The organism is Aquimonas voraii (assembly GCF_900101825.1).
In the GTDB taxonomy this organism is placed as follows: Bacteria; Pseudomonadota; Gammaproteobacteria; order Xanthomonadales; family Xanthomonadaceae; genus Aquimonas; species Aquimonas voraii.
Window position 1 is genome coordinate 55288 of the sequence record NZ_FNAG01000009.1, and the last position, 56079, is coordinate 111366.

General features: G+C 68.8%; 49 protein-coding genes and 1 pseudogene (1 of these 50 only partly in view). 37 read left to right on the top strand and 13 right to left on the bottom strand.

Features of this window, described 5'->3' with window-relative positions; genetic code table 11:
• From BLP83_RS13440 to BLP83_RS13455, 4 genes are all read left to right on the top strand, one after another.
• Window positions 1-418, top strand: the end of a protein-coding gene (locus BLP83_RS13440) for a cytochrome b (RefSeq protein WP_091243735.1). 827 nt of this gene lie to the left of the window's left edge; the window shows 418 of its 1245 coding nt (coding positions 828-1245); its start codon lies off the left edge, out of view; its stop codon occupies window positions 416-418.
• Complete coding sequence (locus BLP83_RS13445; protein ID WP_091243738.1) at window positions 411-1145, top strand: cytochrome c1; 735 nt, start codon at window positions 411-413, stop codon at window positions 1143-1145. The genes BLP83_RS13440 and BLP83_RS13445 overlap by 8 nt, the downstream gene beginning before the upstream one ends.
• A 79-nt stretch (window positions 1146-1224) precedes the next feature.
• On the top strand, window positions 1225-1860 hold the full coding sequence (locus tag BLP83_RS13450; RefSeq protein ID WP_091243741.1) for a glutathione S-transferase N-terminal domain-containing protein: 636 nt from the start codon (window positions 1225-1227) through the stop codon (window positions 1858-1860).
• Window positions 1857-2306, top strand: a complete 450-nt coding sequence (locus BLP83_RS13455) for a ClpXP protease specificity-enhancing factor (RefSeq protein ID WP_245680048.1) — start codon at window positions 1857-1859, stop codon at window positions 2304-2306. Before BLP83_RS13450 ends, BLP83_RS13455 begins: the two co-directional genes overlap by 4 nt.
• 201 nt (window positions 2307-2507) lie before the next feature.
• Here the strand turns inward: BLP83_RS13455 and BLP83_RS13460 are convergent, their stop codons facing one another.
• Entirely contained in the window at window positions 2508-2873 is a 366-nt protein-coding gene (locus tag BLP83_RS13460; protein ID WP_091243744.1) for a DUF3301 domain-containing protein, read from the bottom strand.
• A gap of 157 nt (window positions 2874-3030) precedes the next feature.
• On the opposite strand from BLP83_RS13460, the gene BLP83_RS13465 reads away from it, so the two are divergent.
• The 4 genes from BLP83_RS13465 to BLP83_RS13480 all read left to right on the top strand — a co-directional run bounded on the left by BLP83_RS13465 (window position 3031) and on the right by BLP83_RS13480 (window position 9044).
• Entirely contained in the window at window positions 3031-5379 is a 2349-nt protein-coding gene (locus BLP83_RS13465; protein ID WP_143006678.1) for an SUMF1/EgtB/PvdO family nonheme iron enzyme, read from the top strand.
• 72 nt (window positions 5380-5451) lie between these two features.
• The gene (locus tag BLP83_RS13470; RefSeq protein WP_143006679.1) at window positions 5452-6225 is read left to right on the top strand and encodes an FHA domain-containing protein; all 774 of its coding nucleotides are present in this window, start codon (window positions 5452-5454) and stop codon (window positions 6223-6225) included.
• A gap of 203 nt (window positions 6226-6428) precedes the next feature.
• A complete protein-coding gene (locus tag BLP83_RS13475; protein WP_176764202.1) occupies window positions 6429-8327 on the top strand; it encodes a marine proteobacterial sortase target protein in 1899 nt (632 codons plus the stop codon).
• A 3-nt stretch (window positions 8328-8330) separates the two neighbouring features.
• On the top strand, window positions 8331-9044 hold the full coding sequence (locus tag BLP83_RS13480) for a class GN sortase (RefSeq protein WP_091243756.1): 714 nt from the start codon (window positions 8331-8333) through the stop codon (window positions 9042-9044).
• Here BLP83_RS13480 and BLP83_RS13485 read toward each other — a convergent pair.
• Both BLP83_RS13485 and tdh read right to left on the bottom strand, forming a co-directional pair.
• The gene (locus BLP83_RS13485; protein ID WP_091243759.1) at window positions 8953-10419 is read right to left on the bottom strand and encodes a hypothetical protein; all 1467 of its coding nucleotides are present in this window, start codon (window positions 10417-10419) and stop codon (window positions 8953-8955) included. The two genes, BLP83_RS13480 and BLP83_RS13485, sit on opposite strands and share 92 nt — an antisense overlap.
• Window positions 10410-11444: an L-threonine 3-dehydrogenase gene (gene tdh / locus BLP83_RS13490; RefSeq protein WP_176764203.1), complete on the bottom strand. Its 1035-nt coding sequence runs from the start codon at window positions 11442-11444 to the stop codon at window positions 10410-10412. Before tdh ends, BLP83_RS13485 begins: the two co-directional genes overlap by 10 nt.
• Before the next feature lie 122 nt (window positions 11445-11566).
• Between tdh and folC the strand changes: the two genes are divergently transcribed.
• The 3 genes from folC to metK all read left to right on the top strand — a co-directional run bounded on the left by folC (window position 11567) and on the right by metK (window position 15105).
• Window positions 11567-12823 (top strand): bifunctional tetrahydrofolate synthase/dihydrofolate synthase, encoded by a 1257-nt coding sequence (folC, locus tag BLP83_RS13495; protein ID WP_091243762.1) that lies wholly within the window; start codon window positions 11567-11569, stop codon window positions 12821-12823.
• Window positions 12820-13785 (top strand): magnesium/cobalt transporter CorA, encoded by a 966-nt coding sequence (corA, locus tag BLP83_RS13500; protein ID WP_091243766.1) that lies wholly within the window; start codon window positions 12820-12822, stop codon window positions 13783-13785. Before folC ends, corA begins: the two co-directional genes overlap by 4 nt.
• Window positions 13786-13899: 114 nt before the next feature.
• Window positions 13900-15105 (top strand): methionine adenosyltransferase, encoded by a 1206-nt coding sequence (gene metK, locus BLP83_RS13505; protein WP_091243768.1) that lies wholly within the window; start codon window positions 13900-13902, stop codon window positions 15103-15105.
• 348 nt (window positions 15106-15453) lie between these two features.
• On the opposite strand, the gene dnaG is transcribed toward metK, so the two are convergent.
• Window positions 15454-17193 carry a DNA primase gene (gene dnaG / locus BLP83_RS13510; RefSeq protein ID WP_091243771.1) on the bottom strand — a complete coding sequence of 580 codons (1740 nt, stop codon included), beginning with the start codon at window positions 17191-17193 and terminating at the stop codon, window positions 15454-15456.
• Window positions 17194-17272: 79 nt separating this feature from the next.
• Here dnaG and BLP83_RS13515 point away from each other — a divergent pair, with 79 nt between their 5' ends.
• From BLP83_RS13515 to BLP83_RS13545, 7 genes are all read left to right on the top strand, one after another.
• A complete protein-coding gene (locus tag BLP83_RS13515; RefSeq protein ID WP_091243772.1) occupies window positions 17273-18406 on the top strand; it encodes an SPOR domain-containing protein in 1134 nt (377 codons plus the stop codon).
• A 15-nt stretch (window positions 18407-18421) separates the two neighbouring features.
• On the top strand, window positions 18422-18988 hold the full coding sequence (locus tag BLP83_RS13520) for a CvpA family protein (RefSeq protein ID WP_091243775.1): 567 nt from the start codon (window positions 18422-18424) through the stop codon (window positions 18986-18988).
• A gap of 52 nt (window positions 18989-19040) precedes the next feature.
• Complete coding sequence (purF, locus tag BLP83_RS13525; protein WP_091243778.1) at window positions 19041-20510, top strand: amidophosphoribosyltransferase; 1470 nt, start codon at window positions 19041-19043, stop codon at window positions 20508-20510.
• A complete protein-coding gene (locus BLP83_RS13530; protein WP_091243781.1) occupies window positions 20482-21351 on the top strand; it encodes a ferritin-like domain-containing protein in 870 nt (289 codons plus the stop codon). Before purF ends, BLP83_RS13530 begins: the two co-directional genes overlap by 29 nt.
• Before the next feature lie 261 nt (window positions 21352-21612).
• Window positions 21613-22458: a hypothetical protein gene (locus BLP83_RS13535; RefSeq protein ID WP_143006680.1), complete on the top strand. Its 846-nt coding sequence runs from the start codon at window positions 21613-21615 to the stop codon at window positions 22456-22458.
• Between the two features lie 19 nt (window positions 22459-22477).
• On the top strand, window positions 22478-22897 hold the full coding sequence (locus BLP83_RS13540) for a hypothetical protein (RefSeq protein WP_091243787.1): 420 nt from the start codon (window positions 22478-22480) through the stop codon (window positions 22895-22897).
• A 39-nt stretch (window positions 22898-22936) separates the two neighbouring features.
• Window positions 22937-24241: a hypothetical protein gene (locus tag BLP83_RS13545; protein ID WP_143006681.1), complete on the top strand. Its 1305-nt coding sequence runs from the start codon at window positions 22937-22939 to the stop codon at window positions 24239-24241.
• A 249-nt stretch (window positions 24242-24490) separates the two neighbouring features.
• Here BLP83_RS13545 and BLP83_RS13550 read toward each other — a convergent pair whose 3' ends face one another.
• The 5 genes from BLP83_RS13550 to flgA all read right to left on the bottom strand — a co-directional run bounded on the left by BLP83_RS13550 (window position 24491) and on the right by flgA (window position 27972).
• A complete protein-coding gene (locus tag BLP83_RS13550) occupies window positions 24491-25069 on the bottom strand; it encodes a response regulator (RefSeq protein ID WP_091243793.1) in 579 nt (192 codons plus the stop codon).
• Complete coding sequence (locus tag BLP83_RS13555) at window positions 25066-26334, bottom strand: ATP-binding protein (protein ID WP_091243796.1); 1269 nt, start codon at window positions 26332-26334, stop codon at window positions 25066-25068. The genes BLP83_RS13550 and BLP83_RS13555 overlap by 4 nt, the downstream gene beginning before the upstream one ends.
• A 201-nt stretch (window positions 26335-26535) precedes the next feature.
• Window positions 26536-26853: a hypothetical protein gene (locus tag BLP83_RS13560; protein WP_143006682.1), complete on the bottom strand. Its 318-nt coding sequence runs from the start codon at window positions 26851-26853 to the stop codon at window positions 26536-26538.
• A 29-nt stretch (window positions 26854-26882) separates the two neighbouring features.
• A complete protein-coding gene (gene flgM, locus BLP83_RS18735) occupies window positions 26883-27167 on the bottom strand; it encodes a flagellar biosynthesis anti-sigma factor FlgM (RefSeq protein WP_176764204.1) in 285 nt (94 codons plus the stop codon).
• A 139-nt stretch (window positions 27168-27306) separates the two neighbouring features.
• A complete protein-coding gene (gene flgA / locus BLP83_RS13570; protein WP_091243924.1) occupies window positions 27307-27972 on the bottom strand; it encodes a flagellar basal body P-ring formation chaperone FlgA in 666 nt (221 codons plus the stop codon).
• Between the two features lie 288 nt (window positions 27973-28260).
• On the opposite strand from flgA, the gene BLP83_RS13575 reads away from it, so the two are divergent.
• From BLP83_RS13575 to flgL, 12 genes are all read left to right on the top strand, one after another.
• Complete coding sequence (locus tag BLP83_RS13575; RefSeq protein ID WP_091243805.1) at window positions 28261-29196, top strand: chemotaxis protein; 936 nt, start codon at window positions 28261-28263, stop codon at window positions 29194-29196.
• A gap of 124 nt (window positions 29197-29320) precedes the next feature.
• On the top strand, window positions 29321-29728 hold the full coding sequence (gene flgB / locus BLP83_RS13580) for a flagellar basal body rod protein FlgB (RefSeq protein WP_091243807.1): 408 nt from the start codon (window positions 29321-29323) through the stop codon (window positions 29726-29728).
• 5 nt (window positions 29729-29733) lie between these two features.
• The gene (flgC, locus tag BLP83_RS13585; RefSeq protein WP_091243810.1) at window positions 29734-30144 is read left to right on the top strand and encodes a flagellar basal body rod protein FlgC; all 411 of its coding nucleotides are present in this window, start codon (window positions 29734-29736) and stop codon (window positions 30142-30144) included.
• A 30-nt stretch (window positions 30145-30174) separates the two neighbouring features.
• Window positions 30175-30834 (top strand): flagellar hook assembly protein FlgD, encoded by a 660-nt coding sequence (locus BLP83_RS13590; protein WP_091243813.1) that lies wholly within the window; start codon window positions 30175-30177, stop codon window positions 30832-30834.
• A 23-nt stretch (window positions 30835-30857) separates the two neighbouring features.
• Window positions 30858-32090, top strand: coding sequence for a flagellar hook protein FlgE (gene flgE, locus BLP83_RS13595; RefSeq protein WP_091243815.1), 1233 nt, complete (start codon window positions 30858-30860; stop codon window positions 32088-32090).
• A gap of 25 nt (window positions 32091-32115) precedes the next feature.
• Window positions 32116-32859 carry a flagellar basal body rod protein FlgF gene (locus tag BLP83_RS13600; protein ID WP_091243818.1) on the top strand — a complete coding sequence of 248 codons (744 nt, stop codon included), beginning with the start codon at window positions 32116-32118 and terminating at the stop codon, window positions 32857-32859.
• Window positions 32860-32890: 31 nt separating this feature from the next.
• Window positions 32891-33676, top strand: a complete 786-nt coding sequence (gene flgG, locus BLP83_RS13605; protein ID WP_091243819.1) for a flagellar basal-body rod protein FlgG — start codon at window positions 32891-32893, stop codon at window positions 33674-33676.
• An 8-nt stretch (window positions 33677-33684) separates the two neighbouring features.
• Complete coding sequence (gene flgH, locus BLP83_RS13610) at window positions 33685-34362, top strand: flagellar basal body L-ring protein FlgH (protein ID WP_091243822.1); 678 nt, start codon at window positions 33685-33687, stop codon at window positions 34360-34362.
• 8 nt (window positions 34363-34370) lie between these two features.
• Complete coding sequence (locus BLP83_RS13615) at window positions 34371-35477, top strand: flagellar basal body P-ring protein FlgI (RefSeq protein ID WP_091243825.1); 1107 nt, start codon at window positions 34371-34373, stop codon at window positions 35475-35477.
• Between the two features lie 12 nt (window positions 35478-35489).
• Complete coding sequence (flgJ, locus tag BLP83_RS13620; protein WP_176764205.1) at window positions 35490-36620, top strand: flagellar assembly peptidoglycan hydrolase FlgJ; 1131 nt, start codon at window positions 35490-35492, stop codon at window positions 36618-36620.
• A gap of 66 nt (window positions 36621-36686) precedes the next feature.
• On the top strand, window positions 36687-38576 hold the full coding sequence (gene flgK / locus BLP83_RS13625; protein ID WP_091243830.1) for a flagellar hook-associated protein FlgK: 1890 nt from the start codon (window positions 36687-36689) through the stop codon (window positions 38574-38576).
• 2 nt (window positions 38577-38578) lie between these two features.
• Window positions 38579-39775, top strand: a complete 1197-nt coding sequence (gene flgL / locus BLP83_RS13630; RefSeq protein ID WP_091243834.1) for a flagellar hook-associated protein FlgL — start codon at window positions 38579-38581, stop codon at window positions 39773-39775.
• Window positions 39776-39857: 82 nt separating this feature from the next.
• Here flgL and BLP83_RS13635 read toward each other — a convergent pair whose 3' ends face one another.
• The 3 genes from BLP83_RS13635 to BLP83_RS13645 are packed head-to-tail and all read right to left on the bottom strand — an operon-like array spanning window position 39858 to window position 48294.
• Window positions 39858-42731 (bottom strand): EAL domain-containing protein, encoded by a 2874-nt coding sequence (locus tag BLP83_RS13635; RefSeq protein ID WP_091243836.1) that lies wholly within the window; start codon window positions 42729-42731, stop codon window positions 39858-39860.
• Window positions 42731-43168 carry a response regulator gene (locus tag BLP83_RS13640; RefSeq protein WP_091243839.1) on the bottom strand — a complete coding sequence of 146 codons (438 nt, stop codon included), beginning with the start codon at window positions 43166-43168 and terminating at the stop codon, window positions 42731-42733. Before BLP83_RS13640 ends, BLP83_RS13635 begins: the two co-directional genes overlap by 1 nt.
• Window positions 43168-48294 carry a PAS domain S-box protein gene (locus BLP83_RS13645; RefSeq protein ID WP_091243841.1) on the bottom strand — a complete coding sequence of 1709 codons (5127 nt, stop codon included), beginning with the start codon at window positions 48292-48294 and terminating at the stop codon, window positions 43168-43170. The genes BLP83_RS13640 and BLP83_RS13645 overlap by 1 nt, the downstream gene beginning before the upstream one ends.
• A 242-nt stretch (window positions 48295-48536) precedes the next feature.
• Between BLP83_RS13645 and BLP83_RS13650 the strand changes: the two genes are divergently transcribed.
• The 4 genes from BLP83_RS13650 to BLP83_RS18740 are packed head-to-tail and all read left to right on the top strand — an operon-like array spanning window position 48537 to window position 52330.
• A complete protein-coding gene (locus BLP83_RS13650) occupies window positions 48537-49754 on the top strand; it encodes an FIST N-terminal domain-containing protein (protein WP_091243845.1) in 1218 nt (405 codons plus the stop codon).
• Window positions 49751-50869, top strand: coding sequence for a sensor histidine kinase (locus BLP83_RS13655; protein ID WP_091243848.1), 1119 nt, complete (start codon window positions 49751-49753; stop codon window positions 50867-50869). Before BLP83_RS13650 ends, BLP83_RS13655 begins: the two co-directional genes overlap by 4 nt.
• Complete coding sequence (locus tag BLP83_RS13660) at window positions 50866-51954, top strand: HDOD domain-containing protein (RefSeq protein ID WP_091243850.1); 1089 nt, start codon at window positions 50866-50868, stop codon at window positions 51952-51954. The genes BLP83_RS13655 and BLP83_RS13660 overlap by 4 nt, the downstream gene beginning before the upstream one ends.
• Window positions 51947-52330, top strand: a complete 384-nt coding sequence (locus tag BLP83_RS18740) for a response regulator (RefSeq protein ID WP_176764206.1) — start codon at window positions 51947-51949, stop codon at window positions 52328-52330. The genes BLP83_RS13660 and BLP83_RS18740 overlap by 8 nt, the downstream gene beginning before the upstream one ends.
• Window positions 52331-52403: 73 nt before the next feature.
• On the opposite strand, the gene BLP83_RS13670 is transcribed toward BLP83_RS18740, so the two are convergent.
• Entirely contained in the window at window positions 52404-52610 is a 207-nt protein-coding gene (locus tag BLP83_RS13670) for a YdcH family protein (RefSeq protein WP_091243852.1), read from the bottom strand.
• A 162-nt stretch (window positions 52611-52772) separates the two neighbouring features.
• Between BLP83_RS13670 and ttcA the strand changes: the two are divergent.
• From ttcA to BLP83_RS13685, 3 genes and pseudogenes are all read left to right on the top strand, one after another.
• A pseudogene (ttcA, locus tag BLP83_RS13675) lies at window positions 52773-53633 on the top strand (tRNA 2-thiocytidine(32) synthetase TtcA); the annotation flags it as partial.
• Between the two features lie 231 nt (window positions 53634-53864).
• Window positions 53865-54776, top strand: a complete 912-nt coding sequence (locus tag BLP83_RS13680) for a recombination-associated protein RdgC (RefSeq protein ID WP_091243857.1) — start codon at window positions 53865-53867, stop codon at window positions 54774-54776.
• 257 nt (window positions 54777-55033) lie between these two features.
• Window positions 55034-55813, top strand: a complete 780-nt coding sequence (locus BLP83_RS13685; RefSeq protein ID WP_091243860.1) for a M48 family metallopeptidase — start codon at window positions 55034-55036, stop codon at window positions 55811-55813.
• The last annotated feature ends 266 nt before the right edge of the window (window positions 55814-56079 follow it).

The window sequence follows — 56079 nt, forward strand, 5'->3', positions numbered from 1 at the left end:
CCTGTTCCTCGAGTACGACAACTTCATCCCCGCGAACCCGATGGTCACGCCGGACCACATCAAGCCGGTGTGGTACTTCACCCCCTACTACGCGATGCTGCGCGCCGTACCTGACAAGCTGGCGGGCGTGATCATCATGGGCGGTGCGGTGATGATCCTGTTCCTGCTGCCCTGGCTGGACCGCAGCCCCGTCCGCTCGGTTCGCTACCGCGGCCTGCTGTCGAAGGTGCTGATCGGCATCTTCGTGGTCGCCTTCGTCAGCCTGGCGTGGCTGGGCCTGCAGTCCGGCAGCGAGATGCAGACGCTGATGGCGCGCATCTTCACGATCTACTACTTCGCGTTCTTCCTCTTGATGCCGCTGTGGACCCGCTGGGATTCCTACAAGCCGGTGCCGGAACGGGTGACCACCCATGATTAAGCGTCTCTACTCGCTGGCGCTCGGCGCCGTGCTGCTGGCCGCGACCGGCGTTTCCCAGGCCGCAGCCGGCGGCGCCCCGATCCTGGAAAGCCACGTCAACATCGGTGACCGAGCCTCGCTGCAGCGCGGCGCGGCCCTGTTCATGAACTACTGTGCGGGCTGTCACTCCCTCGGCTACCAGCGCTATTCGCGCACGGCAAAGGATCTGGGCCTCACCGAAGAGCAGGTGATGTCCTACCTGAACTTCACGGGCGCCAAGTTCGGCGAACACATGAACGCGTCGATGGATCCCGCCGACGGCGCGGCCTGGTTCGGCAAGGCGCCGCCGGATCTGTCCCTGGTGGCGCGTGCCAAGCCCGGTGGCCCGGATTGGACCTACACCTTCCTCAAGTCCTTCTACGTGGACGAAACCCGTCCAGCCGGCTGGAACAACACGGTGCTGGTCGGCGCTTCGATGCCGAACGTGCTGTGGAACCTGCAGGGCTCCCAGCGCGCCGTCTACGGCGAGCACGGCGAGATCACCGGCTTCGAGCTGGCGCCCGCGGGCAGCCAGAGCCCGGAGGAGTTCGACCGCACCATCCGCGATATCACTGCCTTTCTCACCTATGTGGGCGAGCCGGCTGCGCTGAAGCGCGAAGCCTATGGCGTGTGGGTTATCCTCTTCCTCGCGGTCTTCACTTTCCTCGCCTGGCTGCTCAAGACTGAGTACTGGCGCGACGTTCACTGAGGTGAGCTGACCGTATGGCGGCCGGTGTCCCAAGTGGCACCGGCCGAACCCTGATCTGCGTGGGTAAGGGGGATACGGGATGGCTTCGAGTTCGCGTCTGCGCAACGCGCTGACCCTGTTTTCGGCTCGCGACTGCGCGACCTGTCACCGGATACGGCTGGTGCTGGCAGCCAAGGGTGTCAGCTACGAGCTGGTGGCCGTAGATCCCGGGCATCCGCCCGAGGATCTGCTTGATCTCAATCCCACCCTGAGCCTTCCTACGCTCGCCGATCGCGATCTGGTCCTCTACTCCGCCTCGGTGCTGAGCGAGTACATCGACGAGCGCTATCCACACCCTCCCCTGATGCCGATCGACCCGCTCTCGCGTGCCCGACTGCGGCTTGCCATGCTACGGCTGGAGCAGGAGTGGGTGCCCGAGCTCGAAGCGATTGGAGCTTCCAGCAAGGCCGAGGCGGAAGCGGCGCGAAAGCGCATGCGCGAACTGGTGATGGCCTCCCTGCCCCTGTTCAAGGCCTCGCGCTTCTTCCTGAACACTGAACTTTCCCTGGCCGACTGCGCGCTGGCCCCGATCCTTTGGCGCCTGCCGGCGGCAGGCATCGACCTCGCTCGCGAGGCGAAGCCGATCGAAGACTACGCGCAGCGGATCTTCCGTAGCCCTCTCTTCGCACGCAGCCTGATGCCGGAGGAGCGCCACTACCGCGAGCTGCCTGCATGAACAACGCTGTCCCGCCCGCCACGCCGCGCATGAGCTCGAACCGCCCCTACCTGTTGCGGGCGATGTACGACTGGATCACCGACAACGGCCTGACCCCCTACCTGTTGGTCGATGCGCAGCAGCCGGGCGTGCAGGTGCCTGCCTTCGCCGTGAAGGACGGCAAGGTGGTGCTCAATATCGCGATGCGTGCGGTCGATCAGCTCGATCTCGGCAACGACCGCATCCGCTTCCAGGCGCGCTTCTCCGGCGCCAGCCACGCCCTGTCGATCCCGCTGGCGGCGGTAGAGGCGATCTACGCCCAGGAGAACGGGCAGGGCATGATGCTGCCTCCCGACGATCCCGCCTTCACCGAGCCCGCCGCGGAGTCAGCCGCCGAGCCGACCCAATCCGCGCCCGAAGGCGACGAGCCGCCGCCGAAGCGCTCCCATCTTCGCGTCATCAAGTGATTCACCCGGCCGCGCTCACGCAAAGAAATCGCGCGGCCACGCCCTGGCCGTGAACCGCTCGAAGCGGTCGCTGCGGCCGATTCGATGCCCGGCGCACAGGTCCGAACGACCCGCTACCTGTAGGACGGCTCGACGCCGAGGCCACTTGCGTGCTGCGCGCAGGCTGAGAGCCGGCACAGGTGCTGGTTCGGGTGCGGCAAGTCAGCCCCAGTGACCGAAGCTGCGCGGCGCGATGGTTGGGCGGACCTCGGCCGGCGGCGTTGCCAGCGGTTCTGGCGCCGTAATCCACAGCAGCCTGAGCCCATGTAGAGCGAGCGCGCCACTGGCCCGATCGCTGCCTTCGCGGCTGTAGTCGAAGCGGTACTGGCGCACCACGCCCAGGCGGCCGTCCTCGGAGCGCTTCAGTGCCAGCTTGACCAGGGCCACGGAATGGTCGAGCAGCTGCACGCCCGCGCGCTCGCAGGCCTCAAGGCCGTGCCGACGCGCCACCTCGGCGGCGTCGCGCGCGCGCGCCCAAGCGTAGAGGCCCAGGCCAAGCAGGATCAGAAGAACCAGGGTCGTATCCATCGGCCAAGTGTGTGGGCGCCTGACTGCGGCCGCAAGGCGCCGGACCCTCAAGAGCACCTTCCCTTGACCGCACTCGCCCACCCATGTGCCAAAGAGCGCACGGCGACCTGTGCAACCAAATGTAAGATCGGCGCCTACGGATTGGATTCACGGGTGCGTGGTGCAGGCAGTGGAGATCGAGGGCTACCGGATCGAGGACGCCGGCGCGGCATCGCAGGGCGTGCAGCTGCTGCGCGCGCGCCAGCTGGTCAACGATTCCCCGGTACTGCTGCAGCTCTGGGACGGCCCCGTGCAGCCGGCGCAGCAGGCGATCCGACAGCTCGCCGTCCTTCGCCATCCTGGGCTCGCCACCGTGCTCGATGTCGGCGAGACCGTAGATGGGCGGGCCTACGCCGCGCTGGCCGTGGCCGACGGTCAGAGCCTGCGGCAACGCCTCGCGCAGGGCCTGGACCTCGGCGACAGCCTCAGTCTGATGCGTCGGCTGGCCCTGATCCTGCGTTTCATGGAGTCGCGCTGTCCCCTGCCGCCGGTTCTGGATCCTGCCGAGGTGTTCGCCGACGCACAGGGGCGGCCGCTGCTGACCCGACTGCTGCCACCGTCGACAGGCTCGACCAGCCCGCGTCCGCTGCAGCGCCTGCTCGCGCTCGGCTTCGAGGCCCTCACCGGGCGGCCGCCCGTCGCAGCCGAACTGCGTCTGCCCGAATACCTGGCGCGCTGGCAGCCGCTGTTCGATCTCGATCCCTCAGCTGCGGGCGTCGGCGAATTCCTCGCCGTGCTGGACCAGCTGGAGGGCAAGCCCGCGGCTGCGCCCCCGCCTGCTGCTCCGCCGGCCGTCCAAACCCCCGCGCCCCCGCAAGCACGCAAGCCGGTGCTCGCGGAAGCGAAGCTGCCGCCGGCTCCTAAATCCGCGCCCGCGCCGCCAGCGAGCGCACCGCGGCCCCGGCCACCGACCGCCGCCGCCCCCGCGGCTGCGGCCACGCAGGGCGCGGACGTGCACGCAGACGAACGCCGCACCGCGCCGAGCAGAAGGTTGGAAGCCTTGGCGGGCCCGGCGGATCCGGCGCGGCCATCTATGCACGAGGCCGCGCCACCGCCACCTTCGCGCATTCCCCTACTTCTGGCTGCCGGTCTCGCCCTGCCTTTGCTTGGCGGCCTGCTGTGGTGGGGGCTGGCCCGCACACCGAGCCCGCCGGCCCCGGTGGCGCGGGTCCAGCAAGCGGTACCCCCTTCCCCGGTGTCCTCTGCTCGGTTGGCGGAACGTCCCCTTGAAGCCGAGGCCTCCGGATCGGCCCTGGGCTTCCAGCCGCCGGATCCGGACGCTGACTGGATTCCGACCTCGCCGGTCGATCTCGATCTCGCCGCCCTGCCGACGGTCGAGGACCCACTGGAACGCCTGCTGCTGCTGGCGCGCACGAATCTGCAGGCGGGGCGGCTGGTGGCGCCGCCGGGCCGTAACGCTCTCGATCGCTACCTGCAGGCCCTGCGCATCGAGACGGAGAACCGCGCCGTCCAGCAGGGCATCGCGGAGCTCGCCGCACTGTGTCTGCGTCAGGCCGTGGACGCGCAGGATTTTGATCCCAAGCTCGTCGCTCTCGACTGCGTGGATCGCGTCGCCGCAGCGCATCCGGCGGCTGCTGGCGTGCAGCAGGAGGCCTCGCGCTATCGACAGGCTGAGCATGACCGCGCCGTGCTGTCGGGGCGCGAGGCCCTCGCGGCTTGGCGTGGCCGCGAGGCCATCGAGCAGTTCGAGCGGGCAAAGCGGCTTCGCCCGGAGTCGCGTGAAGCGCAGGCCGGCTTGAGCGAGGCCACGGCGCTGGGCCGTCCGGGCTATCGTTTCCGGGACGCACTGCAGGCGGGAGGCCATGGGCCCGAAATGGTCGTGCTCAAGGGCCTCGCCTGGGGCGTCAGCGAAGTCCGGATCAACGAATTCGAAGCCTATTGGGAGGCCGCCGGTCGGGCCCGCTTCGGCACCGAGCTGCCGGCCTGCCGTGACCGGGAATCGCTGCTGCGCAGCTCGCGCAAGCGCGACTGGCGTGATCCCGACTTCCCGCAGGCGCCGGATCATCCGGTAGCCTGCGTCAGTTTTGCGATGGCCCAGCACTACGCCGAATGGCTGAGCACTGCGAGCGGTCAAAGCTATCGCCTGCCCAGTCTTGCTGAATGGCGGTCGGTGGCGGCAGCGCCGCCGACCGACTGCGGGGCCAACCTGCGCGACCAGACTGCCGCGAGGGTCTGGAACGCCCGCGATGCGGCTGCCTGCAGCGATGGTCAGGCCTACACCTCGCCGGTCGGTGCGGCTGGGGAGCACAGCGGGCTGCTGGGGCTCTGGGGCAATGTCGCAGAGTGGCTGGTGGACTGTGCGGGCGGCAACTGCCGCCAGCGCCTGGCTGCGGGCGGCAGCTGGTTCAGCTCCTCAACTGATCTGGAGCCACGTGGCTTTGCAGCGGAACCGGCCTTCACTACCATCGGAATCCGCGTGGTGCGTGACATCCCGCCGCGCGAATGAACCTGGCCGCTTTCCCGGCCAGCCCAAAATCCCCGCGCCTCGGTCCTGCCGATGCGCTTCGCGAGAACCACGATGAAGCTGATCTTCCCGAAGGGTGAACACGGCGCAGTGCTGCTGAGCCCGGGCGGCAACACGGTGGGGTCCGCGCCGGATGCCTTCCTGCGCCTCGTCGTGGACGGCATGCCCGCCCAGCTGTGCGAGCTCCAGCTTGAAGGCGAGCGCCTGTATCTGGTCGCGGCGCCCGGAGTCGAAGGCCTCAGCGTCAACGGCCAGCCTGCCGACCCACGTCACAGCCTGCGTGCCGGCGACCTGGTCGGCTTCGGTCCCGTGCAGGCGCGGCTGGTAGCGGTCGAGCGTGTGCTGCCCTCCGCCTCGGGGCGCCCCGCCCAGGTCGATGACGCGGGCGCCACCCGCGTCCGTGCCGCCCTGCCCAAGTACCTGCTGCGCGGCGTGTCGGGCGCCGCCTTTGGCAAGACCTATGCGGTGGTTTCAACCCAGGTCATCGGTCGCCATCACGAGTGCGATATCTCCATCCCGAGCGAGGAGATCTCACGGCGCCATGCCCAGGTGAAGCCGACTGCGGATGGTCTGCTGGTCGAAGATCTCGGTTCGTCCAACGGTACCTTCATCAATGGTCAGCAGATCCAGAATGGCCTGCTGAAGAATGGCGACGAACTCCGCCTTGATGCGATCCGCTTCATGCTGGTGGTTCCCGGCCAGGAGATTCCAAAGGCCGCGGTGCCGGCGCCCGAGGAAGCCAAGGGCGGCAGCCGCACCGGGCTGATCTTCATCGCCGTGACTGCAGTCGTCGCTGCGGCTGTCGCCGCCGCCTTCCTGCTGCGATGAGCCTGCCCGCAATTCGCCCGATGTGATCAGCGCGCGCGCCGCTCTCGGCCGCGCGCTGTCGGTTCGCTTCCCTGTAATGGCACGGCCGATCACTGGAGGCCGCCATGCAGAGTCCATGTTCCCACCCCTTCCCCCGCATTCTCCGAGCACTTGGCGCCTGCCTGCTGCTCTTCGGCGGCTTTGCTCAAGCCGAAGGTCTTTCGTTGCGTGCCCAAGGCGCCGATGACTGGCGGTCCGCCTTTGCCCTGGAGACCCACGTCGACCTGCGCGTGCGCGGCCTGATGGCCGAAGTGCGGGTGCGCCAGCGCTTCAGCAACGCCAGCGACGAGTGGATGGAAGGCCGCTACCGCCTGCCGCTGCCGGACGAAGCCGCGGTCGGCCGCCTGCGCATGCAGGTCGGCGAACGCCTCATCGAAGGCGAGGTGCAGGAGAAGCGGCAGGCCGCGGCCACCTATGCTGCGGCGGCCAGCGAAGGCCGCACCGCCAGCCTGGTCGAGCGCGAGCGCCCGAATCTGTTCCAGACCCGCGTTGCCAACATCGGACCCGGCGAAACTGTCGAGATCGAGATCGGCTACTGGCAGAAGGTGCGCTGGCAGGACGGCCGATTCAGCCTCGGATTGCCGCTGACCTTCGTGACGCCCTACCACGGCGGTCGTGCCGAGATGGATGCCGAGCTGGATCGCCCGCGGTCTGACGAAGTGCCTGGGCAGGGCATCGCGCTGGGCATGGCCGCAGCGCCGAAGTTCAGCCTCGGCGTCGATCTTGAAGCCGGCCTGCCGCTGGCCAGCATCGAGAGCACCAGTCATGTCATCGCCGTGCGTCGCGAAGGCGAGCGTTATCGTGTCGAGTTGTCCACCCCCCAGGTCGACAGCGACCGCGACTTCGAACTGCAATGGACGCCGCAGCCCAGCGCGCAGCCCCAGCAGGCGCTGTTCGTCGAGGACCGCGCCGATGCGCGCTATGCCTTCTTGACCCTGATCCCACCGACCCGGCCAGTGACGCCGGTGCCGCGCGAGCTGATCCTCGTGGTCGACAACTCGGGCTCCATGCACGGCGCCTCGATGCAGCAAGCCAAAGCGGCGGTGGATCGCGCGCTGACCGGGCTGCGTGCCTTGGATCGCTTCAACGTGATCCGCTTCGACCACGGCTTCGACAGCGTCTTTCCCCAGCCGGTCGAGGCCAGTGCCGCCAACGTCGCTCGCGCCCGCAGCTTCGTTCAGGCCCTGAACGCCGACGGCGGTACCGAGATGCTGGCCCCGCTGATCGAAGCCTTCGCCATGCCGGCCACGCCCAGCCATCTGCGCCAGGTAGTGCTGATCACCGACGGCGCGATCAGCAACGAGGCCCAGCTGCTCAACCACATCGAGCACGGGCGCGGCGACGCACGGCTGTTCGCGGTCGGCATCGGCAGCGCGCCCAACGCGCACATCCTGCGACGCATGGCCGAAGTCGGCCGCGGTGCGCAGGTGACGATCCGCCGTATCGAGGACGTCGCGGACGTCACCGACCGGCTGCTGGCCAAGCTCGGCCAGCCCGCCCTGCGCGATCTCAAGGCGGCGTGGCCCGAGGGCGCCGAGGCTTTCCCGGCGCAGCTGCCCGATCTGTATCTCGGCGAGCCGCTACAGGTGCTGCTGCGGCTGCCGCAGGGCGGCAAGCAGGGCAGGCTCGAGGGCACCGCGCCGGACCTGTCCTGGCGCGCCGAGGTCAAGCTCGGCGAGCCGCGCCTGGCCTCGACCGAGGGCGTGGCGCGGCTGTGGGCGGCGGCGCGGATCGCCGAATTGGAGGACAGCCTGCGTCAGGGCGCGAGCGCCGACGAGGTGCGCGCGGGCGTGCTGAGGCTCGCGCTGGAGCATGGTCTTGCCAGCGCCTACACCAGCTTCGTCGCCGTCGATCGCACGCCGCGCCGGCCCGAGGCCGCGGATCTGGCCTCGCTGCAGTTCGCCAATGCCGTGCCGGCGGGTTCGGTCGACTTTGCCGCCGGTGCCACCGGCTTCGAACGCAGCCTGCGTCTTGCTCTGCTGCTGGGCGCGATCGCCCTGGCGCTGCTGGTCTGGCAGCGCGAGGGCGCGCCCGGCCAGCGTCGGTTGCTGGCGCAGGATTGAGCCATGCAGAGTCCGACTGCAGCGCGCATGGCGAAGCCAGCGCCCTTGTCCCTCAGGCGTCGCTGGCTCGCACTCAGCCTGCTGCTGGCCAGCGGCGTGTTGCTGTTGCAGGCCCTGTGGATCCCCGCCAAGGCCGAGCTGGCGCAGTGGCTGCTGGCAAGGAGCTGGAGCGCGGCGCGCGCGACAGGTGTGGCACAGCCGCCCTGGGCTTGGGCCGACACCCGCGCGGTCGCGCTCCTGCGGCGTGCGGGTGAGGACACCGGACAGATCGTGCTGGCCGGCGACAGCGGCCGTGTGCTGGCCTTCGGCCCCGGTTGGAACCCGGCTTCGGCGGCGCCGGGCGGGCAGGGCACCGTGGTGATCAGCGCCCACCGCGACACCCATTTCGCCTGGCTGCGCGATCTGGGCGAGGGCGCGACGCTCGAGCTGGAAGGCTTGGGCGGCATGCGCCGCTATCGCCTGCGGGAACGCCACATCCTCGACGTCCGTAAGCACGCGCTGGCCCCCGATGCAGGCGAGGATCAGCTTTTGCTGGTCACCTGCTGGCCCTTTGATGCGGAGGAGGCCGGCGGGCCATTGCGGCTGGTGCTGCGCTTCCTGCCGCTTGAGCGGCAGGCGCTCGCCCTCAGCCCGGCGGCAGCGCCCCCCAGCCCGCCGCGTACTCCGGCGAGCCCTCGTAGTGCCGATGCAGGAACAGGTTCCAGCCATCGCGGCTGAGCGCGCGCTGCGCCTTCATGCTGGCCGCACCGCCGACCAGCAGGCTGCGGTTGCGGTGATCCCAGAGCCCGGGTTGGGCGAACCAGCGCGCGGTGTCCGGCGTCCATGACAGCAGATCCACCGGCAGCGGAAACACCCGCTCGCCGTCGGGACTGTCGTAGGCGAGCAGGGCACCCACGCCGACCAGGTGCCCGCCGATGGCGCGATCGCCGAGATGCGCATGGATCATCGCCAGCGCATTCACCATGAAGCGCGCCTCGACTTCGTTCTGCGCCATCAGCGCGATCTCCAGCAGGGCGTCGACGCCGGACTTGGGCTGCAGCCGTTCCAGCCATTCGACCAGCGCCGTTTGCAGGGTCGGCGAGTAGCGTCCGAACTGCAGGAAGGTGTAGCGCAACGCCTCGTCAGCGCCGAGGCCCATCAGGCGTTCGTCATTGCGGCGGCGCAGGTCTTCTGGCGGCAGCTCGAGCACCAGCCGGTTGACCTCGCTGCTGGTGCCCAGCACCTCGCTGGTCACCGGATCGAGCAGGCCCATGGCCTGGCCCACGCCGAGCTTGCCGGCGGTGGCCGCCCAGGCGAGTGTGTCCAGACGCTCGCGGATCAGCGGGTTGCCGGTGAAGGGGTCGATGCCGAGGCGCGCCGCCAGCTCGCGTCGCGCACGGCCATAGCCGGCCTCGCTCTTGGCCAGGCGCACGACCTCGTCGCCGACGTCGCCGAACCAGCTGTCTTCGTCCTTCTCGCGCTCGCGCCGGCTGGCAGCCATGGGGGCGTCGGCCGCGTCGAAGGGCGAGCCGTCGTGGCTGATCCGCTGGTCGGCGCGCGCGCCCAGACGCTTGGCGCGTTGGCCCAGCCGCGTGACCCGTTCGCTGAAGTAGCGCCACACGCCCCGGGGCAGGCCGGTGATGGCCTCGCCCGGTCGTTGCACGACATTCACCGCAGCACGCACCGGCGCCATCACCGCTTCGGCGCCGGACTTGGCCAGTGCGGCGCTCACCGACTCGCTGTGCAGGGCCTCGAGGGCTTCCATCTCCTGCACGCGCAAGGCAAGGATCTCCACGCTTTCGGCGGTGAGTTCGCCGTAGTCGGTGTGCAAGACGAAGTGCGCCTGGAAGCCGTGCAGCTGCGCGCGCGCTCCGACGCGATAGTCGGGGCCGGCGAGCAGGGCGGGCGGCAGCAGCTCGGCGCTGGCCAGCTCGGGCTCGGCTTCGGTCTCTTCCTCGACGCGCGCAGGCAAGGGCGCAGCCGGCGCCGCGAGCTCGATGTCGGCATCGGCGCCGAGGAAGGGATCGACGAAGTCATCGGTGCGGGCGCCCGTGAGCGCCAACGCCATGCCTGCCGCAAAGCAGCCGCGCAGCGCGCTGCCGATCAGCTCCAACTGCAGACCACCTTGCCGCAGGTGCCGGCTTCCATCAGCTCGAAGCCGCGCTGGAAGTCGTCGATGTGGATCTGGTGGGTGAGCACCTTCTGCAGCGGAAAGCCGGTCAGCACCATCTGCGTCATCTTGTACCAGGTCTCGTACATCTTCCGGCCGTAGATGCCCTGCACGGTCAGACCCTTGAAGATGATGCGGTCCCAGTCGATGCCTGCGCCCTTGGGCAGGATGCCGAGCAGGGCGATCTTGCCGCCGTGGTACATGCAGTCGAGCATGTCGTTGAAGGCGTGCGCGTTGCCGCTCATCTCAAGGCCGACGTCGAAGCCTTCCATGTGCAGATCGGACATGACGTCCTTGAGCGAGGTCTTGGCGACGTTGACCACGCGGGTGGCACCCATGTCCGCGGCCAGCTTCAGGCGGTAGTCGTTGACGTCGGTCACCACCACGTTGCGCGCGCCGATGTGCTTGCAGATGCCGGCGGCGATGATGCCGATCGGGCCGGCGCCAGTGATCAGCACGTCCTCGCCGATCACGTCGAACTCCAGCGCGCAGTGCGCCGCGTTGCCGTAGGGGTCGAAGAAAGCCGCCAGCTCGCTGGGGATCTGGTCGTGGATCGGCCACAGGTTGCTGGCCGGCACCGCGATGTACTCGGCAAACGCGCCGTGGCGGTTCACGCCGATGCCGACGGTGTGCGGGCACAGGTGCTGGCGGCCGGCGCGGCAGTTGCGGCAGACGCCGCAGACGATGTGGCCCTCGGCCGAGACGCGCTGGCCGACCGTGTAGCCGGTGACCGCGCTGCCCAGCTCCGCGATGCGGCCGACGAACTCGTGGCCGATGACCAGGCCGGGCTTGATGGTGCGCTGGCTCCACTCGTCCCACTTGTAGATGTGCAGGTCGGTGCCGCAGATCGCGGTCTTCTCCAGCTTCACCAGCACCTCGTTGGGGCCGATCTGCGGCATCGGCACCTCCTCCATCCAGATGCCCTTGCTGGCTTCGCGCTTGACCAGGGCCTTCATCATCATCGACATCGGGGCATCCTCGGGTGGGGGCAGCGGCAGGCTGCGCAGGTCGCGGATTATAGAAGCGCGACGTGGCGGCGCCGTCGGCGGCTATGCTGCGCGTTCAGCCACTTCTCTCCACACGCTGCCGCATGGACGTCGCCGCCTGGCTGGACCACCAGCTGCGCCTGCACCCGAAGAACATCGAGATGGGCCTGGAGCGCGTGCGCCCGGTCGCTCAAACCTTGGGGGTGCTGCGACCAGCCGCGCGCGTGCTGACCGTGGCCGGCACCAATGGCAAGGGCTCGACCGTGGCCATGCTGGAAGCCGCCTGCCTGGCCGCCGGCCTGCGCTGCGGTGCCTACACCTCGCCGCATATCGAGCGCTACCACGAGCGCATCCGCATTCACGGCCGCGAGGTCGAGGATGCTGACCTGATCGCCGCCTTCGAGGCCGTCGAGGCCGCGCGTGCGGGCGTGCCGCTGACCTTCTTCGAGTTCGGCACGCTCGCGGCGCTGTGGCTGTTCGCCCGCGCCGGGCTCGATGTCGCGGTGCTGGAAGTGGGCCTCGGCGGGCGACTCGATGCGGTCAACCTGGTCGACGCCGACATTGCCCTGCTGACCACCGTCGACCTCGACCACATGGACTGGCTGGGCCCGACCCGCGAGCACATCGGTCGCGAGAAAGCGGGGGTGTTTCGCAGCGGCAGACCTGCAGTGATCGGCGAGCGCGAGCCGCCGGCCAGCGTGCTCGAACGGGCGCGCGAGATCGGCGCCCGGCTGGAACGCCGCGGCCTCGACTTCGATGTCGAAGCCCATGCGGAGGGCTTGAGCTACCGAGATGCGCAGGGCGCGCTACAGCTGCCGCATCCGCAGCTGAGCGCGCCGGCGCAGTTCGACAACGCCGCGCTGGCGGCGCGCGCGCTGCGCCTGCTCGGCCTAACCGAGGCCGCGATCGCAGCGGGGATCGCGAACGCCGCGCCGCGCGCACGCCTACAGCGCATCGCGGGCGTGCCGGAGATCGTGCTCGACGTCGGCCACAACCCGCAGGCCGCGCGGCAGCTGGCCGACTGGCTCGACGCGCATCCGAAGCCGACCGTCGCGGTGTTCGCAGCACTCGCCGACAAGGACATCGAAGGCGTGGTGGCGCCGCTGCGGCACGCGATCACGCGCTGGCATCTGGCCGGGCTCGATGTCGCCGGACGCAGTCAGAGCGCCGAAGCGCTGGCCGCTCGGATCCGGGACGCCGCGCCCGACCCGATCCTCCATGTGCACGCGGACGTCGACGCCGCCCTGCGCGCAGCAGTCGCCGAGGCCAGCCCGGACAGCCGCGTGCTGGTCTTCGGCTCCTTCCACACCGTCGGCGAAGCCTTCGCCTGCCTGCGCCAACTCGGACGCCTGCCCGAATGATCGTGCACTGCACCCATTACCTGCCCGACGGCCGCCGCGAGGCCATCGACTTCGAGCGCGTGTCCGACGTGCTGGGCACCCACGAGGGTTTCATCTGGATGGGCCTGGTCGAGCCCGATGCCGCCCTGCTGGAGAAGCTGCAGCAGGAGTTCGACCTGCATGAGCTGGCGATCGAGGACGCCCACAAGGCGCACCAGCGGCCCAAGGTCGAGCAGTACGGCAACAGCCTCTTCATCGCCGTCCACACCGCGCAGATGCCGGGCGAGGAGGTCGAATTCGGCGAGACCCATCTCTTCCTCGGCGAGCGCTTCCTCATCACCGTCCGCCACGGCCCGTCCCTGTCCTACGCGCCGGCGCGCGCGCGCTGCGAGCGTGATCCGGAATATCTCGCAGCCGGGCCCAGCTTCGGCCTGTATGCCGTGCTCGACCAGATCGTCGATCACTACTTCCCGATCGTCGACGACTTCCGTGCGGTGCTGGACACCCTGGAGCACGACATCTTCGAGGAGGACTTCAAGCGCGATACGGTCAAGCGCCTGTACCAGCTGAAGCGCGAGCTGACCCGCCTGCGGCTGGCGGTGGCGCCGCTGCAGGACGTGCTGGCGCCGCTGGTGCGCCTGTATCCGAACCTGATCCATGCCGACACGCGGGTCTACTTCCGCGACGTGCTCGACCACGCCCGGCGCATCAACGATGCCACCGACACCCTGCGCGAGATGCTGACGGCGGCGATGAGCGTGAACCTGGCGCTGGTCACCGTCGCCCAAGGCGAAGTGGTGAAGCGGCTGGCCGGCTGGGCGGCGCTGCTGGCCGTGCCGACCCTGGTGACCGGCTGGTACGGCATGAACTTCGAAGCCATGCCTGAACTCGCCAGCCGCTTCGGCTACCTCGGGGTGATGGCTGTCACCCTCACGGTCTGCCTGCTGCTCTACCGCAAGCTCAAGAAAGTGCACTGGCTCTGAGTACGTTCGCGCCTGAAGGCTTGACAACGCGCGTCATGCAATCCCGCGGGGTGGCGTGTATCATGCGCGCCCGCTTCACCCATCCATCCATCCGAATACAAGGATAGAGCGCCGATGAGCAGCTACCTCTTCACCTCCGAGTCGGTGTCCGAAGGCCATCCGGACAAGGTCGCCGACCAGATCTCCGACGCCGTGCTGGACGCGATCCTGGCCAAGGACAAGCGCGCTCGCGTGGCCTGCGAGACCATGGTCAAGACGGGCGTCGCCATCGTCGCCGGCGAGATCACCACCGAAGCCTGGATCGACCTGGAAGCGCTGACGCGCAAGGTGATCCTCGACATCGGCTACAACAGCAGCGACGTCGGCTTCGACGGCGCCACCTGCGGCGTGCTCAACCTGATCGGCAAGCAGTCGCCCGACATCAACCAGGGCGTTGACCGCAAGAAGCCGGAAGAGCAGGGCGCGGGCGACCAGGGCCTGATGTTCGGCTACGCCACCAACGAGACCAAGGACTTCATGCCCGCGGCCATCCACTACTCGCACCGTCTGGTCGAGCAGCAGGCCAAGGTGCGCAAGAAGGGCAAGCTCGGCTGGCTGCGACCGGACGCCAAGAGCCAGGTCACCCTGCGCTACGAGAACGGCAAGGCCGTCGCCATCGACGCCGTGGTGCTGTCGACCCAGCACGATCCGAGCATCAAGCAGAAGGATCTGGTCGAGGCCGTGCGCGAGCACATCATCAAGCCGGTGCTGCCGGAGAAGCTGCTCCACCGCGGCACCAAGTTCCACATCAACCCGACCGGCAAGTTCGTGATCGGCGGCCCGGTGGGCGACTGCGGCCTGACCGGCCGCAAGATCATCGTCGACACCTACGGCGGCTGGGCCCGTCACGGTGGCGGTGCGTTCTCGGGCAAGGATCCGTCCAAGGTCGACCGTTCGGCGGCCTATGCCGCGCGCTACGTTGCCAAGAACGTGGTCGCCGCCGGTCTGGCCGACCGCTGCGAAGTGCAGGTGAGCTACGCCATCGGCGTGGCCGAGCCGACCTCGATCTCGGTCACCACCTTCGGCACCGGCAAGATTGCCGACGACAAGATCGAGAAGCTGATCCGCAAGCACTTCGACCTGCGCCCCTACGGCATCATCCAGATGCTCGACCTGGTGCATCCGATCTACCAGCAGACCGCATCCTATGGCCACTTCGGCCGCAAGGCGCACGAGGTCAGCTACGTCGATGCGGCCGGCAAGACGGTCAAGGCCACGGCGTTCTCGTGGGAGAAGACCGACCGCGCCGAGGCTCTGCGTGCGGATTCCGGCCTCAAGTAAGCCCAAGTTGTTCGGCGGCACAGCGAAGAGGCGCCTTCGGGCGCCTTTTTGCGTTGGTGGGTAGCCGCACGTTGGCCAGATCAACCAGAACGATGCGCCATAGGGAGCGATGCGCCATAGGGTGGGCTCTGGCCCATCATGAGCGACACGCTCGGTCCAGAAACGCGATGGAGCGGGAAGGCGGATGCGCGGCGTCGCGAGCCCGGCGCTGCGAGAGGTCTCGTGCGCGTCACGGACAGCGGCGTGCCAGGACCCGCCCAGCGGCAACACTGATCAAGTCCCTCCCGGCCTCGATCAGTGGTCGCGCCTTGCAAGGCATGCGGCAACACTGAATTCTTCAGTGTTGTCCTAAGCCCCGCGCCGCTCCGCCTTCAGCTGCGGCAGCAGTCGCAGCTCGTCCTTCTCCTCGCGGCTCAACTTGGTGAGGCCCACCTCGCGTGCTCTGGCCTGCAGCTCGCGCTCGCGCTGCTCCAGCGCCATCAGCTCAAGCCCGCGCACCGCGCCGTCGAAATCGGCCGCCCAGCCTTCCGGCGGCGCGATCATCTCGGCGACCGCCAGTCGGGTCAGTGCGGCCAGGTCCTCGCTGTCGCTGTAGCTTTCCAGCAGCGAGCCCGTGGTGATGTCCGGGCGCGCTCGGCAGCGCTGCAGCAGATCCAGCAGCAGCGGCACGCCGGGCTGGTCCAGCCAGGCGAACACATAGGGTGGCTCGACGCGCTGCGCCAGCGCCGGCTGCTGCAGCAGCAGTTCGATCGCGATGCGCACGAGTGAGCGCCGCGCATTGCGCGGGCGCGGCGTCGCGGCGGCCGGCTTCGGGCGCGCCACTTCGACGCGGGCGGCCAGCCCGGTCAGCTCGGCCAGCTTCTGCCGCATCAGGTCGCGGAAGGCGCCGTCGGGCATCTGCTCGATCATCGGTCGCGCGCGCTCGGCCAGGCGCGCACGGCCGTCGAGGCTCTCCATCTGGATGTCGCGCCCGAGTTCGTTGAAGAAGAACTCCGAGAGCGGCATCGCCTGCTGCAGACGGCGGTCGAAGCCCTCCGCCCCTTCGCTGCGGACCACGGTGTCCGGGTCCTCGCCCTCGGGCAGGAACAGGAACCAGGCCTGGCGTCCGTCCTTCAGTCGCGGCAGGGTCGACTCCAGCGCTTTCCACGCCGCCGCACGTCCGGCGCGATCGCCGTCGAAGCAGAAGTAGACGTCGCCGGAATTGCGGAACAGCAGCTCGGCGTGGTCCGGTGTGGTCGCGGTGCCGAGCGTGGCGACCGCCTGCGTCACCCCGAACTGGAACAGACTGACCACGTCCATGTAGCCCTCGACCACGATCAGCCGCGGGATGCGCGAGTGGGTCTGCCGCACCTGCCACAGGCCATAGAGCTCGCGACCCTTGCGGAACAGCGGGGTCTCCGGTGAGTTCAGGTACTTCGGGCTGTCGTCGGCCGACAGCACGCGACCGCCGAACGCGATCACCCGGCCGCGGCGGTCGTGGATCGGGAAGATCAGCCGGTCACGGAACTTGTCGTAGCTGCGGCCGGCGTCGTTCCTCGACAGCAGGCCGACCTTGTCGAGCAGGGCGCGCTGCGTCTCGTCGCGCCCCAGCGCCGACAGCAGGGCATCCCAGCCGGCCGGCGCATAGCCCAGCTCGAAGCGCGCCTGGGTGGCGGCGTCGACGCCACGTTTCTGCAGGTAGGCGCGGGCGTGCGACGCGGACTTCAGCTGCGTCTGGAAAAAGGTGTTGGCCGCAGCGGTGCTCGCATACAGCGGACCGAAATCGTCCTCGCGGCCGCGCGCCGGCTTGTTCTCGCGCGGCACCTCCATGCCGGCGCGCTTGGCCAGATCCTCGACCGCATCGAGGAACTCAAGGCGGTCGTACTCCATCAGGAACTTGATCGCGGTGCCGTGCGCCCCGCAGCCGAAGCAGTGGTAGAACTGCTTGGTCGGGCTGACGTAGAACGAAGGCGTGCGCTCGTCGTGGAAGGGACAGCAGGCGGTGTACTCGCGGCCGGCGCGCTTCAGCTTCACGCGCGCATCGATCAGCTCGACGATGTCGGTGCGCGCCAGCAGGCTGTCGATGAAGCTGTCGGGAATGCGGGCCATGGGCGCGCAAGTGTAGGGCAGGGCAGGCTCTATACTCGCGCCCGATGTTCACCCCCTTGCCGCGGATGCGACGAAACCCATGGATGCAGCCCTGAAGCAGCGCCTGATCGGCGCCACCGTACTGGTGGCCCTGGCCGTGATCTTCCTGCCGATGCTGGTCGACGGCCCCGAGGCCGAGCGCGAAACCGCGGGCGAGCAGTTGAGCCTCGACCTGCCGACGCCGCCGGATCGGCCGATGGAAACCCGCGAGATCCCGCTGCTGCCGACGCCCGCGGACAGTGCAGCGACGGCCCCCGGCACCACTGCGGACGGTGCCGAAGTGCTGCCGGTGGTCGATACCGGCGCCGAGCAGCGCACCGATGCGCTGAGCGGCCAACCGGTCGGTGCGGGCTCCGATCCGTCCGCGCACGCGTCGACTGCTGCGGAGGCGCCCGCGTCCGGCGCGACATCGCCCGCCGCTGCGTCGGGTCCAGCGTCTGCAGCGCCGCCTGAGCCTGCGGCGGCTTCGACGGTGGCGGCAGCGCCTGCCTCTTCGGTACCGGCTACACCTCCTTCCGCGTCCAGCGGCGCCTCGGCGCCGCCGCCCGCTCCGGCCCCAGCGTCGGTAGCGTCGACCGCAGCGCCGGCGCCCCGCACGGCTGCCCCAATCGCGGCACCGCCTGCGCGTCCTGCGACGACGCCTCTTCCCGCGGCTACCGCCGGCGGCAGCTACGCAGTCAACGTCGGCAGCTATGCCAACGTCGCCAACGCCGAGAATCTGCTGAACCGCCTGCGGGGCGCAGGCATTGCCGCCTATGCGGAAAGCGTCACCCTGGACGGCCGTCCGGTGCGCCGTGTACGCCTCGGGCCCTTCGCCCAGCGCGGTGAGGCCGAACGCGCCCGCCAGGCGGCGCTGGCCGTCCAGCGTGACCTCCCGACCAGCGTCATCAATCTGGATGCGGTCAGCAATGCGCCGGCGCCGGCGCGTGCGCCCGCGACCGCCGGTTTCGCGGTGCAGCTCGGCGCGCTGCGCAGCGAGGCCGACGCCAACGCGCTGCGTGATCGCGCCCGCGGCGCCGGCTTCGTGGCCTTTGTCGAGCGCGTCAATGCCGATGCCGGCGTCCTCTGGCGCGTGCGTGTCGGGCCCGAGCTGGATCGCGCTTCGGCCGAGCGTCGTCGCGGCGAGCTGAAGTCGAGGCTCAACGTCGACGGCCTCGTCGTCAGTCATCCCTGATCGTCGCCTCCGCGCGTGGACACCCTGACCTGGGCCGACATCGTTCTGCTGGCCATCCTCGGTCTGTCGACCCTGGTCGGTCTATGGCGTGGCTTCATTGTCGAGGTCATGTCGGTCGCGGTCTGGGTGGGCGCGTTCTGGTTGGCCTTCACCTACGGCGATAGCGCGGCCCTGCTGTACGAGGGTGTCGTCGAAGCGCCCTCGGCGCGGCTGCTGCTGGGCTACGCCACGCTGTTCGCACTGGCGCTTGCGGTGGGCGGATTGGCCACGTGGCTGATGGGCAAGCTGGTCAAAACCACCGGCCTGTCGGGCACGGATCGCTTGCTCGGCCTGCTGTTCGGCCTGGTGCGTGGCTATGCGCTCGGGGCCGTGGCCGTGCTGCTCGCGGGTTTCACAGCCTTGCCCGGCGACGCCTGGTGGGAACAGTCGCGGGTGGTGCCTGCCTTCCAGCGCGGCGCCGAATGGCTGCGCGCCCATTTGCCCGCATCGGTGGCCCAGGAAGTCAATTTCGTCCCGGTCCTTCGGCTCGACCTCTCTTCACCTGCGACCCCGCCTGCCCAGCCGGAGCCGGACGGGGGATAATGCGCGCCTTGCCGCGGTGTGCTCGCGGATCCTCGCCCCCAAGGACCTCCCCATGTGCGGAATCATCGGCATCGTCGGCACCAGCCCGGTGGCCCCGGCCCTGTATGACGGATTGACGGTGCTGCAGCACCGCGGCCAGGACGCGGCCGGCATCGCCACGGCCGATGGCCTGCGCCTGCGCGTCCACAAGGGCAATGGCCTGGTCAAGGACGTGTTCGACGAGCCGCAGATGCGCCTGTTGTCCGGTCGCATGGGTATCGGCCACTGTCGCTATCCCACGGCCGGTTCGGAAGGCTCGGACGAGGCTCAGCCCTTCTACGTCAATTCCCCGTTCGGCATCGCTCTGGCCCACAACGGCAACCTGATCAATACCGATGCGCTGCGTGCGCAGGTGTTTGAAACCGATCGTCGCCACGTCAACACCGAGTCCGACTCGGAAGTGCTGCTGAATGTGTTCGCCCACGAGCTGGCCGAGCGCGGCACGCTGTCGCCCGAAGCGGCGATCCAAGCCGTGGCCGGCGTGCATGCCCGCTGCCGCGGCGGCTACGCCGTGGTCAGTCTGGTGCTGGGGCTTGGGCTGGTCGCGTTCCGCGATCCGCACGGCATCCGTCCGCTCGTGTTGGGGCGTCGCGACACGCCGGAAGGCATCGAGTACGCGCTGGCTTCGGAGAGCGTGGCGCTGGACATCCTCGGCTTCACCCGCGTGCGCGACATCAAGCCCGGCGAATGCGTGGTGGTGACGCCGCGCGGCGAACTGCATGCCGAGGTCTGCGCGCCGGTGGGCGAGCACTCGCCCTGCATCTTCGAATTCGTCTATTTCGCCCGGCCCGACTCGATGATGGACGACGTCTCGGTGCACAAGGCGCGGATGCGCATGGGCGTCAAGCTGGGCGAGAAGATCCTTCGCCTGCGGCCGGATCACGACATCGACACCGTGATCCCCATTCCCGACACTTCTCGCACCTCGGCGCTGGAGCTGGCCAACGTGCTGGGCGTGAAGTACCGCGAGGGCTTCATCAAGAACCGCTACATCGGCCGCACCTTCATCATGCCGGGCCAGGGTCAGAGGGTGAAATCGGTGCGCCGCAAGCTGAACCCGATTCCGCTGGAGTTCCGGGACCGCGTGGTGCTGCTGGTCGACGACTCCATCGTCCGCGGCACCACCAGCCGGCAGATCATCCAGATGGCCCGCGAAGCCGGCGCGCGCAAGGTCTATCTGGCCTCGGCGGCGCCTCCCGTGCGCTATCCCAACATCTACGGCATCGACATGCCGGCCGCCGAAGAGTTGGTCGCCCACGGGCGCAGCGAGGAGGAAATCCAGGCGCAGCTCGGCTGCGACTGGCTGATCTATCAGGATCTGGAGGATCTGAAAGAAGCCGTCGGCGGGCCGAAGAAACGGCTCACCACGTTTGATGCCAGCTGCTTCACCGGCGAGTACGTCACCGGCATCGACGCCGACTACTTCGAGCGCATCCGCGCCCAGCGTTCCGACGATGCAAAGCGCCTGCGTCGACAGGCCTGAGCCGGTGGCGCAGACGGGGCAGGGCGCCGCCGACCTGCATGCCGCTGCGCTGCGGGTGCTGCTGTTGCAGCACCCCGCCGAGAAATGCACCGCAGCTACTGAGCTTGCGCGCGCGCTCGAAGCGGGCGAGTTGGTGCCGATGGACTCACCCGCAGCGATGGATCTGCCCGTGCCCGGCCGGCCCGAGCGCCCACGGTTGGTGCCACCGCGTGCCTTGCCGCAGCGTGGGCTGGGCAGCGCCGAGGGGCGTGCGGCCTTTCTGCACGCGATCGCCCATATCGAGTTCAATGCCATCAATCTGGCGACGGATGCGGTCTATCGCTTCCGCGGCATGCCGCTCGACTTCTATCGGGACTGGGCGCGCATTGCCGCCGATGAGGCGCGCCACTTCCGCTTGCTGGAGGCGCGGATGGCCGAGCTGGGCGCGGCCTACGGCGACTTCGACGCCCACAACGGCCTGTGGGACATGGCCTGTAAAACTGCGCACGATTGCCTGACCCGTATGGCTCTGGTGCCGCGGGTGCTGGAGGCCCGTGGCCTGGATGTCACCCCGGCGATGATCGAGCGCCTGCGCGCCGTTGGCGATGCTGCTTCGATCTCGGTGCTCGAGGTGATCCTGCGGGAGGAGGTCGGCCACGTTGCTGCCGGCACCCGCTGGTTCGAGTGGTGCTGCGCGCTTGAGGGGCGCGAACCTGCGGCCACCTTCCAGGCCCTTCTGGATCGGCATGCGCCCGACGCGGTGCGACCGCCTTTCAACGATACAGCCCGTCTCGCGGCGGGGTTCACGGTCTCCGAGCTGGAGCAGCTCGCAGCCCGTGCGGGGCGGCTGCGATCCGCCTGAGGCCCGGGCTGTGGCCGGAGCCTGTGCGCGGATCCACAGAACCAGAAAAGTTCCGCCGAACGTGGCCTGAATCGACGCCCGCCTGCGTATAAGCCCTTTGAGATCCCCCTGATCGGGGGCTCACGTCTTCGACCGGACCCTATGCAAACAGGTGTTTCCTGTTGTGAAGTTCCTGTGCTAGCCTTTGGCGAGCTTGGGGGCGTCCGGACGAAATCCGTCCAGATCAGTGGCTTGCAGCACATACTGCACAAGAGGGTGGAAATGAAAGCATTGACTCAGAGTGTCCTGGCCGCAGCGATGCTGATGGCCCTGCCCTTCGCTTCGGCGGAGGCCTGCAACAAGAACGCGTGGCTGGGCAACCAGGCCGCCGCCGCCGGTGCGCTGGCCAGCGGCCCCGAGTTGCCGGCTGGCAACACGAACAAGATTCCGCGCTACAGCGGCAAGTGCGCGGTAAAGACGAGCGCTGGTCAGTTCGTGACCGACAACACGCCGAGCGCTGAGGCCACCTACCGTGCCCGCTTCTACGTCTACACCAGCACCACTGGCAAGTTTTTTACGGCCACCGCCAGCGATGACTCGGCCGGCGCTGAGATCGTGGGCGTGAGCTTCGACGGCTCGGCTTTCAACTTCAGCGGCCCGTCCGGCTTGTCGGGCTCTGCCCCCGCCGTTCCCAACCGTTGGTACTCGATCGAGATTTTGCACCAGTCGGGCGGTGCTTTCTCCGCCTCGGTGCAGGGTGCGAACGCAACTACCGCTAGCACCGTGACCGGCACCTCGGCGACGGGTTCTGTGGGCTCGGCGGCGATCGGGTTCATCGGTGCGGGTAGTGGAAGCTTTGTGCTCGACGAGTTTGAGTCGACCCGCTCCGCGACCACGGCGATTGGTCGCAAGTGCCGCGGCAACGCGAATGGCACTGACACCATCATTAGCCTTGCTGATCGCATTCAGATCGGTAACGAGATCAACGGTGCGGTAACGGGCACGGGCGTTGCGATTGGCCAGCCTGATTTCAACGAAGACGGGATTGTGTCGCTTGCCGACAGAACCCTTGTGGCTCAGATCATCAGCTCGAATCAGGGTGGCACATTCTGCGGCGGCGTCAACTAAGGACCAAGGAGCATCCAAAATGAAAAAGGCACTTTTCGCATCTGCGATCCTGGCCTTGGTGGCCTTCGCGGGCAATGCTTCGGCTGAGCAGCTCCTCTTCACAAAGTCGAATGCTAAGTCCGGATCGTCTGTTGCCATCGATTACGTGAGCGACGGCAGGTCGGTCGGAGTCCAAATCGAGATTCTTGTTCCCGGGAAGGCGCAAGTTGATCTCTCTGGCTTTGCCAAGCAGCTTCCCAAGGGGTTCGTCTTTGAGCACGGCCTCGTTGACGGAAAGCTGATTCTCACGGTTGTGAACGACAACGGCGTAACGTTCCCGAAGGGGATCGTTTCGCTCGGGACGATCAAAGCTCTAGGCGGCTCAGGTGACTTCGTCCTCGATCGAATCGAGTCTGTGGATGCCAACGCGCAGATTCTGAGCGTAGAAACTGTCCAGTAAGACAGTCCAGTTCTCGTAAGCCCTGCGAAGGAAAGAAGAATGAAGCTTAAAGTTAAAGCCCTTACTGGGTTGTGCCTCTCGATTGTTGGTGGCTTGGCAAGCGCGGGTACGATCTCTGTTACCCCCGCTACCGCGACTGCGCTCCAGGCGGGCGGCGCCACTTCTCCCACTCCCCACGCGATCGTCTACGCGCAAGCGGCGATGGGTGAGACCACCAACAACTTTCAGGGTCGTCTGATTTACGACAGCGCGATTCTGAGCGCGACCGTGACTTCAGGGGCTGCTGCATGCACGATCCCCACCCCTGGAACGATCGTTGTGGTGACCCAGAACTTCGCAACGCCTCTGTTGGCCAGCGGTACTGTCTGCGAGATCGCGTTTAGCTCAGTGGCTGGCGCCGCCATTGGCACCACGAATCTCGACTTCCAGTTCAACGCTGGTCTTGGCGATGGATGCCTTGATGATCAGGCGAACGCTGCGACGTGTACGATCAATGACGCCACCGTCAACGTGATCACCGCCCCGCCCGACACCAACCTTGCCTACACCCCGGCACCGGGTGGCACGGTAACCTTCCCGGCGGGCGTTGCTCTGACGACCCAGAACGCTTCGATCGGCATTACCACCACCGGCACGGTCGGCGCTGGCACGATTTCGAACTGCGGCATCACGGGTACGGGCGCGGCTTCCTTCGGCCCGCCGCCGGCCGGCACGATCTCGGTCAACGGCGGTTCGACCGGCACCATTCCGCTGACCTGCACCCTGCCCAATTCGGGCGGCGCGGCGACGGCGACCCTGACCTGTACCGAGACCGACGCCGACACGCCGGCCCCGGGTGCTGCGCGCTCCTGGACGCTGAGCTGCCCACAGGGCACCCCGGTTCCGGGCCCCGGTTTCGGCGCCTCGCCGGCTACGAATACCCCGGCGACGGCGATCAACTGCAGCGGCCAGGCCGGCACCTCGGTGACGCGTCAGATCACCATCACCAACAACGGCAATCCGGGTGCGGGTTCGGCGCTTGACTTCACCTGCACGGGCGGTGGAATCGTCTCCATCACCTCCGGTGGTTCCGCGACCGGTTTGGCCGTGGGTGCTTCGCAGACGGTCAATGTGTCCTGCGCCGTGCCGGCGGATGGCGTGACCTCGACGGGCACGGTCAGCTGCACCAGCAACGCGCCGGGTGGTCCGTTCGTGTTCAACTACTCCTCGACCGGCAGCACGCTGCCGCCGCCGGTGGCGCGTCCGGCCGTCGTGCCGGCCAGTTCCACCTGGTCGCAGATCGCCCTGATCGCCCTGCTGGCAGGTCTGGGTCTGGCCTTCGTCGGTTTCCGCCGCGGTCAGTAAGAGTTCCTGCTTCAAGCTGAAGAGCGAAGGGCGCCCTCGGGCGCCCTTCGTCATTTTCGGTTGCAGTGAGCATGCGGACGCGGACGCAGCCGTGTGGCGAAACTCGAAACGCAATCGCTACATCTGCTTGCGGCGCGAATGTGGAGGGAGCTGACTTGCGAAGCGGCCGCGGACACACCGCGAGGCGGGGCGCGGCCTTGCCACTCCCACAGCAGACATCGCGAGAGTTGGCCGGGTGCGCGTGCCCGTTTAGAGATCGTCGTCCAGAGAGAGGATGATTCCGCCGTCCTCCGCCCTTTGGATACGGGTGATGCCGGGAAACTCGGATTCGAGTCGATCAAGTTCGCTGGCCACGGCCAAGCGCCCGGTGGCCGCTGTCTTCTTTCCACTGGCTGCCTGCTGCAGCGCTTCGCGAATGATGCGGGATTGCACCAGGGTGCTTGCCACCAGGTTGCGCAGCTCGCCGTCATCCCAGGGCTTGCAGAGGAAGCGCGACACCTGGGTCTCGTTGATCGAGGCCAGGATGGCATCGCGATCGGCGTAGCCCGACAGGATCATGCGGGCGATGTGCGGCTGAAGCTCGATCGCCCTGCTCAGGAACTCCACGCCACTCATCTCCGGCATCCGGTAGTCGCTGATCACGAGGTCGAAGTCTTCAGACTCCATGCGCTCCAGCGCCTGCTCCGTCGACGTGTAGGTTTCGACCTGGATGCCCTGGCCACCGAGCATGTCGATGTTGATGAAGGACAGGCATCGCCGCAGCGCATTGAGCACGTTGGCTTCGTCGTCGACAAGAAGAACGCGGTACGCGCCGGTTTCGCCGCTCATGGCACTTCGCCCTCGGCCTTGGGTTGGGTGATGGGGAGGCGGATCAGGAACAGGGTGCCATCACCGGGCGTGCTGGTCACATCGATGCTGCCGTGGTGTTTCTTGATCAAGCCGTAGGAGATCGCCAAGCCCAGGCCCGTGCCCGTACCCACGGGCTTGGTGGTGAAGAAGGGATCGAAGATCTTGGGCAGCACGTCTTCAGGGATGCCAACGCCGTCATCGCCGATCGCCACGACCACGTGGTCGCCGTCGACGCTGGTGCTGACCGTGACGATGCCGCGTTCGGCGATGGCCTGGCCCGCGTTGAGCAGGATGTTCATGAACACCTGGTTGAGTTCGGACGGGATGCACTCGATCTGCGGGATCTCGCCGAACGTCTTCACCACCTGGGCCTTGTACTTCAGGTCGTTCCAGATGATGTTGAGTGTGCTGTCGAGCCCGCGATGGATGTCGGCCAGCACGAACTTGTCGCGCGCATCGCTGCGCGAGAAGTCCTTAAGGTCCTGCACGATCTTGCGGACGCGCTCGATGCCCTCGCGGGATTCCTGGATGAGCTGCGGCAGGTCGCCCTGCAGGAACTCGATATCCAGGCGCTGTCGCAGGTCACGCACCTCGCCACGCGCCCGTTCGGCGTCGCTTTCGCCAAGTGCACGGTCATAGGCCTCGATCAGGGTCAGCAGGTGCTTGCTGTACTCCTGCAGGGTGGCGAGGTTCGAGTGGACGTAGCCGATCGGGTTGTTGATCTCGTGTGCGACACCGGCGGCGAGCTGGCCGATCGAGGCGAGCTTCTCCGACTGCAGGAGCTGCTCCTGCGCGCCCTTGAGCTTGCGATAGGCCACCTCAAGCTCGGCATTGCGGGCCTGCAGTTCGGTCTTTCGCGCGTACTCGAAACTGATGTCGCGCGCCGACACGCCGTAACACTGCAGGCTGCGGTCGGCGGCACGGACCGCACTGATCTGCAGCATCAGCACCAGCGGCCGGCGCTGCCCGAGTGGCAGCGCGACTTCCCCATTCCATTCGCCGGCGCTGGCCGCCATTTCAAGGGCGAAGGCGGGCAGCAGGTCGGGGTGCAGATCAGTGATGCGGCGGCTGCCGGGCTGCCTTCCGGACCCCACTGCGATCTGTACCGTGATCGCATGGGCCGCGCGGTTGGCGTAAAGAATCTCCAGATCGGGGTCGATGAGGAAGATCGGGTTCTGGCTGTTGTCCGCGACAACCTTGATCAGCGGCAGCAACTCGACCTGGGGCTCGTGTGCAGCGGTCATGGGCGCCTCCTGCGCCTTGGCAACCGTGCCACTGTCCGGTGCATCCGAGGCCGACGCAAGCGCCCCGCGCGGGGCCTTTGGGCCCGCACCGGGAGAAACTTGAGGCGTCTGTGTGTTCAAGCGATCACGACCTCGCGCACGAATCCGGGGCCGCGCCAAAACCTGGAGGGAGCGCGGGTCACCCGCGCAAGGCTGCAAGCCTCATGCCTCCGCGATGTGACGGGTAATCGCGGAATCGCGGCGGTCGCCGCTGGCATCGTAGGCGGCGGCGGGATCCACGGCGCCCAGCATCTTGAGCAGCCAGGCAGTCTCCTGCCGGCGGCGCAGCAGCAGGTCGGCATTGGCCTGGTGCATCTCGTACGCCTTGCGCAGGGCGATTTCGGAATCAGCGCTGGGTGGGCTTGCCTGCAGGCAAGCGCCGACGCGGTCGAGCGCCGCCAGTTTGGCCTCGCCGGCCTGTACCAAGGCCGCCCCGTCGAGCGCAACAAGCGCAGCGCGCTCGCCCTCGATGGCCTCCATCAGGCTCTGCAGGGCGTCGGCGAAGCCGTTCACTTGAGGCTGCCCTCGATTTCCATCAGGCGCGCCGCCAGCGCGCGCGTATCGACCGTGTAGCGGCCGGCTTCGATATCGGCGCGCAGCTGCTGCACCTTGGCGGCGTCGAAGCCTGCCGAGGTCGCGGCCGTGGCGGTCGCGCTGATCTGTACGGAATCCTCGTCCAAGCGCAATGCGTTGGTGGGGCTGACCGCACCCACCGTGTCCTGGCCCGGGCTGCCCACGCGGCGGGCCTGTGGTTCGAGCCTTGGCCCGCCGAGTCCGTCGATTTTGGTGTTCATGCTGTACTCCCTGTGCCGCCGTCTGCAGGGGTTAACGGCCGCTCGCGAAGGAACTTTAGGACCCGAGTGCAAGGGTGTCGCGCGGTCGTCCCGGCGCTCTGCCATCCGGTGACCCGTGCCTGAGAGGTGGTATCGGGGCTCAAAGCAGCACCTCGACCTCACCGCGGGCATTGACCACACCGCGTACCTGCCGGCGCGAACTCAGATTCTCGACGTTCACCTGTTCGGCTTCGCCGGCCTCGCCGAGCGCCCGCCCCTGGCTGCGAACCTCAAGCCCGCCGCGACGGGCGATCAGGGTGACCTGGTCGCCCCGCCGCACGAGGCGCGGCGAGCGCAGATCGCTGGCCGAGAGCGCACTGCCGGCCGCGAGCGGACGTGCAGCGATACGGCCGATTGCCTGTTCCGGGCGCTCCAGGGCGCCGGCGGCCAGACCGGCCTGGTCGCGGGTTTCCACGCGCAGCAGGTCGGCGGTGACGGTTTGGCCCGCGGCCAGCGGGCGGGCGAGCACCAAGGTATCGCCCAAGCGCGAAACCTTGACGGGCACGAAGAGTTTCCACGCCATCGGACCATTGCAGCTGACTTCCGCCACGCCGCGGTTGCCCACGTGTGCGCTCAGGCCCGCGCTGCACTCGGGCATGCGCAGGCCGGAGTCGATGGCGGCCTCCGCGCGTACGCGCGCGTCCACCCCCGAGTCCGGCGCGACCGCCGCGATCGCCGCCGCGGCGATGCGATCGACCGGCTCGTAGCTGCCCTCGCCCCAGGCCGACAAGGGCTGGAGCATGAGGACAAAGAGCATGAGCATCAGGCGCTTGCGGAGCATGGGGCACCAGAACCGACGAGATCGATGCTACTTGCCGTGCAAACGTCATGCCGATGGACGCGCGCATGCCGGCGCGGCGTCGGCGCAAACCTTGCACGCCAGAGGTGGTTTGCCGGCGTGGCGCCTTAGCTGAGGCCTGCGCTCACCTGCCGAGGCGGAGTCAGCGCCTGCGGTGATGACGACAACACATTGATTCGACGACATCTTGCCGCCCTTCAACGGATGCGGCCGGATGTCTCCATGCGGGGCTGTCGACCCCACACAGGACTGCGTATGAGCACCGATCTGCTGGATCGCATCGAGCAACGGACCCGTCTCGCGGGCCACAACCGACTTGCCCTGCTGCTGTTCCGGCTGGGAGGGCGCCAGCTTTTTGGCGTCAATGTTTTCAAGGTGCAGGAGGTGCTCAAGCGTCCCGCGCTGCAGCCGCTGCCGCAGTCGCGGCCGCCCCTGCTGGGCCTCGCCGATATCCGCAAGCGCTCGATTCCCGTGCTGGACCTTGGTGCTGCGATCCGACATCCGGAGTCCAGCCTCGATCGTTCGGACTACCTGGTGGTCACCGAATTCAACCGCTCGGTGCAGGGCTTCCTAGTGAGTGCCGTCGAGCGGATCGTCAACATCGCCGTTGAGAACGTGAAGCCGCCGCCGGACAGCAGCGGCGGTTCCTACCTCACGGCGGTGACCCGCTACAACGAAGACCTCATCCAGATCATCGATGTGGAGAAGGTGCTGGCAGAAGTCATTGGCGGGGCGCCGCAGCTGTCCGAGGAGATGCGCCTGCAGGCGGTGGCGGGCGCCAGCGTGCGCGTGCTGATCGTCGATGACTCCCGCGTGGCCCAGCACCAGATCCAGGGCGTGGTCGAAACCCTGGGCGCAAGCTGCGTCCTGTTGCCGGACGGCCGCAGGGCGCTGAATCACCTGAAGGATCTGGCCAAGCGCGGCATCAAGCCCTCGGAGCACTACGCCATGGTCATTTCCGACATCGAGATGCCCGACATGGACGGCTACACCCTGACCACCGAGATCCGCCGCGACCCAGAGCTGGCCGACCTCTGGGTGATGTTGCACACCTCGCTGTCCGGCATCTTCAACACCGCCATGGTTGAGCATGTGGGTGCCAATGCCTTCGTGGCCAAGTTCAGCCCGGACGATCTCGCCGAGGGCGTGCTCGACCGCTTCGAGATGCTGGGGCTGACCGAAGAGGTGTAGTTCCGTCGTCGTCGCCGGCAGACGCACCGCCACAAAAATGACGTCAGAACTCTGACAAAACCTCTGGCACAGCTCTTGCCGTTGTCCCGGCGAGCCTGGAAACAGGCGTTCCGGAGAGCCGGACATGAGCGAGTCCAACCCCATCGGCGGCAACCTGTTCGGCGTGCATGGCGCGGCCCTGAGCCTGCGCCAGCAGCGTCTGCAGGTGCTGGCCTCCAACATCGCCAACGCCGACACGCCGCACTACAAGGCGCGCGATGTCGACTTCCACGCGGCCCTGCGGCGCGCCATGGGCGAGTCCCCGCCGGGAACGCCGGCCCAGACCCAAGCCGGGCACCAGGGCGGCGTCACCGAGGTCGGGCCCGACGGCCTGGTCTACCGCCTGCCTCTGCAGCCCAGCCTGGACGGCAACACCGTCGACGCCGAGTACGAGAAGGCCGCCTTCGCCCGCGCCGCGCTCGAGTACCGCGCCAGCCTGAGCTTCGTCGATGGTCGCGTCCGCAAGCTCATGACCGCGATCACCGGGAGCTGACCGCCATGCCTTCGATGAAGCTCTTCGACATCGCTGGCCAGGCCATGGCCGCGCAGTCGGTGCGCCTGAGCACCGTGGCCAGCAACCTTGCCAACGCCGGCAACGTCACCGGCGACCCGCAGGCCGTCTACAAGCCGGTCGAGCCAGTGTTCGCAAGCCAAGTGCTCGATCCGTCCCAGCCGGGGCTCGCCGGCGTGCGCGTCAGCCGGATCGAGCAGAGCCAGGCCGAGCCGCTGAAGCGCTACGAGCCCGGCAACCCGCTGGCCGATGCGCAGGGCTACGTCTATGCGCCGGACATCGATCCCGTCGCGCAGATGGTCAACATGATCTCCGCGGCCCGCGCCTACCAGGCCGACGTGGAGATGCTCAACACGGGCAAGGAACTCGCCCTCGCCACCCTCAACCTGGGCCGCTGATCGCGCGCCTGCAAGCATCGGAGCAACGCCATGAGCGTCAACAGTGCCGACATGTACGCCCAGCTGGGCGTGAGGCAGCAGGGCTCGATCGGGCCGCAGCGGCGGACCGAGATGGGGCAGGAGGACTTCCTGCGCCTGATGACCGAGCAGCTGAAGAACCAGGATCCGCTGAAGCCCATGGAGCAGGGCGAGTTCATCGGCCAGATGGCCCAGTTCTCGACGGTCAAGGGCATCGAGCAGATGAACACCGGTCTGCAGAACCTCGGCCTGATGTTCGGGGAGTCGCAGGCGCTGCAGGCCGCCTCCATGGTCGGCCGTAGTGCCTATATCGGCACCGACATCGCCACCCTTGAGGGCGAATCGGGCGTGCAGGGTGCAGTGACTGCGCCAGGCCCCGGCCCGGTGACCGTCGAGGTGCGCACCCCCGGCGGCCAGCTGGTGCGCAGTTTCGTGGTCGAGGCCCGCGCCGGCGGCGCCGCCGACTTCCACTGGGATGGCCTGAACGCCAACGGCCAGCCGGCCGCCAATGGCGAGTACCGCATCACCGCCAAGCAGAACGCCACCGCCGCCCAGGTGCAGGTGGCGACCCGCATCGACAGCGTTTCCTACACCTCGCAAGGGGTGGTTCTGAACCTGGTCGGGGTCGGCCCGACCACCTTTGACCGCATCACCCGCATCGGACAGGCCTGAGAGGCCGGAAGAGGACAACCGCCATGAGCTTTCGCATCGCATTGAGCGGCCTGAACGCCGCTTCCGCCGGCCTCAACACCACGGCCAACAACATCGCGAATGTCAACACCGTCGGCTTCAAGCGCTCGCGCGCCGAGTTCGGTGATCTGTTCGCCAACTCGGGCTATGGCCTGCAGCGCAATGCCATCGGCGCTGGCGTGCGGGTGACGAACATCGCCCAGCAGTTCTCACAGGGCACGATCAATTTCACCGACAACGCCCTGGACATGGCGATCTCGGGCAACGGCTTCTTCACCCTGAACCGTGGTGGCGAAATCGTCTACTCGCGCGCCGGCAACTTCGGCGTCGATCGTGCCGGCTATGTGGTGAATCCGGTCGGCGACCGCCTGCAGGTGTTTCCGCCGACGGTGTCGGCGACGGGTCAGATCACCGGCTTCAACAATGGCCAGCTGGCCGACCTGCGCCTCGCTCTGGGTGAGGCGCCGCCGCTGGCCAGCTCGCTGGTCGAGATGGGCACCAACCTGCCCGCCGATGCCGTGCCGCCCGCGCTCACGCCCTTCAACGCGGCGGATGCCCAGACCTACAACTTCGCCACCACGGTGACGGTCTACGACTCGCTGGGTGTCTCCCACAACGCCACCTTCTACTACGTCAAGACCGCGAACCCCGGCGAGTGGGAGCTCTACACCCAGATCGACGGCACCCCGGTGGGCGGCGCGCAAACCTTGCAGTACGGCCCCGCCGGCGAGCTGCTCGCGCCCGCTACCGGAGAGATCGCGCTGCCGCCCTACACGCCCACCACGGGCGCCAATGACATCACCTTGACCCTGCAGCTCGGCGAGTCGACCCAGTACGGCAGCACTTTCTCGGTGAATCGCCTGGTGCAGGACGGCTATCCGACGGGCCGCCTGTCGAACCTCGATATCTCCGAGGAGGGCATCGTCTCGGCCCGCTACACCAATGGCCAGGCCATCCCGCTCGGGCAGATCGCGATGACCGGCTTCTCCAACGTGCAGGGCCTGCAGAAGCTCGGTGACACCAGCTGGGGCGAGACCAGCGAGTCCGGACAGCCGCAGCGCGGCGCACCCGGCAGCGCCAACCTGGGTCTGCTGCAGGCGGGTGCATTGGAGGCCTCGAACGTCGACATCACCGAGCAGCTGGTCGAGATGATCAACGCGCAGCGCAACTTCCAGGCCAACGCGCAGATGATCTCGACCGCCGACCAGATCACCCAGACCGTGATCAACATCCGCTGATCGCTGAACGCACGGAGCCGGCGCCATGGACAAGTCCCTCTACGTCGCGATGACCGGTGCCGCCAGCACCCTGCGTGCGCAGGGGGCGGTGTCGCAGAACCTCGCCAATGTCAGCACGCCCGGTTTCCGGGCGCTGCTGTCGCATACCGAGACCTTCAAGATCGAAGGTCATGGCCTGAAGTCGCGCTACGACGCCACCGGCGTCGACGGCGGCTTCGACAATCGCATGGGCCCGCTGCTGTCGACCGGCAAGGACACCGACGTCGCCCTGCGCGAAGGCCTGTGGCTGGCCGTGGCCGATGGCGAGGGCAACGAGGCCTACACCCGCGGCGGCGAGCTGCAGGTCAACCAGAACGGCCTGCTCACGACCGCGGGCGGGCGCCCGGTGCTGGGTGAGAACGGCCCGATCGCGATCCCGCCGCACGCCAAGCTCGAGATCGCCGGCGACGGCAGCATCTCGATCGTGCCCTTGGGGCAGGGCCCCGAGACCCAGGCCATCGTCGCCCGCATCAAGGTCGTCGAAGCGCCCGCGGCCGAAATCACTCGCGGCCCGGATGGCCTGTTCCGCCGCAGCGACGGCGAGCCCGCAGCACCGGTGGGTGGCGCGGTGCTGATGACCGGCGTCATCGAAGGCAGCAACGTCAATGCCAGCGATGCGCTGGTGAAGATGATCGAACTCTCGCGCAGCTTCGAGATGCAGATCCGCTCGATCAAGACCGCGGACGAAAACGCCCGCGCCAGCAACAGCCTGCTGCGGATGGGCGGCTGAGCCCGCCCACGACCGGCATCGGAGTATCGCCATGTTCCAGTCCCTGTGGGTTGCCAAGACCGGTCTCGATGCGCAGCAGACGCGCATGACGGTCACCTCGAACAACCTCGCCAACGTCAACACGACGGGCTTCAAGCGCGGTCGCGCCAGCTTCGAGGATCTGCTCTACCAGAACATCCGCCAGCCGGGCGGCGCCTCCTCGCAGCAGACCGAGCTGCCCTCGGGCCTGACCACCGGCACCGGCGTGCGCGTGGTCTCGACGCAGAAGAACTTCATCCAGGGCAACCTGCTGCAGACCGGCAACGCGCTGGATCTCGCCATCAACGGCCGCGGCTTCTTCGAGGTACTGCTGCCTGACGGCAGCACCGCCTACACCCGCGACGGCAGCTTCCAGATCAATAACCAGGGCCAGATGGTCACCGCCTCGGGCTACACCCTGCAGCCGGGCATCCAGATTCCCGAAGGCGCGCAGAGCGTGACCATCGGCAACGACGGCACGGTCTCGGTGCAGCTCGCCGGCCAGGCCCAGCCGGTCCAGATCGGCAATGTCAGCCTGACCGACTTCATCAATCCCGCCGGCCTGCAGGCTAAGGGCGAAAACCTGTTCGTCGAGACCGGCGCCAGCGGCCCGGCCCAGCAGTCGACGCCCGGCCTGAATGGCCTGGGCCTGCTGCAGCAGGGGGCGCTCGAGAGCTCCAACGTCAACGTGGTCGAGGAGCTGGTCAGCATGATCGAGACCCAGCGCGCCTACGAGATGAACGCCAAGGCCATCTCGACCACCGACGGCATGCTGGCCTACCTGAACAACAACCTGTGAGCCCGGCCATGATCGCGCGCACCGCCACTGTTGCCTGCTTCCTGCTGCTGACTGCCTGCGCTGCCAGCGGCCCCAGCCTGCCGCCGGCCGGCTTCGAGCCCAGCTACCCCTCGAACGCGCAGGCGCCACTGCCTGCGCCCGGCGCGATCTATCGCGGCGGTGGCACCGGCGGGCTGTCGCTGTTCGCCGACCAGAAGGCGCGCAACGTCGGCGACATCCTCACCGTGCAGCTGGTCGAGCGCACCCAGGCCAGCGCCACCTCCAGCACCAACACCTCGAAGAACTCGACTGTCGCGGTGCCGGCGCCAACCCTGTTCGGCGCGCCGACCACCATCGGCGGCCGCACGCTGGACTCCGAGCTGGGCGCTGAAAGTGAATTCGACGGCAGCGGCAACTCCAGCCAGAGCAATCGCCTCGACGGCAGCGTGACCGTGACGGTGGCCGAGCGCCTGCCCAACGGCTATCTGGTGATCCGCGGGCAGAAGTGGATCCGCATCAACCAGGCCAATGAGCACATCCAGATCCAGGGCATCGTGCGCCCGGCCGACATCGGTCCCGACAACACCATCCTGTCCTCGCGCGTGGCGGACGCGCAGATCGCCTATCGCGGTCGCGGCAGCCTGGCCCAGGCCAACGCCCAGGGCTGGCTGACGCGCTTCTTCCAGTCCGCCGCTTTCCCGATGTGAGGTGCCCCATGCGCCGCCTGATTTCCGCTGCCTTCATCGGCCTGCTGCTGGCGACGACGCCGGCCGCTGCCGAGCGCGTCAAGGACATCGCCCGCGTCAATGGCGTGCGCAGCAACCCGCTGATCGGCTATGGCCTGGTGGTGGGCCTGAACGGCACCGGCGACCAGACCTCGCAGGCGCCGTTTACGGTGCAGAGCCTGAAGACCATGCTCAACGAGCTGGGCGTGACCATTCCGCCCGGCGTCAACCCGCAGCTCAAGAACGTCGCGGCGGTGGCGATCCACGCCGAACTGCCGCCCTTCGCCAAGCCAGGGCAGACCATCGACATCACCGTTTCATCGCTCGGCAATGCCGGCAGTCTGCGCGGCGGCTCCTTGCTGATGACGCCGCTGAAGGGTGCCGACGGCGAGGTGTATGCCATCGCCCAGGGCAACTTGGTCGTCGGTGGCTTTGGCGCACAAGGCGCGGACGGCTCGCGCATTTCGGTGAACGTGCCGAGCGCCGGGCGTATTCCCAACGGTGCGATCGTCGAGCGCGCGGTGCCGGATGGGATGAGCGTGAACGGTGAGGAACTGGTGCTGGATCTGCATCGCGCTGACTTCACCACGGTTCAACGCCTGGTCGAGACGGTGAACCGGGTCTACGGGCCGGAAACGGCGCGCGCCGTCGATGGCGGCAGCGTGGCGGTGCGTGCGCCTTTCGACGTGTCGGCGCGGGTCGGCTTCATGGCGCAGCTCGAGAACCTGGAACTCACGCCCGGCGACGCACCTGCGAAGGTCGTGGTCAATGCGCGCACCGGCACCATCGTGATCGGTGCCGGCGTGCGGGTCATGCCCGCGGCGGTGGCGCATGGCTCGCTCACCGTGAGCATTGCCGAGCGTGTCGAAGTCAGCCAGCCCAATCCGCTGGCCGAGGGCGAGACCGTGGCCGCACCCGCCAGCAACGTGCAGGTCGAGCAGAAGGAGAGTCGCATGGTGCTGATGGAAGGCGGCACCTCGCTGGAAGAGATCGTGCGCGCGGTCAACGAGGTCGGCGCCGCGCCGGGCGATCTGATCGCCATCCTCGAAGCCCTGAAGCAGGCCGGCGCGCTGCGCGCCGAGCTGGAGATCATCTGAGGCTCGATGGCGATGGACACGCGCATTCCCGATCTGGCGCTGATGAACCGGCTGGCGACCACCGCGCCCGCCGCGCCCAAAGCTGGCGACAAGCTGGCCGACACCGCGCGCCAGTTCGAGGCCCTGTTCGTCGAGCAGATGCTGAAGACGATGCGCGAGTCCTCGCTGGGTGAGGGCGATGCGCTGTTCCCGGGCCAGTCGGGTCTGTTCCGCGAAATGCACGACCGCGAGGTGGTGAAGAGCGCGAGCCAGGGCGCGGGCTTCGGACTTGCGCCGTTGATCGAGCGCTCGCTGCGCCAGCAGCAGGCGGCGCTGGAGGGCCGCAGCGCCGAGGATGCCCCGGCGCTGCATGTGGCTCAGCCGGGCCGCGCCTATTCGCTCGACGGCTATGCCCGGCTGCTGCCGGCGCAGCGGGTCGATCGAGAGGCCGCCCTGCGCCAGGTCGGCGGCCGCGCCGAGGGCGCCGCCATGCCCGCGCCGCGGGTCGATGCTGGGCAGCCCCCGTCGACGCGCGAATCGCGTGCGCCGGAGCGTCCGGCCACCGCCAAGCCGCCCGGCGTGGCGGCCCTCGGCAGCGGCAAGTCGACGCCGGAGCAATTCGTCGAGCGCATCTGGCCCTACGCCCAGCGTGCGGCCCAAGCGCTGGGCGTGGATCCGCGCATGCTGGTCGCCCAGGCCGCGCTCGAAACCGGCTGGGGCCGCCATGTGCCCGCTGCGCGCGACGGCGAGGCCGGGCACAACCTGTTTGGCATCAAGGCGGGCCGCGGCTGGAGCGGCGAGCGCGCCGCGCACCTGACCCAGGAGTTCCGCGACGGCCGCATGCAGACGGAGCGCGCCGAGTTCCGCACCTACGACAGCATCGAGCAGAGCTTCAGCGATTACGTGGCCCTGCTGCGCGGCAGTCCGCGCTACGCGCCCGCCCTGGCCGCGGCCGCCGACAGCCGCGCCTATGCCTCCGCCCTGCAGCGTGCCGGCTATGCCACCGACCCGCAGTACGCCCAGAAGCTCACCGCCATCGCCCACGGCCCGCGCCTGAATCGCGCACTGGAAGCCCTGGCCGCCAATGCGCCCGCCCGCGGCGCGCCGATGCTGGCGCAGAACCTGCAGGGCGAGCCTGACCCGGCGCTCGGCTTGCGTGGCTGAACGCAGGCGGCGCGACCGCCCTCAAGTCCGGCGCGTCCTGGCCGCTAAGCCGGAAGAGGTGATCCCATGTCCGATCCGTTTTCGATAGGCACGTCCGCCCTGCTGGCTTTCCAGCGTGCCATGGCCACGGCCAGCAACAACGTCGCCAATGCGTCGACGCCGGGCTATACCCGCCAGCGTGTCGAGTTCTCTTCACGGGTCGGCCAGGGCCAGGGCTTCGGCTTCCTCGGCGCCGGCGTGCAGATCAGTGGCGTCAACCGCATGCTGAACAGCTTCCTGATCTCCCGCCTCGACGCCAGCGCCTCCGAGCTCGGTCGGCTGCAGGTGCTGTCGGGGCTGGCGACCCGCGTCGACCGCGTGGTCAGCGAGTCGGGCACCTCGCTGTCGCGGCCGATCTCCGATTTCTTCGATTCCGCGCAAGGGGTGGCCACCGAGCCGACCTCGGCGGCGGCGCGGCAGTCCATGCTGGACGGCGGCGAGAACGCCGCGGCGCGCTTCCGTGCCCAGGCCAACCAGCTGAACCAGCTGGATCTCGAAACCGGCCAGCGCATCGGCAACACCGTCACCGAGGTCAACAGCCTCACCGCGCAGATCGCCCGCCTGAACCGCGACATCGTGCGCGCCCGCGGCGAGTTCAACCAGCCGCCCAACGACCTGCTCGACCAGCGCGACCAGGCGGTGCGCGAACTTTCCGCCAAGATCGGGGTGATCACCTTCGAGCAGGACGACGGCGCGATGAACGTGCAGACGGCCTCGGGCGCCAGCCTCGTGCTCGGCAACAGTTCGCAGACCATCAGCGTGACCCGCGATCCCTTCCGCCTCGACCGCCAGCAGCTCAGCATCACCAGCGCGCTCGGCGAGAACAGCCTGCCCACCGCGGGCCTGGGGGGCGAGCTGGCGGGCCTGTTCAACTTCCGCAACCAGGTCATCGACCCCGCGATGGCCCAGCTCGGGCGCATGGCGATCGGCCTCACCGAATCCTTCAACGCGCAGCAGCGCGCGGGCGTCGACTTCAACGGCAACCTCGGCACCGATTTCTTCCGGCCGATCGCGCCCACCGTGCTGCCCTCGACCAACAATGCGGGCACCGCCAACTTCACGGCGAACATCAGCGATGTCGGCGCAATGACCGGCCGCGACATCGTGCTGCGCTGGGATGGCGCCAACTGGCAGGCGCGGCTGGCCTCGACCGGTGCCGCGCTGCCAATGACCGGCAGCGGTACCGCCGCCGATCCCTTCATCGTTGAAGGCGTGAGCCTCGAAGTCACGGGCACGCCGGCGGTGGGTGACGACATCCAGGTGCGCACGGCCTCGGATGCCGCGCGCCAGATGGCCATGGCGATGACCGACCCCAACCGCATCGCGGCCGCCCTGCCGGTGCGCGCCAGCGCCTCGCTGGGCAATGCCGGCAACGGCATCCTCGGCCCGCTGCGCATCACCGATGCGGGCAACCCCAACCTGCAGGCGCCGGTGCTCATCGAGTTCACCGCGCCCGGCGTGTATTCGATCAACGGCGCCGGCGCCTTCCCCTACACCCCAGGCGACACCATCGCGGTCAACGGCTGGGAGGTCACCCTCGACGGTACGCCGGCGCCCGGCGACCAATTCAACTTCGGGCCGATGGGCGCGCGCTCCGGCGACAACGGCAATGCGCGCTTGCTGGCGAACGTCGGCAACGTCGGCCTGTTCAACGGCGGCAACCAGAACCTGACCGCCGCGCTGAGCGAGATGACCTCGCAGTTCGGCGGTGCCGCGCGCCAGGCCGAGTTCACGCTCGGCGCGCAGCAGGCCATCGACAACCAGCTGCAGACCGAGCGCGATGCGGTGTCCGGCGTCAACCTTGACGAAGAGGCCGCCAATCTCCTGAAGTTCCAGCAGTCCTACCAGGCGGCGGCGCAGATCATCAGCATCGCCAATGCAGCGTTCGACTCGCTGCTTGCGGCCGTGAGGCGATAGCCATGCGCATCTCCACCAACCTGCAGTTCACCCAGAGCCTGAACGCCCTGCTGGCGCGGCAGGCGGAATCCTTCAAGACCCAGCTGCAGCTTTCGACCGGGCAGAAGATCAACACCGCCGCGCAGGACCCTGTCGGCGCCGGCTCGATCGTCCAGCTCGACCGCGCACGCGCCGAGCTGGAGCGCTTCGGCGCCAATTCCAACGTGCTGGCAAATCGCCTCAACCTGGCGGAGGTGGCACTCACCTCCACTGGCGACCGCCTGCTGCGCGTGCGCGAGCTGGCTGTGCAGGGTTTCAACGGCACCCAGAACGCGGAGTCGCGCGCGGCCATCGCCGACGAGTTGGAGCAGCAGCTGGAGGCCCTGTTCGCGCTCGCCAACAGCGACGATGGCAGCGGCCGCTACCTGTTCGCCGGCAGCCAGGGCTCGGCCATTCCGTTCACGCCCGGCCCGGGCGGCGTGATCTACGCCGGCGACCAGGTGCAGCGGCGCGTGGATGTGTCGCCTTCGCTGTCGGTGGCCGACGTGGCGCCTGGCAGCGAGATCTTCCTGCGCGTGCCCACCGGCAACGGCACCTTCGCAGCCAGGCCGGACCCCGCCAATGCCGGCACCCTGGTGCTGGATTCGGCGGGCCTGTCGGGCAGCACGCCCTGGGCGCCGGACAACTACCGCATCGTCTTTGATGGCGCGGGTGGCTACAGCGTCGAGGACGGCGCCGCCACGGTCATCGCCACGGGCACCTACACTCCGGGCGAGGCCATCCAGTTTGGCGGTGCGCAGCTGCGCTTCAGCGGAGTGCCGGCAGCCGGCGACAGCTTCACGGTGCAGCCCTCGCCGCGGCAGGACATGTTCGCCACCGTGCAGGGCGTGATCGATGCGCTGCGCCTGCCCTCGTCGACGCCGCAGGAGCGCGCCGCGCAGCAGAACGCCTTCTTCGCCAGTCTCGAGGACCTGGCCGTGGCCCAGGACCAGATCATCGACGCCCGCAGCAAGATCGGCGCCGGTCTGAACACGCTAGACCGCACCACCGAGGAGCGCGCCTCGCAGGTGCTGAGTCTGTCGACCACGCTGTCCGAGATCCGCGATGTGAACTATGCCGAGGCCGCCAGCCGGCTCAGCCAGCAGCTGCTGATGCTGGAGGCGGCGCAGGCCACCTTCACCAAGGTGCAGGGCAACTCGCTGTTCAACTACATCCGCTGAAGCGGAGCGCGCGCCGCGACGGCGCTGCATCGTGTCCGGCGGCCGCGGGTGGCGCTTGCGCCGATCCGCGGCTCGGGGTGGATCAGCTGGTCGACTCGCGCGCCGCGCGCTCGTCGTACTGGCGATAGGCATCGCGCACCTGCTCGCGCAGGTCCTCGTCGTCCCAAGGCTTGGTCAGGAACTTGTAGATCGCGCCGCGGTTGATCGCGTCGGTCAGGGTGGCGAGGTCGGTGTAGCCCGACAGCACGATGCGCATGGTGTCGGGGTACATCTCCTTCACCCGCGACAGGAACTGGGTGCCGCTGATGCCGGGCATGCGCTGGTCGGACACGATCACCTGCACACGGTTCTTGGCCAAGAGCTCGAAGCCCTCGGTGGCATTGGTCGCGGTGTGGATCACATAGCCGTCGCGGCGCAGCACGCGCACCAGCGCACGCAAGACGTTCTCCTCATCATCAACCAGCAGCAGGCCGCGCTCGGGTCGGGCCAGGCTCATCACCATCGGCGCCACGTAGCGCTTGGCGAGCAGCGCCGTGGCTTCGTCGACCGGCAGTGGAGGGCTGAACAGGAAGCCCTGGAATTCGTCGCAGTGGTTGCGCAGCAGGTAGCCGAACTGGGCCTCGGTCTCGACGCCTTCGGCGATCACCTTCAGATGCAGCTCGTGGCCCATGGCGGTGATGGCGCGCGCGATCGCCGCCTCGCTGCCGGCCAGCGCGACGTCGCGCACGAAGCTCTGGTCGATCTTCAGGCGATCGACCGGGAAGCGCTTGAGCTGGCTGAGGCAGCTGTAGCCCAGGCCGAAGTCGTCCAGCGCCAGCTGCACGCCCAGCGCCTTCAGCTTGGACAGCACGTCGAGCGAGCGCGCCAGATTCTCGACGATGGCCGACTCGGTGGTTTCCAGTTCGAGCATGTGCGCTGGCAGGCCCGAACGCTCCAGCGCTTCTCGCACTTCATCGACGAAGCTGATGCGGTGCAGCTGCAGGGCGCTGACATTGACGCCGATGCGCAGCTCGGTGTGGCCCATGTCCAGCCAGCGCCGGCCCTGCTGGCAGGCTTCGTGCAGCACCCAGCGCCCGAGGTCGACGATGCTGCCGAGCTCCTCCGCCACCTGGATGAAGCGCAGCGGCTCGATGAGTCCGCGGTCCACGGTGCGCCAGCGCACCAGCGCCTCCATGCCGGTGATGCGGCCGTCACTGCCGTTGACCTGCGGTTGGAAGTAGAGGAGGAACTCGTTGGCGAGGATGGCGCTTTTCAGGCGGCTGCCGAGTGCCAGGCGTTCGCGCAGCTCCTCGGCATGCGAGGCCGAGGACGCCAGCACCGAGTTGCGGCCGCCGCGTTTGGAGCGGTACATGGCCGACTCCGAGCACTGGAACAGCTCGACCGGGTCGCGGGCGTTGTCCGGATGCACGGCCACGCCGATGGTGCCGGACAGGAACAGCTGCGAGCCCGCCACCGGCACGGGCACCTCCAGGGTCTCGCGGATCTGCTCGGCGATGGCCAGCGGCTCGCACTCGCCGCGACGAAAGCGCAGGGCCAGCACGAACTCGTCGGAGGTGAGTCGCCAGAGCTTGCCGGCGGCGCCGGTGACGTAGCGGATGCGCGAAGCCAAGAGCCTCAGCACTTCGTCGCCGCCGCGGTAGCCGACGCTCTCGTTGACCGACTGGAAGCGGTCGATATCGATGCACCACAGCGCGACCTGCTCGTCGGCGGCGGCGGCCTCCTCGAACAGCGGCCGCAGCGCGTCCTCGGGGTCGATGAAGCGCGGCAGGCCGGTGACCTGGTCGTGGCGGGCGAGGTAGGCGAGTTCGGCCTCGTGGCGACGGCGGTCGGTGAGGTCGGTCGAGACCCCGATGTAGTGCGTCACCTGGCCGTCGGCATCGCGCACCGGGGCCAGGGTGAGCTGGTTCCAGAACAGGCTGCCGTCGCGTCGGTAGTTGCGCAGCACCACTTCGCATTCGCCCTGCTTGACCAGGGTCTCGCGTACGGTGCGCAGGGCTTCCTGGTCGCGGTCTTCGCCCTGCATGAAGCGGCAGTTGCGGCCGAGGATGTCGGCCGCTTCGTAGCCGGTCATGCGCACGAAGGCGGGGTTCACGTAGACGGTCGGCAGGTCGGGTGCGCGCGCATCGGCGATCAGCATGCCGCTCTTGCTCGACTCGAAGGCCCGTGCCAGCAGGCGCGCCTCGGCCTCGGCCGCGCGCTTGGCGGTGACGTCGTTGATCAGCACCAGTCGCGCCGGACGGTCCTCGAAGCGGATGTCGTGGGCGGTGATCTCGACCCAGATGATGCTGCCGTCACGGCGGATGTGGCGGACGGGGCCGCGCCGGTAGGGGCCGGGCAGGCTCGCGCGCACGCCCGCCAGAAAGGCGGGCACGTCCTCGGCGGGGCGCAGGTGGGTGGAGTCCATCCGCGCGAACTCCTCGCGCGAGTAGCCGTAGTGGTCAACCGTGGCCTGGTTGACCGCGAGAAAGGCAAGGGTCTCGTTGTCACAGACCCACATCGGCATGGGATTCGACTCGAACAGCAGGCGATAGCGCGCCTCGCTGGCCTCGATCAGGCGCACATCCTCGGCGCGGTCAAGCGCGTAGCGCACCGTGCGGCCCAGCCGCTCGGCATCCAGCCCGCCCTTGACCAGATAGTCGGCGGCGCCGGCCTCCATGGCGCGCAGGTCGACCTCGCGGCTGCCCTGGCCGGTCAGCAGGATCACCGGCACACGCGAATCCGAACGCGCGACCTGCTCGATGAAGGCAATACCGCTGTCGGGGCCGATGCGATAGTCGACCAGGCAGATGTCGAAGCGCGACTCGCCGAGCAGGCGGAAGCCCTGCTCCAGGCTGCCCGCAGCCACCACCTCGGCACGGAAGTCGACGACTTCGTCGAACATCGCGCGGGCCAGGTAGACGTCGTCCTCGTCGTCGTCGATCAGCAGTACGCGGATTCGAGGAACCTCTCGTACCATCAGCGGGCGCCTCCGGTCGAGGGCGGCTGCAGCCAGCGCCTTGCGATCAGCCCGACCATGTCGAGCAGGGCGCCGTATTCGGCCGGTTTGACGAAATAGGCATCGCAGCCGGCGCGGCGGGCGCGGCTGCAGTCGTCTTCGGCCGCCGAGGTCGACATCACCACCACCGGGACCCGTGCCAGCACCGGATCGGCGCGCAGGCGGTCCAGGGTTTCGCGGCCGTCCATGCGCGGCATGTTGAGGTCGAGCAGGATCAGCCGCGGCGGCACGCCGGCTCCGCCGCCGCCCAGCGCGCGCAGCAGGCTTTCACCGTCGCCGTGGAACTCCAGCCGGCAGTCGATGCCGCACTGCTCGAAGGCGTCCGCCAGCAGGCGCTGGTCATCGCCGTCGTCTTCTGCGACCAGGATCCAGCAGGGTGGGGCGGGGGGCTTGGACATTAGGCCGAATCCTCGCAGACCCCACGCGCGCTGGAAAGAGCGCGGGAGGCTGGCAGGTCGAGCTCGAAGCGCGCGCCTTCGCCGGGGCGGCCATCGGCGCGGATCTGGCCGCCGTGGCGTTCGACGATCTTGCGCACGATGGCGAGGCCGATGCCCGAGCCCTCGTACTCGCTGCGCCCGTGCAGGCGCTGGAAGGGCGCGAAGATGCGGTCCTGGTATTTGTTCTCGAAGCCGATGCCGTTGTCCTCGATCACCAGGTGTACGCGACCGCCGCGCTGGCTGGCCGACACCCGTACCCGCGGCGCACGGCCGGGGGCGGCGAACTTCAGCGCATTGCCGAGCAGGTTCTGCAGCAGCTGGCGCATCTGCGTCGGATCGGCTTCGACCTCGGGCAGCAGGCCGGCTTCGACCACCGCGCCACTGGCCTCGATGCGGCTTTCGAGGTCGGCCAGCACCTCAGCCAGCACCCGCGACAGCGGCACGCGCTGCGGCTGGTGGGCGTTGCGCGAGACCCGCGAGTAGGCCAGCAGGTCGTTGATCAGGGTCTGCATGCGTGCCGCCGCCGAGCGCATGCGCTGGATGTAGTCGGCCGAACGCTCGTCGAGACGGTCGGCGAGGTGCAGGCGCAGGCGGTCGCCGAAGGCCTGCACCTTGCGCAGCGGTTCCTGCAGGTCGTGCGAGGCGACGAAGGCGAAGTCCTGCAGTTCCTGGTTGCGCGACTCCAGATCGGCCAGCGCGGCCTGCAGCGCGGCCTGGGCACGCCGAGCCTCGCTGACGTCGGTGCGGATCAGGAATACGCCCACCGTGCTGCCGTCGACCTTGATCGGCAGGGTGGTGTTGACCGTGTCCACCGGGCGGCCCTCGGCATCCTCGCCCTGCAGCTCGAAGCGCTGGATGTCGCCCTGCGCAGCCAGCTGGATGCGCTGCTCGAACAGGGCACCGGCCTCGCCGCCCACGAAGTCGGTGAGCGGCCGGTGGAGCAGGCTCTCGCGGCTGTGGCCGCTGCTGGATTCCGCCGCCGCATTGCAGTCCTCGATGCGGCCGCTCGGATCGAGCGCGAACACGGCGTCTGGAACCAGGGTGAACAGCGAGCGCAGGCGCTGCCGGCTGTCCTCGATGTGGCGCCTTGCAGCAGCCGTCTTGAGCGCGATCGCCGCCACCGATACCGCCGAGTCGATCGCCTGCAGCAGCTCGCGTGGCGGGGTGCCCGGCTGACCCAGGTAACAGGAGAGCACGCCGCTGACGCGGGCGTCGGTGCTCTGCACGGGCGTGGCCACGATGCAGCGGATGCCCTCTTCGCGGCAGGCCGCGTGGACCCGCTCGAAGGCCGGATCGGCCAGCACGTCTTCGGCGATGACCCGCTCGCCACGTTCAGCCGCGAGCCGGCTCGGCGCCACCCCGGGAATGCCGCTCAAGCTGCGCATGATCTGTTGGAAGTCGGCGCCCAGAGAGGGGGCGGCAAGTCCCGTGGCGCCGCGGCTCAAATCCAGCCCGTAGGCAATCGCTACGCGCGTGTCGTGGGCGCTCTCCAGGTGCTGTGCCAGGGCGTTCAGGGTCTGCTCCAGCGGCAGGCCGGCAGCGATCCCGCGGAGCAGTTCGATCTTCTCCTGCTCGCGTTCCTGCGCTTCGCGCTGGCGGGTGATGTCCTGCATGGTGCCGAGTAGGTAGACCGGCCGCCCCTCGGCATCGCGGGCGATCTCGGCCTGGGTGTGCACCCACAGTTCGCGACCGTCGGGGTGGCAGATGCGGTAGTCGATCTCGAACACCCGCGAGCCCTGAATTGCGTCGAGGAAGACCTCGCGCAGGCGCGGGCGGTCGTCGGGGTGCAGTCGGTCCTTGGCGCTTTCGACCTCGAGCGGGCCCTGCTCCATGCCGAGGATGCGCCGGCCCACTTCGGAGGCCTCGAAGTCGACGATCTCGCCGCCGAGGAAGTGCAGTTCCCAGGTGCCGAGGCCGGCCACCCGCTCCGCGCCCGCCAGCAGGGTGCGATTGCGGGACAGCGCGTCGAGCTGCTGCTGCAGGTCGGCGCGGGTGGCCTGCAGCGCCTCGATCAGATCGGCCCAGTCGCGGGCCAGGGCCAGGATCTGGCCAAACTGGTCCAGCACCTCGAGTTCGTCCAGGCCGAACTCGCCCTCGTTCGGGCAGGACAGCAGCAGGTGGCCGCCGGCGTGGCCGGCCGGCGAGCGCAGCGGCACGCTCAGCAGACCCGACAGCGGTAGCTCCAGTGCAGCCAGGCTGAGCTCGCCATAGGCCGTGTGCGCAAGCAGTTCGACCGTGCTCAGCCGGCGCGGGCCCGCGCCCACCAGCAGGCGGAGGAAGCCCAGGGTGGCGTTATCGACGCCGCGCGGCCAGGCGAAGCCCGGGCGCACATCGACCAGCATGTCGCGACCGGCCTCAAGGCTGTCGTCCGGCGCTTCGAGCAGCAGGGCCACGCCGGCATCGAAGGCGCGGCGCACCTCGGTCAGCAGCACCGGCACCAGGTCGGGGTCGCCGAGCTTCTGGCTGGCCAGCAGCGAGACCTGGTGCAGCGACTGCAGCTGTCGCGCCTGCCGCTCGGAGCGGGCGAGCGCGGCCTGCAGCTCCTGCGCCTGGCGCTTCTGCGCACTGATGTCCTGCAGGGTGCCGGAGATCGCGCGGATGCGGCCGCTGCTGTCGCGTTCGGCTCGCGCCAGGCTGAGCGCATCCACCCAGTGCCCGTCGCTGCGCTGCACGCGATGCTCGATCAACAGTTCGCGACCCTCGCTGAGCAGTGCGTCGAGGGCTGCCGACAGGGGCGCGCGCTGCACCGCCGGCACATGCTGCAGCAGAAGGTCGCGCGAGGGCGGCAGCTGGCCCGGTACGAGACCGAGGACGCGGTAGAGCTCGTCGCTCCACAGCCAGCTGTCGCGGAACAGGTCATAGCGCCAGCTGCCGACCCGGGCCAGGCGCTGCGCGCCGCGCAGGGCGGCCTCGCTGGTCGCCAGCTCCTCGGCGCGCTGGCGCTGCTCGCCGATATCGCGCAGCAGCACCGCGAGCCCGTTGGGGTGGGCGAAGGCGCGCACTTCGAGCCAGGTCCGCGCCTGTGGATTGAAGGCCTCGAAGCGGGTTTCGGTGGTCTGCCCCAGTGCCCGAGCCAGTTCGACGACGCGGCCCTCGCCGGCCAGTTCGGGCCACAGCCCGGCGAGGCTCACGTTTGGCGGCAGCTCGCCCTCGCCCGAGAGCATGCGTGCCGCCTGCAGGTTGGCGAAGGACACCCGCAGGTCGCGGTCGAGAAAGAGGAAGCCGTCGCTGATGCTGGACAGGATCAGGCCGATCTCGTCGAGCGAGCGATCAAGCGCGGTTTCAGTGGCCTCGCGGGCTGCGACTTCGCGCTCCAGGCCGCGGGCGATCGATTCGGCGTTGCGCGCGCGCTGCTGGGCGACCAGGGCCAGGCGCAGCGCAGCGGCGAGGCTGCCGCCGAGCAGCAGACCCATCACCAGCACCAGCGAAGGCAGCCGCGAGCCCATCAGCTGGACCAGCCCGGGCTGCGGCGCCACGTGCAGGGTCCAGCCCTGGCCGAGGCCGGCGAGCGGGCGCTGGACGTCGCCGCCGTCGCGCAGGTCTTCGGCAACGCCGAGCACCGTCTGTCCATCCTGCGACAGCGCCACCGCGAACTGCCTCGGATCCGCCTGCAGGGCCGGTTCGAGCAGTCGCCCGGCGTCGACCAGCAAGCGCAGACGTTGGCCGGGCTGGCGGCCGGCGGCCGAGACGATCATCCACGTCGGCCGCCCCGCGCCGAGCAGGGGCGAGGCCTCGATCGGCCGCTCCTCCAGCAGCTGCAGGAACAGCGCACGCAGGCGACTCTCCTGCCGCTCAAGCTGTGCTGACAGGGCGGGATCGCGCAGGCGCCAGCCGCTGCCGCGTGCGCCGGCGATGGCGATCACCGCGGGCTCGCTCTCCGCCAGCCCCAGCAGCGCTTCCTCGCCCAGGGTCGGTGCCAGCTGCAGGCTGCGGCTGAACTGGTCGAGACGCTGCTGCAGGCTGCCCTGCAACAGGTCCGCGACCGTCGCCGTGGCGCGCTCGATGCGCAGGGTGTTGTCGGGCAGCACGGCGCGCCAGCCGATCACCCCGAGCAGGACGGTCATGGTGCCCAAGGTCGCCGGCAGCCAGGCTGCCAGCGGTCGCTGCGCATCGCGACCGATGTCCGACAGCAGCACGAGGGCGAGGCCCAGCCCGAACTGGCCCAGCGAAGCCAGCGGCCCCAGCGCCTTGGCTTCGCCCCAGGGGTTCAGACGATCGGTCTCGAGCAGGAAGCCGAGCAGCCCGAGTGCGGCGATCAGCATCAGCAGCAGGCCGCTGGCCCAGGCCGCGGTGCGCCAGCCCAGTCGTCGCTGTCGACGCTGCAGGCTGAACAGGCCGACACAGGCCAGGGCCAGGGACAGGCCAGCGCTCAAGGGCAGCGGCGGCGCGATCGCCGCGGGACCCAGGTTGGGCGCGAGCCAGCCGGCGCCGGTGGCCAGGGACAGCGTGACCAAGGCGAGGAGCAAGCCGCCCGCCAGGCGCCTGCGCTCGCCGGCGATCGCAACCAGGCACAGCGCCGCCGCCCCGGCAGCGACGGGGCCCAGCAGGTCGAGCGTGATCATCGGCAAGCGCCCGCACAGGTCGACCCACGCAGCGGCGAGGGCAAAAGCCGTGGCCAGCCGCGCGCCCTCGCGCAGACCGGGCGCGCGCGGCAAGCCCCGCCGCAGCAGGGCGGAGCCGAGGCCGATCGAGGCACAGGCGAGCAGCAGGGGAAAGGCCCCGAGCGAGCCGCCGGCCGTGCGACCGCCCAGCACGCCCAGCGCGTCCAGCCCGCCCAGCAGCAGCACGGCACCGCCGCCCATGCTGAGCAGGCTCTGTCGGGCCGTGCTTGGCGAGCGGCCCATGCCGACCGCGGCCGCCAGCGAGGCTGCCGCCAGCAGGGCCAGCGGCGGCGACCAGGCCGTGCCGTTCAGCTGTTCCCAGGCAAGCACGAGCAGGCCGAGGCCGCCCACGGCCCAGGCCTGGGCAGCCATCAGTCCGCGCAGGTTTGGCAGCGGCCACAGCACGGCCAGACAGGCGAGGATCGCCCAGGCGGCAGTGACCGCCGCACTCCACAGGCCGAGTCCGCCCGAGCCCAGCGACAGCATCAGAGCGAGGGCGCCGGCAGCAGCGGCCAGCAGCGCGGGCAGGCGTATCGGTGGTCGGGCTGTATCCAGGGGGATCCTCCGCGCAGGAGCGCCCAAGCTTACTGAACGCAGACCCGCGTGGACGCGTCGCGCGGCACGCGACATGCACGTGACAGGTGCCCCCGCGCGCCGCTCACCCAGGCCGCGGCCCACCGATTCCCCCACAGGTGCCCCGTAACCGTGAAGACGCGAGGCGGACAGCGATGACGGCGACGACGCGCGAGCGACCCGCGCCGGCACCTGCGCGCGCCAGCGCCGCCGGTTTTCCGTCGCCTGCGGGCGCGGCCGCCGAGCCACCGATCTCCAACGAGTGCCTGTTCAGCGCCCTGGGGGATCCGGTCGAGGCCGTGCATGCCCTGGTCGACGAACTGACGAAGCGCCGGCCCGGCCAGACCCCCTCGGCGGTGGTGTTCTTCTGCGACGGCCTCTACCCGCTGCAGGCACTGGCCGATGCGCTGGCGCAGCGCTTCCTCTGCCCGCTGCTGGGCTGCACCAGCGGTGGCCAGATCGGCCCCGACGGGTTCCGCCGCGGTGGCCTCTCCCTGCTCGCCTGCTACGGGCCGGGGCTCAGGCTCAGCACCCATCTGATCGAACCCTTGAGCCAGGCCGAGCCTGCCGTCGAGCGGATCGCCCTTGCGCTGGCCGATCGGCCGCTGGCGCCCGGCTGGCGCCGCTTCGGCCTGCTGCTGGTGGACGGTCTGCACCAAGGCGAGGAGCGCCTGGCCCACGCCCTCTACCACGGACTCGGCGACGTACCCTTCATCGGTGGCTCGGCCTCGGACGAGATGCGCTTCGAGCACACCCCGGTCTATTTCGATGGCCGCTTCCGCAGCAATGCGGCCGTGTTCGGCGTGTTCGAGACGCCCCAGCCCTTCGAGGCCTTCCGCGTACAGCACTTCGTGCCGCGCCGCGAGCGCCTGGTCATCACCGAGGCCGATCCCGAGCGTCGCCTGGTCATCCAGATCAACGGCCTGCCTGCCGCCGAGGTCTATGCACGCGCGCTGGGCGTGGCCGAATCGGCACTCAGCCCCGAGCTGCTGGAGGCGCATCCCCTGCTGCTGCGCGTCGGCGACGAGCTGGTGGTACGGGCGATCGGTCGGGTAACCCGGGCGCGTGCCCTGTTGTGCATGTCGGCCATCGAGACCGGTGTGCTCGTCGACGTCGGCGACGCCGGCGCTCCGTTGGAGGCGCTGCGCCGCGGTTTCGAGGCGGTCGAGGCGCGCATCGGCGAACCGGCGCTGGTGCTCGGCTGCGACTGCACGCTGCGACGACGCAAGGCCGAGCGCGACAACCAGCTTGGCGCGATCGGCGATTTCCTTGCCCAGCACCGCGTGTTCGGCTTTTCGACCCACGGTGAGCAGTTCAACGGGCTGCACATCAACCAGACTTTCACCGCGATCGCCGTGGCGGCACATCCATGAGTGTGAGCGACTCCCCTCTCCCCCTCGGCGCGGTCGATAGCGCGCACACGGACGACCCCGCCGAACTGAAGCGCATGTTGGCGGCCCGCGATCGCACCATCGAGGTGCTGATCAAGCGCCTGGAATCGCGCAGTGCCGACCCCTCGGCCTTCGCTCTGCTGGAGCAGAACATCGCGCTCGAAGCGGTGGTCTCGCGCAAGACCCGCGAGCTGGAGCGCGAGCGCCAGCAGCTGCAGCAGGCGCTGTCCGAGCTGCGCAGCACGCAGGCGCGCCTGCTGCAGTCGCAGAAGATGGAGGCGATCGGCCAGCTCGCCGCCGGCGTGGCGCACGAGATCAATACGCCGGTGCAGTACGTCAGCGACAACGTCAGCTTTCTGCGCTCGGGCTTCGAGACCCTGCTGCGGGTGGTCGACCAGTACCTGGCCCTGCTGGCCGAGGCGCGCCAGGCGCCGCTCGGCGCCGAGCGCCTCGACGCCGCCGAAGCGGCGCTCAAGGCGGCACGCATCGACTACCTGCGGCGCAACGTGCCCGATGCCTTCGACGAGTCGCAGGAGGGACTGCACCGGGTGTCGCACATCGTGATGGCGATGAAGCGCTTCTCGCATCCCTCTGGCGAGGACCAGGAGCCGGTCGAGCTCGGCGAGCTGATCGATACCACGGTGATGGTCGCGCGCAACGAATGGAAATATGTCGCCGACCTCGACACCGAGTTCGATCCCGAGCTGCCGCCCGTGCCCTGCTTCCGCGACGAGCTGAGCCAGGTGGTGCTGAACCTGATCGTCAATGCCTCACATGCCATCGGTGACATCGTGTTGAAGGACCCCGGCAGCAAGGGGCGCATCCGCATCAGCACCCGCCTTGCCGGCGACATGGCCGAGATCCGTGTGGCCGACACCGGCGGCGGCATTCCCGAGGCGATCCAGCGCTCGGTCTTCGATCCCTTCTTCACCACCAAGCCGGTCGGCAAGGGCACCGGCCAGGGTCTGTCGATGGCCTACGCCACCATCGTCGACAAGCACAAGGGCCGCATCCATTTCGAGACCGAGCCCGGGGTCGGCACCACCTTCATCATCGGCCTGCCCCTGCGGCCGCAGACCAGCGGAGAGTCGGCATGAGAGTGCTGTTCGTGGACGACGAGCGGCGCGTGCTGGTGGGCCTGGAACGCATGCTGTTCGGCCTCAACCGTGACTGGGAGATCTTGCTCGCCGACAGCGGCGAGGCTGCACTCGCCGAATTCGATCGCGGGCCGATCGACGTCGTGGTGACCGACATGCGGATGCCGGGCATGGACGGCGCCGAGCTGCTCAAGCGGGTGCAGCAGAAGTCGCCTTCGACCCTGCGCATGCTGCTGTCCGGCCATACCGAGACGCAGGCCGCGATGCGCGCGCTCAACATCGCCCAGCAGTTCCTGTCCAAGCCCTGCGAGCCGCAGCTCCTGGTCGACACCATCGAAGGCGCAGTAGCCCTGCGCAAGCTGCTGGCCGATCCGGCCATTGGCGAGGTGGTGGGGCGCATGAAGCGCCTGCCAGCGGCGCCGCACGTGTTCGCCAAGCTCAACCAGGCCTTGCAGGATCCCAACTGCGATGCGCGGCAGATCGGCGCGATCCTCGCCGAGGATCCGGCGATGACGGCCAAGGTCCTGCACATGGCCAATTCGGCCTTCTTCCCCTCGACCGGGCGCGCGGTCACCGACCTCAAGACGGCGGTGTCGCGGATCGGCTCGACCATGATCCGCAACCTGGTGCTTGCGGCCGAAGTGTTCGGCCAGGAGGCCGGCGGCGTCGATGTCGAAGTGCTGCAGCGCCAGGCGCTGTTGACCTCGCTGATCGCCGCGCGCGTCGCTGCGGGGCGGCCCGATGCCGACCAGGCCGGTATCGCCGGCCTGCTGGCCAATGTGGGGCGTCTGCTGCCGCAGCCCGAGGGCGATGCGGCACAGCGCTTCGGGCACGCCGAACTCGGCGCCTATCTGCTCGGCGTGTGGGGCCTGCCCATGGCCATTGTCGAGGCGGTCGCCCACCACCGGCAGCCGCAGCGCGCCAGCCAGCGCGAGTTCGGTCTTGCTGGCGTTGTCCACGTTGCAGCCGCCCTGGCCACGGACGACGCGGTCGACCTGGACTACATCGAGCGCGTGCGCATGGCGGATCGACTGGACGACTGGCGCGACAAGGCCGGACGCATCCGGGAGAGCAGCAGTGACTGAGCGCCTGCCGCGGGTGCTGGCTGTCGACGACGAGCCGAACATCCTGCGTGCGCTCAACCGCAGCCTCTACGGTGCCGTCGAACTGGTGACCGCAGTCGGGCCGGAAGAGGGCCTGCGCACGCTCGAATCCGATCCGGCTTTCGATATCGTGCTGTCCGACATGCGCATGCCGGGCATGGATGGGGTCGCCTTCCTGCAGTGCGTGGCCCAACGCTGGCCCGGCACGGTGCGCATCCTGCTGACCGGCATGGGCGATACCGGCAGCAGCGATGCCGCGCGCGCCAGCGGCGCGATTCACCGCGTCCTGGCCAAACCCTGCCCGGCGGATGAACTGAAGCTCGTCATCACCGAGGCCATGCGACGGGCGGGGGCGTGAAGCCGAGGCGGCGTCGGCACAGTCCGACCCCGCTACGCCTGGTCCCGAATCCCGAATCCCGAATCCCGGTCGTTCAGGCATCCAGGTCCGGAATCAGCTCGCTCTCCAGCCGTGCGATCACGTCCTTGATCCGCAGCTTGCGCTTCTTCAGGCGCCGAAGCTGCAGCTCGTCCGTGCCCGGCGTCTGCCCAAGACGTTCGATAGCACTGTCGAGGTCGCGGTGTTCGAGCTTCAGCTCGGCCAACTGCCTCACCACCTCGGCGGTATCGCTCGACAGCATCGGAAACCCGGGGATCACGTGCGAAGGAAGGCTGAGCTTACCCACCCCCCGCGGCCGTGCAAGGGGCCGGGTGACGGCGGTTCGAGGCAATCCGGGGGCACTGCTAAACTGCGCGGCCGCCCCGCGCCCCTTGCCGGCGCCCGAACGCGTGATCGGAAGCCCATGTCCAGCGTCCGCAGCAAACAGGAATACGAGCAGATCAAGTTGGCCAAGCGCCTGCGTCGGCAGGTCGGCCAGGCCATCGCCGACTTCGGCATGATCGAAGAGGGCGACAAGGTCATGGTCTGCCTGTCCGGCGGCAAGGACAGCTACACGATGCTGGACGTGCTGCTGCAGCTGCAGGCCAAGGCGCCGGTGCGTTTCGAGCTGGTGGCGGTCAACCTCGACCAGAAACAGCCCGACTTCCCGGAACACATCCTGCCCGCCTACCTCGAAAGCGTCGGCGTGCCCTACAAGATCCTCGAGCAGGACACCTACTCGGTGGTGAAGCGCGTGGTGCCCGAGGGCAAGACGATGTGCTCCCTGTGCTCGCGTCTGCGCCGCGGTGCGCTGTACACCTATGCCGCCGAGCAGGGTTTCACCAAGATCGCGCTCGGTCATCACCGCGACGACCTGCTGGCGACCTTCTTCATGAACCTGTTCTTCCACGCCAAGCTGTCGGGCATGCCGCCCAAGCTGCGCTCGGACGACGGCCGCCACATCGTGATCCGCCCGCTGGCCTACGTGGCCGAGGCCGATATCGCGCGCTATGCCGAAGCCAAGGGCTTTCCGATCATTCCCTGCAATCTTTGCGGCTCGCAGGAAAACCTGCAGCGCAAGCAGGTGCGGCGAATGATGGACGAGTGGGAGCGCAGCGCTCCCGGCCGACTGGAAACCATGGCGCGTGCCTTGGGTGATATCCGGCCGTCGCAGCTGTCGGACCGCAGCCTGTTCGATTTCCTCGCCCTGGGGCGTGCCTCCGACGCGCCGCTGCCGGATGCCCATGCCTGGTTGGCGGGCGAGCCGGCTGAGCCCGCGGCTGAGTCAGGCCAAGCCGCGCCCGCGCAGTCGATCGATGCGCCGTCGCGCGGGCTGGACATTCCGGTGCGGCTGCAGGCGTGATGGCCGGCGGCCATCGCCTCCAGACCTTGGGACGCACTCGACTCCAAGAACGTTCCCGTCTCCCGCTGGGAGCGGCTTTCAGATGCCAATCGTCGCGGCGCATCCACGTACCCCAGCGGTGAAGCCCGCGCGCGATCCCCACCAGGACACCCCATGTTCTTCCGCAACCTGACCCTGTTCCGCTATCCCACCTCGATCAACGACAGCTTCGAGGACCTTGACGAGAAACTCGCCGAGCACGTGCTGAAACCCGTCGGCCCCCTGGAGCTGTCCTCGCGCGGCTTCGTGTCGCCGCTGGGCCGCGGCGAGCAGGTGCTGTCGCATCGCGTCGCCGAGGCCCTGCTGCTGACGCTCGGCAGCGAGGACAAACTGCTGCCGGGCTCGGTGGTGAATGCCGTGCTGGCCGAGAAGCTCGAACACATTCGCGAGAGTGAGGGCCGCAACCCCGGCGGGCGTGAGCGCAAGCGCATCAAGGACGAAGTGCTGACCGACCTGCTGCCGCGCGCCTTCTCGCGGCCCTCGCGCTGCTCCGGCTACCTCGACCTCGGTCTCGGCTGGTGCGTGATCGACACCAGCAGCCGCAAGAACGCCGAGACCTTCGTCACCGCGATCCGCGAGGCGCTGGGGAGCTTCCCGGCGGTGCCGGTGAACGCGGAAACCAGTCCGCGCGCGCTGATGACCGCCTGGATCGACGGCGAGCCGCTGCCCGAAGGTTTCGTGCTCGGCGACGAGTGCGAGCTGCGTGACCCGGTGGATTCCGGCGCCATCATCAAGTGCCGCCGTCAGGAGCTCAGCGCCGAGGAAGTGCGCGAGCACCTGAAGTGCGGCAAGCAGGCCTTCCAGGTGGCCCTGGTGTTCGAGGAGCGGATCAGCTTCGTGCTCGGCGAAGACCTGGTGATCCGCAAGCTGAAATTCCTCGAAGCCGCAACGGAAGCCCTGGAACAGGGCGAGCGCGACACCCAGCGCGACGAGATCGATGCAGTGTTCGCCCTGATGAGCGGCGAGCTGCGCGTGCTGCTGAAGCGGCTGGAAGAGATTCTCGGCTTCAGCAAGGCCGAGGCGTAGCCCGGACATTCCATGAGGTCGCGAAAAGCCGCTCTCGTCGTCGTTCCTGTATTCGCGAGTCAGGGTCAACACTGGCGCGGTGGCGAGTGCATCGCGGCGGCTTTTCGCTGGCACGGCACTCGCTTGTTCTTTGCGGCGATCGCCGCGTTGCTCCTCGCCCCAGTGGGGCCCGCCACTGGGGGGCGTCGCGCCTTGCGCTCGCCGCAAAGTCCGGCGCGATCCTCCGCACCCCCTCAAGGAATGGCCGGGCTTAGCTCATGACCCGCCTGCTGCGCTCGGAGCGGCGGCTGCGCCTGCCCGACGGCAGCGAGGCGGGCATCGTCGAGGTGCGCGACGCGCGCGCGCGGCGGCTGAAGCTGATGGTGTCCGAGCGCGGCCCGCGCCTGACCGTGCCGCGCGGCGTCGGCGAGATCGAGATCCGTCAGTTCCTGGAGCAGCACCGCGCTTGGCTCGCCCAGCAGCTGCGGGCGCTGGCCGTGCCGGCGGCCTTGCCGGGACAAGGCGACGATGCGACGCCCGCGATCGACCCCGCGCGCCCCGACCATCTGCTGCTGCGCGGCGCCCAGCTGCCGATCCAGCGCGTCGAGTCGCGTCGGCTTGCCGCGCTGCCGTCCGCTAGCCACGTCGAGTTGCACCTGCCGCCGCGCTACACGCCGCTGCAGCTGCAGCGGGTCATCGCCGATTTCCTGCTGGCCGAAGCGCGCCGCGACCTCGGTCACTGGTTGCCGCAGTACTTGCCGACCCTGCCTGCCGCGCCGCGCAGCATTCGCCTGCGTCCGCTGTCCAGCCTGTGGGGCTCGCTCAACGCCGCCGGCGCGGTCTCGCTCGACCTCGCCCTGGTGCAGGCGCCGCCGCGGGTGTTCGAGTACGTGCTGGTGCACGAGCTCTGCCACCTGCTGCAGCGCAACCACTCGCCGGCCTATTGGGCCGAAGTGCGCGCGCGCATGCCCGACCACCTGCAGCAGCGCGCCTGGCTGAAGCAGCACGGGCTGGGGCTGAAGGCGCGGCTGCGGCAGCTGCTGGCGATCGAGGCCTGAGCAATGCTTCTGCGCGGCCAGCCGCGCGGAAGCGTGGGGTTGGGAATGGGGGATTCAGCGCGAGGCGGCGCGCATACGCGAGATGCCGCGCGCACCGCCGGGAGCGAGAGCGCTCTGCGCGGAATTCACGGACACGACGGCCGGCGTAACGTGCTCGCCATTCGCTTGACCGAGCCGGATAGAGCGCATCTGCAAATGCGGCTTGAAGTGGTCGTTTGAGCACCCCCAGCGTTCTCCGCGCTAGAGCGGGGCTCGAAGTCTGAGCG

What these genes read in the sequence shown, in the direction of transcription:
- BLP83_RS13445 (WP_091243738.1), top strand. Translation starts at nt 411, where the DNA reads ATGATTAAGCGTCTCTACTCGCTGGCGCTCGGCGCCGTGCTGCTGGCC.
- BLP83_RS13450 (WP_091243741.1), top strand. Translation starts at nt 1,225, where the DNA reads ATGGCTTCGAGTTCGCGTCTGCGCAACGCGCTGACCCTGTTTTCGGCT.
- BLP83_RS13455 (WP_245680048.1), top strand. Translation starts at nt 1,857, where the DNA reads ATGAACAACGCTGTCCCGCCCGCCACGCCGCGCATGAGCTCGAACCGC.
- BLP83_RS13460 (WP_091243744.1), bottom strand. Translation starts at nt 2,873, where the DNA reads ATGGATACGACCCTGGTTCTTCTGATCCTGCTTGGCCTGGGCCTCTAC.
- BLP83_RS13470 (WP_143006679.1), top strand. Translation starts at nt 5,452, where the DNA reads ATGAAGCTGATCTTCCCGAAGGGTGAACACGGCGCAGTGCTGCTGAGC.
- BLP83_RS13480 (WP_091243756.1), top strand. Translation starts at nt 8,331, where the DNA reads ATGCAGAGTCCGACTGCAGCGCGCATGGCGAAGCCAGCGCCCTTGTCC.
- tdh (WP_176764203.1), bottom strand. Translation starts at nt 11,444, where the DNA reads ATGTCGATGATGATGAAGGCCCTGGTCAAGCGCGAAGCCAGCAAGGGC.
- folC (WP_091243762.1), top strand. Translation starts at nt 11,567, where the DNA reads ATGGACGTCGCCGCCTGGCTGGACCACCAGCTGCGCCTGCACCCGAAG.
- corA (WP_091243766.1), top strand. Translation starts at nt 12,820, where the DNA reads ATGATCGTGCACTGCACCCATTACCTGCCCGACGGCCGCCGCGAGGCC.
- metK (WP_091243768.1), top strand. Translation starts at nt 13,900, where the DNA reads ATGAGCAGCTACCTCTTCACCTCCGAGTCGGTGTCCGAAGGCCATCCG.
- dnaG (WP_091243771.1), bottom strand. Translation starts at nt 17,193, where the DNA reads ATGGCCCGCATTCCCGACAGCTTCATCGACAGCCTGCTGGCGCGCACC.
- BLP83_RS13515 (WP_091243772.1), top strand. Translation starts at nt 17,273, where the DNA reads ATGGATGCAGCCCTGAAGCAGCGCCTGATCGGCGCCACCGTACTGGTG.
- purF (WP_091243778.1), top strand. Translation starts at nt 19,041, where the DNA reads ATGTGCGGAATCATCGGCATCGTCGGCACCAGCCCGGTGGCCCCGGCC.
- BLP83_RS13530 (WP_091243781.1), top strand. Translation starts at nt 20,482, where the DNA reads ATGCAAAGCGCCTGCGTCGACAGGCCTGAGCCGGTGGCGCAGACGGGG.
- BLP83_RS13535 (WP_143006680.1), top strand. Translation starts at nt 21,613, where the DNA reads ATGAAAGCATTGACTCAGAGTGTCCTGGCCGCAGCGATGCTGATGGCC.
- BLP83_RS13540 (WP_091243787.1), top strand. Translation starts at nt 22,478, where the DNA reads ATGAAAAAGGCACTTTTCGCATCTGCGATCCTGGCCTTGGTGGCCTTC.
- BLP83_RS13545 (WP_143006681.1), top strand. Translation starts at nt 22,937, where the DNA reads ATGAAGCTTAAAGTTAAAGCCCTTACTGGGTTGTGCCTCTCGATTGTT.
- BLP83_RS13550 (WP_091243793.1), bottom strand. Translation starts at nt 25,069, where the DNA reads ATGAGCGGCGAAACCGGCGCGTACCGCGTTCTTCTTGTCGACGACGAA.
- BLP83_RS13555 (WP_091243796.1), bottom strand. Translation starts at nt 26,334, where the DNA reads ATGACCGCTGCACACGAGCCCCAGGTCGAGTTGCTGCCGCTGATCAAG.
- BLP83_RS13560 (WP_143006682.1), bottom strand. Translation starts at nt 26,853, where the DNA reads ATGGAGGCCATCGAGGGCGAGCGCGCTGCGCTTGTTGCGCTCGACGGG.
- flgM (WP_176764204.1), bottom strand. Translation starts at nt 27,167, where the DNA reads ATGAACACCAAAATCGACGGACTCGGCGGGCCAAGGCTCGAACCACAG.
- BLP83_RS13575 (WP_091243805.1), top strand. Translation starts at nt 28,261, where the DNA reads ATGAGCACCGATCTGCTGGATCGCATCGAGCAACGGACCCGTCTCGCG.
- flgB (WP_091243807.1), top strand. Translation starts at nt 29,321, where the DNA reads ATGAGCGAGTCCAACCCCATCGGCGGCAACCTGTTCGGCGTGCATGGC.
- flgC (WP_091243810.1), top strand. Translation starts at nt 29,734, where the DNA reads ATGCCTTCGATGAAGCTCTTCGACATCGCTGGCCAGGCCATGGCCGCG.
- BLP83_RS13590 (WP_091243813.1), top strand. Translation starts at nt 30,175, where the DNA reads ATGAGCGTCAACAGTGCCGACATGTACGCCCAGCTGGGCGTGAGGCAG.
- flgE (WP_091243815.1), top strand. Translation starts at nt 30,858, where the DNA reads ATGAGCTTTCGCATCGCATTGAGCGGCCTGAACGCCGCTTCCGCCGGC.
- BLP83_RS13600 (WP_091243818.1), top strand. Translation starts at nt 32,116, where the DNA reads ATGGACAAGTCCCTCTACGTCGCGATGACCGGTGCCGCCAGCACCCTG.
- flgG (WP_091243819.1), top strand. Translation starts at nt 32,891, where the DNA reads ATGTTCCAGTCCCTGTGGGTTGCCAAGACCGGTCTCGATGCGCAGCAG.
- flgH (WP_091243822.1), top strand. Translation starts at nt 33,685, where the DNA reads ATGATCGCGCGCACCGCCACTGTTGCCTGCTTCCTGCTGCTGACTGCC.
- BLP83_RS13615 (WP_091243825.1), top strand. Translation starts at nt 34,371, where the DNA reads ATGCGCCGCCTGATTTCCGCTGCCTTCATCGGCCTGCTGCTGGCGACG.
- flgJ (WP_176764205.1), top strand. Translation starts at nt 35,490, where the DNA reads ATGGACACGCGCATTCCCGATCTGGCGCTGATGAACCGGCTGGCGACC.
- flgK (WP_091243830.1), top strand. Translation starts at nt 36,687, where the DNA reads ATGTCCGATCCGTTTTCGATAGGCACGTCCGCCCTGCTGGCTTTCCAG.
- flgL (WP_091243834.1), top strand. Translation starts at nt 38,579, where the DNA reads ATGCGCATCTCCACCAACCTGCAGTTCACCCAGAGCCTGAACGCCCTG.
- BLP83_RS13635 (WP_091243836.1), bottom strand. Translation starts at nt 42,731, where the DNA reads ATGGTACGAGAGGTTCCTCGAATCCGCGTACTGCTGATCGACGACGAC.
- BLP83_RS13640 (WP_091243839.1), bottom strand. Translation starts at nt 43,168, where the DNA reads ATGTCCAAGCCCCCCGCCCCACCCTGCTGGATCCTGGTCGCAGAAGAC.
- BLP83_RS13645 (WP_091243841.1), bottom strand. Translation starts at nt 48,294, where the DNA reads ATGCTGTCGCTGGGCTCGGGCGGACTCGGCCTGTGGAGTGCGGCGGTC.
- BLP83_RS13650 (WP_091243845.1), top strand. Translation starts at nt 48,537, where the DNA reads ATGACGGCGACGACGCGCGAGCGACCCGCGCCGGCACCTGCGCGCGCC.
- BLP83_RS13655 (WP_091243848.1), top strand. Translation starts at nt 49,751, where the DNA reads ATGAGTGTGAGCGACTCCCCTCTCCCCCTCGGCGCGGTCGATAGCGCG.
- BLP83_RS13660 (WP_091243850.1), top strand. Translation starts at nt 50,866, where the DNA reads ATGAGAGTGCTGTTCGTGGACGACGAGCGGCGCGTGCTGGTGGGCCTG.
- BLP83_RS13670 (WP_091243852.1), bottom strand. Translation starts at nt 52,610, where the DNA reads ATGCTGTCGAGCGATACCGCCGAGGTGGTGAGGCAGTTGGCCGAGCTG.
- BLP83_RS13680 (WP_091243857.1), top strand. Translation starts at nt 53,865, where the DNA reads ATGTTCTTCCGCAACCTGACCCTGTTCCGCTATCCCACCTCGATCAAC.
- BLP83_RS13685 (WP_091243860.1), top strand. Translation starts at nt 55,034, where the DNA reads ATGACCCGCCTGCTGCGCTCGGAGCGGCGGCTGCGCCTGCCCGACGGC.